Source organism: Actinoplanes sp. NPDC049599, from assembly GCF_044465625.1.
GTDB lineage: Bacteria > Actinomycetota > Actinomycetes > Mycobacteriales > Micromonosporaceae > Actinoplanes.
The window spans coordinates 191,137-236,918 of the sequence record NZ_JBITLX010000012.1 but is presented as its reverse complement, the minus strand read 5'-3'; the positions used below and the strand labels follow the sequence as shown (position 1 = coordinate 236,918).

Sequence of the window (45,782 nt, the reverse complement as noted above, 5' to 3'; positions counted from 1 at the left end):
GGGCGACTCCGAAGGGCCAAACCTTCATCTCTCGCACAGCATCAACTCCAGAGCCTGCCTACAAACACAACTCCTTCGCTGTTCAGGGCACAAACGCCGCTACAAGGTCCACCACTCGCGTCCCTTTCCTCCTGAGATGACCCCTCGACCTCCAAGGGCCAATCCCGCATACCGGACGAAATCGGCAATGGGCTGGATGAAGTCAGGGGTATGGAAACGTCGAGGAAGGCACCGGCGTCATGTCGCCAATCCTGGGCTGCCACGCACGCGGCGACCCACCGGTGGAAGCCGACGTATGCGCTGACCTCCAATGCCTGCGTGCGTACTTGACGCCCATGTCGCCGATCCGTAACGGCGGTAGGTTGTGCTGAGCTGCGGGCCGAAACACTGCGTCCAGCTTCCCGAACTCGGAGGAGCGGCGTTGGCGGCCGCTGGGAACATCGCGATGCCCGGACCCACCGCTGCGCCGTGACGTGCATGGCTATCCGTGTGACGACGGCGCGGATGTTGCGGTAGATGGTCATCGGGGTGACGCTGCAGAAGGCGGCGATCTCGGAAATGGTGAACTGGCAGCTGTCGTACCTGCGCTGTGCCTTGTTGATCAGGGCGGGAGTCATCTTGGGTTTGCGTCCGCCGGCACGCCCGCGAGCTCGGGCGGCCGCCAGGCCGGCCAGCGCGCGGCCCTGCCCGACCGGGTCCGTGGCTAACCGCGACCCACCCCGACCTGGCCGGCCGCGCCACCTTCGCGCCGCCGTACCTCACCCAGTGCGCCCGGGCGGACCTACCGCAGCGCCGACCGCCACACCGGCAGGTGCGCGGCGAGGTAGCCGGCCGCGCCACCCCAGTGCACCCCGTGGCCCTCGGCCCACAGCCGGGACCACGGCGGCCCGCCGGTGCGCAACAGGTCGTACATCGCCCGGGTACGCCGCACCAGCAGCCCGGGCAGGGCCTGCCCGCCGGCCTCGTCCAGGCCGTACCCGTCGACCACCGCGCGCAGCCGGGGCGCGTCGACGGCCGGGTCACCGCCGGCCACCAGCGGCGGGAACGTCTGCGCGGCGTACGCCAGGTCCCACAGCCGCGTCCCGGGCGCGGAAGCGTCCCAGTCGATGAAGGTCCAGGTGTCCCCGTCGCGGATCAGGTTCCACGGCGCCAGATCCTGGTGACAGACCAGGTCGGCGCCGTCCGGCGGGATCGCCACGTCCCACCGTGCGTCCGGCGGCGGCACGAAGTCGGCCGCGGCGTCGTGCAGCGCGCGCACCATCGCCCCGAGCCGGCCCAGCTCGTCCAGGGTCATCGGCGGCGCCACACCCTGCACCCCGGGCACGTAGGCGAGCACCTGCCGCCCGTGGTCGTCGCGGCCGCGGACCTCCGGCACGCCGGGCACACCCTTGGCCCGCAGGTGACGCAGGAACGCGTGCACCGACGGGGTCGCGGGCGTCCAGGGCTTGCGGACCGTGTCACCGGAACGGACCACCGCGTCGGCGACGTTCCCGCCGGTCAGCGGCTCCTCGGTCAAGCGGTCCAGCCCAACCGGATGCGCCACTCGTCGTCGGTGCCCTCCCGCGGGTCCTGGCGCGGGTGCGCCACGGGCTGCGTCGGCACCATCTGCTCGGGTGTGACCCGCGGCGGCAACCGCCGGAAGTCCTCCCTGCTCAGAACCTTCTTCTCCACATGATCAGGCTAGGCCCGCCGTAGGCGGCCGTTCAAGCTGTAGGGCGGCGCACGCCGCCTACAGCGTCCTAGGATGTTGCTCTTTGGCAGGCTGGACGGGTGATCAACGACCCCGCGCAGGCAGCCCAGGTGCTCCGGACCCTCGCCCTCGACGAGCGGCTCAAGCTCAGCATCCCCGCCGACCCGGTGCTCGGCCCGCTGGCCCGCAAGGTGGCCCGCCGCTACGTCGCCGGCGAGGACCTGCTCGACGCGGTGCCCCGGATCACCGACATCATCGGCCGCGGCCACCGCGCGAACGCCGAGTACCTGGGCGAGAGCTGCCGCGACGCCGCCCGCGCCGAGCACGAGACCGACGTGTTCGTGGCGATGGCCGACAAGCTCCCGGCCGGCTGCTCGATCTCGCTCGACCTGTCCCACGTCGGCCTGGCCGTCTCCGCCGAGCTGGCCCTGGCCAACGGCACCCGGATCGCCGAGGCCACCGCCGCCACCGGCCGCGAAATGATCATCTCGGCGGAGGGCTCCGGCCGCACCGACGCGATCCTGGCGGTGCACCGCGACCTCAGCGAGCGCTTCGGCCACGTCGGGGTCACCGTGCAGGCACGGCTGCACCGCTCCCCCACGGACCTGGCCGGCCTGCTGCGCCTGCCGGGCCGGATCCGCCTGGTCAAGGGGGCGTTCCTCGAGCCCGAGACCATCGCGTACGCCCGCGACGACGCGGCCCTGGCCACGGCGTACCTGCAGCTGGCCGGGTCGCTGGCGGAGTCGGGCCACCTGTGCTCGTTCGCCACCCACGACTGGGACCTGATCCACCGGCTCGAGGCGCTGCTGGGCGAGCCGGCGCCGGACGCGCCGTGGGAGTTCGAGACGCTGCTGGGGCTGGGCCCGGACCGGCTGGCGGCGCTGGCCGGCCACGGCCACCCGACCCGCGAGTACGTGGTGTTCGGCACCGAGTGGTGGCTCTACGTCTGCAACCGGCTGGCCGAGGACCCGGCCCGGCTCTTCCAGGCCCTGACCGACGCGGCGGCCTGACCCGGCCGGGTCTCGTTCGGATGATTGTCGGCTCCGGCTCCGGCGCCGGCTCCGGTGGGACCGGGCGCCGGGCCCGGAGATGCCCGGATCCGCGCCGCGGCCGAGCAGCGGACGCGGGCCAGGGCCGCCGCCGGATCCGCGCCGGTCTGGCCGCCACGGTGCCGGCGGTGCTGGTCTGCCCCGGCCTCGTCTTCTGTGCCGTCCCAGGTCGTCACATCGCCGGCGCCGGCCACGATCCAGGCCGAGCCGGCCGATGCTGCTGACGGTTCCGCTGACGGTGGTGGCCGGCGACCGGCCCCGCATCGAGGTGACCGACCAGTGCGGCGAGGGCGCCTGCCTCACGTACCAGAAATGGGCCCTGCCGGGCACGGGGAGCGCGGGCTTCGCCGTGCCGGACGGCAACCGGCTGCCCGGGCCACGCTGGTGACCGAGACCGTCGGGTGCGCGGACGCCGGCACGGTCAGCTGACAGGTGCTCGACGGCGACGCCACCGTGGCCTCCGGCCAGGCCGTCGCGGCCCGCGGCCTTCCGGCTGCCCCGGAGCCGCACGCTCACCGTGACCGCGGTGCGGACCGAGGGCGGCGCGTGCCCGCTCGACCTGAGGATCCACTCGTTCGCCGACTTCTCCTGAGGCGGCCCGGCGCACCCCCCGTGAGGCGTCCTAGGAAGCTATGCTTCCGGCTTGTCGGCGGGCGCGATCCGCGGCGGGCGGTTCTCGTACGGCGTGCTCAGCACCACCGTCGTGCGGGTCGTCACGTTCGCCGCCGTGCGGATCTCCTGGAGCAGCCGTTCCAGGTCGGCCGGGCTGGCCACCCGGACCAGCAGCAGGTAGAAGTCCTCCCCCGCCACCGAGTAGCAGGAGTCGATCTCGGCCAGGTGGGCCAGCCGTTCCGGGGCGTCGTCGGGCTGCGACGGGTCGAACGGGCGGATCGCCACGAACGCCGTCAGCGGCAGCTCCAGCGCCTCGTACGAGACCTTCGCCGTGTAGCCGCTGATGACGCCGCGCTGTTCGAGCCGGCGTACCCGTTGGTGCACGGCCGACACGCTCAGCCCGACCCGCTCGGCGAGATCGGTGTAGGACAGCCGGCCGTCCACGGTGAGGGCGCCCACGATCGCCCGGTCGATCTCTTCCACGGCGACAAGATACCGGTCGTGACGCCCGGGCAACGAACCCGTTTCAGCCGCGGGTCAGCGAACGGCTGATCACCAGGCGCTGGATCTGGTTGGTGCCCTCGACGATCTGCAGCACCTTGGCCTCGCGGAACCAGCGCTCCACCGGGTGGTCGCTGACGTAGCCGGCCCCGCCGAGCACCTGGATCGCGTCGGTGGTCACCCGCATCGCGACGTCCGTGGCGAAGAGCTTGGCCTTGGCCGCCTCGATCGTGAACGGCCGGCCGGCGTCCTTGAGCCGGGCGGCGTGCAGCAGCAGCGCGCGGGCCGCGGAGATCTCCGTGGCCATGTCGGCCAGCATGAAGCCGATGCCCTGGAACTCGCCGATCGCCCGGCCGAACTGCACGCGCTCGCGGGCGTACCCGGCGGCGTAGTCGAGCGCGGCCTGGGCCAGGCCGACCGCGCAGGCCGCGATGCCCAGCCGGCCCGCGTCGAGCGCCTGCATGGCGATCCGGAAGCCGACGCCCTCGTCGCCGACCAGCCGCTCGGCCGGCACCCGGGCGTCGTCGAAGACGATCTGGGCCGGCGCCGACGAGCGCAGGCCCATCGTGCGTTCCGGTGCCTGCGGCAGGATCCCGGGCGTGTCGGCGTCGGCCAGCAGGCAGGAGATGCCGGCCGGGCCGGGCCCGCCGGTGCGGCAGAAGATGTTGTAGAAGTCGGCCTGGCCGCCGTGGGTGATCCAGGCCTTCGTGCCGGTGACGACATAGTCGTCGCCGTCGCGCACGGCCCGGGTGCTCAGCGCGGCGGCGTCCGAGCCGCCCTGCGGCTCCGAGAGACAGTACGCACCCAGCAGGTCACCGCCGAGCAGGTCCGGCAGCGACTTGCGCTGGCGCTCGTTGCCGTACGCGAAGACGGGGTAGCAGGACAGCGTGTGCACGCTGACGGACTCGGCGATCGCCAGCCACGAGCCGGCCAGGATCTCCAGGACCTGCAGATACACCTCGTACGGCTGACCCGCACCGCCGTCGGCCTCCGGGTAGGGCAGCCCGAGCAGCCCGGCGCGCCCGATGGTGCGCAGCACGTCGCGCGGGAAGATACCCTCGTGCTCGTGCCTGGCGGCCCGGGGAGCGAGCTCACCCGCGGCGATCTCCCGGGTCAGCCCCAGCAGCTCGTAGGCCTCGTCCGTTGGCAGGATCCGCTCGACCGTCACATCCGTAAGCTTAACGGTCGTTAGGCCGACCGTCATCCCGCCCCGCCGGACGGGTGCCGCGGAGTGTCGGTGGGCACCGCTAGGTTGGTTCCGTGACCGAGCGACCCCTGCTGGCAGTCGATGCCCCCAGCCTGTATTTCCGCGCTTTCCACGGCATCCCCGAGTCCGCGGCCCGCACCGAGGCGGGCGAGCCCGTCAACGCGATCCGCGGCTTCCTCGACATGATCGCCCAGCTCATCCGCACCCGCCGCCCGGACCGGCTGGTCTGCGCCCTGGACGCCGACTGGCGCCCGGCCTGGCGGGTCGCGCTGGTCCCGTCGTACAAACAGCACCGGGTCGCCCACGGCGACGTCGAGGAGGTGCCCGCCGCGCTGGAGAAGCAGGTGCCGGTCCTGCTCGAGGTGCTCCAGGCGATCGGCATCCCGACCTTCGGCGTGCCCGGCTACGAGGCCGACGACGTGCTCGGCACGCTCGCCGCCACCCAGCCCGCCCCGGTCGAGGTGGTCTCCGGCGACCGCGACCTCTACCAGCTCGTCGACGACACCCGCGGCACCAGGCTGCTCTACTGCGGCCGCGGCGTGGCCAAGCTGGAGGACAGCGACAACGCCGCCGTCGAGGCCAAGTACGGCGTCCCGGCCCGCTGGTACGCCGACTTCGCGGCGATGCGCGGCGACCCGAGCGACGGCCTGCCCGGCGTCCCGGGAGTGGGCGAGAAGACGGCGGCCCGGCTGATCGCCCGCTACGGCGGCATCGAGCAGATCCTGGCGGCGCTGGACGACAAGGACGCCGGCTTCGCCCCGGGGCTGCGCACCAAGCTGGACGCGGCCCGCACCTACCTGGCGGCGGCGCTGCCGGTCTGCAAGGTGGCGCTGGACGTGCGGCTGCCGGAATTCGACCCGGCCCTGCCGACCGCGCCACAGGACCCGGAGGCGCTGCTGGCGCTGGCCCAGAGGTGGAACCTGGCGGGCTCGGCCCGCCGCCTGGTCGACGCCCTCGCCGGCTGAGCGACGACAGGCCGAGGCCCGCGGCCGGTCGGCGCTCAACCAGCCGATCCCCCGCGGGCCGGGAGCGGCCCGCGGATGCACGAGTGAGGCTGCGCCGTGGTCTACTCCGCCGGGGGCGGGGTCGTGCGGCGGCGGCTCAGCAGGAAGCCCACGCCCCCGGCCACCACCACCAGGGCGACCACCACCCAGATCCACCACGTCGACGAGCCCTCGTCGGCCTCCGCGGCCGGCTCGGCCTGGATCGTGGCCGGCACCGGCGATGTCACGACCGGGGACGGCACAGAAGACGAGGCCGGTGCGGGAGCCGCGCTGCTGGTCGCAGGCGCCGCCGCCGGTCCCGGCTTCAGGGTGATCAGCGGCGCCGGATGTTCCGGCTCGTCCTCGCCCTTCTCCTGGATCTCGATCCAGCGGGAGATCTCCCCGTCCGCGTACGTCTCCAGCGTCTTGAACGACAGCCGCGTCTCCCCGTCCGGCAGCTTCCTGACCTTGACCTTCCACTCGGCGTCCCGGCCCGACGGCAGCGCCTTGCCGCCCACCACGAAGCCGTCCGCGTTCGGGGTGAAGGTCCAGCCCGACGGCACCTTGACCGCCGTCACGTCGGCCGGCGCGATGCCCTCGGGCAGCACCACCCGCTCCGACCTGATGCCGGACGGGTTCTCGGCCTCGCCGTGGAACGTCAGCGTCACGTTCGCCGCGCCGGCCCGGGTCTTGTCGGCGCTCACCTCGACGTGCGCCGCCGCCGGGCCGGCCGCGGTCAGCACCCCCAGCCCCGCGAGCACACCGATCGTCGTCAGCCGGGTCCTGGTACGCACGCCGTGAACCACCTTCGCGAAGAGGGACGGCCGCCCGCCGGGTCGCGGCGGCCTCGACCAGCTAACCAGCAGCCGCAACCCCGGGCCGGTCCGGCCCCTCACCGCTCAACCACCCGCCGGCGCGGCCTCCCGCTCCGGCAGCCCGACCGGCACCGCCGGCGAGGGCAGCCCGGCCGACACCGGCAGCGCTGCCGATCCGGCCTCCTCCTCCGGCGGCGCCGACCGGCGGGCGCGGGCCAGCATCGGCCCGACCACGGCCAGCGTCACCAGGATGCCCGCGCCCGAGATCAGCAGCAGCCCGCGGGCGCCTACCGGGGCCAGCAGCGCCGTCCCGGCCGCGTAGGCCAGCAGTTCCGCCGCGTACGGGAACATGTAGACCGTGCCGAACACCGTGCCCAGCCGGTCCGCCGGGACGTGCTGCTGGATCAGCGTGTCCGCCGCGACGTTGTGCCAGCCCGCACCCGCGCCCGCCAGCGCCTGACCGGCCAGCGCCACCGCCAGCAGCGGGCTCGCCCCGGTCAGCAGGGTGCCCACGCCGAGGGCCGCGAACGCCGCGTACAGCACCAGGTCCATCCGGGCGCGGGCGATCAGCAGCGGGCCCAGCACCATGCCCAGGCCGTACAGGGAGCCGAGCAGGCCGATCGCGACGGGGCTCGCGCCCAGCGAGTCGCGGGCGTACGGGACCAGCGCCACGTTGTCCAGCGCGGCGAAGGTCACCATCACCAGGAAGCCGGTTGCCACCGCGCGGACCACCGGGTTGCCGCGGACCGTGGTCAGCCCTTCGCGCAGGATGACCCGGAACGGGCGGGCGCCGTCGCCGGCGGCGGGTGACAGGGCGTGGATGCCGGCCACCAGGACCGCGGAGGCCACGAACGTCATTGCGTTGACCAGCAACGTCGTTTCAGGCCCACCCCGGCCAGCAGCAGGCCGCCGAGCGCCGGGCCCGCCGCGAAGCCCAGGTTGACGCCGACCGCGAGCTGGGCGTTGGCCGTACCCAGGCGGTCCTTGCCGACCAGGCGCGGGAGCAGGCTGCGGCCCGCCGGGGTGAACGCGGTCGCGGCCGTCGCGGCCGCCGCGACGAGCGCGAGCAGCACCGGCAGCGGCGGCGCCAGCAGCGCGATCACCACGTAGAGCAGGGCCTGGGCCAGGTCGCAGACGACGATGATCCGGCGCTGGTCGAAGCGGTCGGCGAGGGCGCCGAGCGCCGGGCCGAGCAGCCGCGGCGCCGTGGCGGCGATGAGCAGCAGCCCGAGGGCCGCGCCGCCGTGCCGGTCGAAGACCGCGATCAGCAGCGCGGTGCGGGCGATCTGGTCGCCGGCGTACGACACCAGCCGGGCCAGCCAGTAGCGGCTGAAATCCCCATAGGTGCGCGAAAGAAGCATCATCGGAGCCCCCCGTGACTCGGCTGATGCACCGAATGATGCGCCCGTTCCGCAATGGCGTCACTGTCGGGTCCTTAACAGCGCGCGGCGGTTCCCCCGTGCCGCGGAATTGCGTAACGTCGCCGCCGAGCCGAGGGACGACAGTCCTTTCACGAGGGGAGCGGCCGATGCACACCACCGACACCACACCCGTCTGGGCCGGACCGACACGCTGGGCGGGACCGACCGTCTGGGCCGGTCCGACCGTCTGGGCCGGACCCACCCGCTGGGCCGGGCCGTCCGTCTGGGCCGGGCCGACGCGCTGATGCCGATAGCGGCGGGAATCGCCGCCTGACCATTCCGCGGTAACGCCGGATGGCCGCCGACATCGCTGTCGGCGGCCATCCGGTTGCGTCAATCAATCCGTACGGCGGGCGGCGAGCACATCCGCCAGTGCCGCGGCCAGCGCCACCAGCACCAGTCCGATGGTCACCACCAGCGCCGTGCGCAGCGCCGAGGACCAGTCGCCGGCGCTGGCCGCGAGCCGGTTGAAGAAGACCGCGCCGACCACCGCGATCCCCACCGCCGTGCCGATGCGCTGGCCGGTCTGCAGCACCGCGCCCGCGCTGCCCGCCCGCTCGACCGGCACCTCGGCCAGCGTCAGGGTCTGGTTCGGGCTGATCACCAGCCCGCTGCCGATGCCCGCGACCAGCAGCGGCACCGCGGCCGCCCAGCCGCCGTCCGCGCCCGGCACCAGGTCCAGCGCCAGCACCGTGCCGGCCAGCCCGGCCGCGACCAGCGCCAGGCCCACCGCGACCAGCGGGCGGCCGTAGCGGTTGACGATCCGGCCGCCGAGCGCCGCCGCGGCCGCCGAGCCCAGCGCGAACGGGGTGATCGCCAGCCCGGCCAGCAGCGCGCTGTATCGCAGGCCGCTCTGCAGGTACAGGGTGTAGATGAAGAAAATCGTGGTGAAGCCGGCGAAGTAGAGCAGGCCGATCAGCGCGCCCAGGCCGTACGAGCGGACCCGGAACAGGCTCAGCTCGATCAGCGGGGTGCCGTGCCCGGCGTAGCGGCGTTCCCAGGCCAGGAAGCCCGCCAGCACCGCCAGGCCGGCGACCAGCAGCAGCCACTTCGCCGGGCCCTGCCACTCGCGTTCCTGCACCAGCGGCAGCAGCACCAGCAGCACGCCGAGGCCGAGCAGCACCACCCCGACCGGGTCCAGGCTCTCGCGTTCGCGCTGGTCGGCGCGGCGGGCCGGGATCCACTTGTGGCCCAGCACGATCGCCGCCGCGCCGATCGGAATGTTGATGAAGAAGATCCACCGCCAGCCCGACTCCGCGCCGAAGCCCTGGATGAGCAGGCCGCCGAGCAGCGGGCCGACCGCCGTGGAGATGCCGATGGTGGCGCCGAGCAGGCCGAACGGGCGGGCCCGCTCGGCCGGCCGGAACAGCTGCTGGATCAGGCCGGACACCTGCGGGTTGACCACGCCGGCCGCGGCGCCCTGCACCAGCCGGGCGACGATCAGCCAGGTGGCGCTGGTGGCCAGCCCGGCGGCGGCGCTGGCCAGGGTGAAGACCGCCAGGCCGGCGATGAACACGGTACGGCGCCCGCGGGCGTCACCGAAGCGGCCGGCCGGCACCAGCAGCAGCCCGAAGGTCAGCGCGTAGCCGGACAGCACCCACTGCAGGCCGCCGGCGCTCAGGCCGAGGTCGGCGCGGATCGACGGCAGCGCGACGTTGACGATGCTGACGTCGAGCAGCGTCATGAACCCGGCCACCAGCGCGACGGTCAGCGCCTTCCAGCGATTGGTGGGCGGCGCGGCGGCGGTGGTGGTGGTCACGCAGCCGCACATGCCCCGCGGCCCGGGTGGCAAACGCGGGTGTGCTCAGGCGTACGGGACTGCCACGTCACAGATCAGGTCACCCGGGTCGCCGTGGTCCTCGTCGGCCGGGTAGCCGTACACCTCGCGCGGGGGCGCCGCCACGACCCGGCCGTGGTCGCGGACCCAGCGGCGGGCGGCGTCGTAGATCGACAGGATCTGCGGCGGCTCGAAGTGGCCGCGGATCACCGGGATGTAGGCCTCGGTGTGCGCGGGCTCGTGGCGCACCGCGGCCACCGCCGGGTCGACGGCGCCGGCGGCCACCGGCAGGCACACCTCGACCGGCCCGTCGCTGTCCTCGCTGACCTCGCCGTGGAACACCACGAACCGGGGCCCCGCCGGGCCGCCGTGGCGCTGCGCGACCGCGGCGAGCCGGTCGGTGGCCGCGCGGATCCAGGTCAGCTCGGCGGAGGTGACGTACCGCTGCTCGGTCAGCACCACCTGGTCCGGCACCTCGCGGGTGGCGACCGGCCAGGCGCCGTCCGGGGCCCGGGCCTCCCCCGCGAGGCTGCGGACCAGGCGGTCGGCCAGGCCGCGCTGGGCGGCCAGCCGGCGCTCGACGTCGGTCCAGTACCGGGCCAGCAACGCGCCGGCATCCGCCCCGCCGGCGCCGAGGATCTCGGCGATCTGCGACAGCGGCATGTCCAGGCGGCGCAGCAGCACGATCAGCCGGGCCGCGTAGAGCTGGTGCTCGGCGTAGCGGCGGTAGCCGTTGCCCGGGTGGACCTCGGCGGGGCGGAGCAGGCCGCTGCGGTCGTACAGGCGCAGCGCCTTGACCGACAGCCGGGACCGGCGGGCGAACTCGCCGGTGGTGAGCAGCCCGGAGAGCCGCTCAGCCACGGGCCGCCACCGGGAACGCGACGTCGAAGACCGGGTCCTGCGCCCCCGCGGCGGGAAAGTCGGTCCAGTACGTCTCCCGCGGCGCCGCGGCCACCACCAGGCCCTGCTCGCCGATCCACCTCTCGATGCCCTCGTAGACCCCGCCGAGCGCGCCGGCGAGCACCTGCTCCTTGGTCACCCGGACGTACGCCTCGCGGTGCGCGGGCACGGTCCGGGTCGCCGCGCCCGGCTCCGCGATCGGGGCGCAGACCTCCACCGGGGTCTCCCCCTCGTTCGGGTTGCCCTCGTAGATCACCACGAACACCGGCTGGTCCGCGCCGTCGCGGCCCAGGTGCGGCCAGGCGGTGGTGCCCAGCACCCCGCCCGCCGCGGTCGCCGCCCCGGCCACCCGGGACATCGCCCCGGGCAGCCAGGCCTCCAGCGCCGCCTGGTCGACGCTGCGCTGTTCGGTCACGACGTGCTGCTCGGGCACGTCCCGCGTGCGAATCTCCATGGCGCCAGCCTGCCGTCCGCCCCTGGGGCCGGGTCAAGCGATCTAGGAATACAAGCGCAGATCCGCGATGCTCCACCAGCTGCCGCTGCTGCCGGTCGAGGTGACCCGCAGGTGCCGGGCCCGGGTCGGCCGCATGTCGACGTTGGTGAGCTGGCCGGTGCCCGCGCCGGCGGCCGGCGTGCGCCAGGTGGTGCCGTCGCTGCTGACGCTCAGCTCCCAGCCGCGGGCGTAGTCCCCGAGGTTCCCGCCGCTGTCGATCGCCACCCGGCGGAACGTCCGCGCCCGGCCCAGGTCGACCTGGAGGTACTGGCCGGGTGCCTGCGCGGCGCCGCTGGACCAGCGGGTGGCGCCGTCGCCGTCGACCGCCGCCGCCGGGGTCTCGCCCGCCGGGGAGGCCGTCGCCGTGGCGCCGGTGAGCGGCACCGGGTCCAGCTCCGAGGTCAGCCCGCGCGGCCAGGTGAACGTGGCCAGCGCGCCGCCGGGCAGCGTGTATGAGAACGTGCGGTCGCCGACCGCCACCGCGAACGTGCGCGGGTCGTCGTTCTCGTTGTGCACCACCAGGGCGGTGGAGCCGTCCGGGTTGCGGAACGCCACGTCCATGAGCTGGCCGTTCCAGCCGGTGGTGCCGTACGAGGTGCTGGCGATCCGGACCGCGCCGGGGCGCACGAACTTGGCCAGGTGCCCGATGGTGAAGTACTCGGCGTCGCGGGTGACCGTGCCGTCGGCCTGCAGGGTGAGCAGCCCGGTGCAGGTGTCGCAGCCGCCCAGGTGCGGGCCGCCGGTGCTGTCCAGCGCGATGTTCCAGTTGACCACGGACTTCGCCCAGTTGCGGGTGGTGCCGATCGCCAGCGTCCGGGCGTGCCAGGTCAGGGTGCCGCGGAAGATCTGCTCCGGGGTGTCGCCCGGCCCGTGCGAGCCGGAGCACTCGGTGAACCAGATGCCCTTGTCCGGGTACGCCTCGTGCAGCGCGGTCTGGGCGCTCGGCTCACCGGAGTAGCAGTGGTACGCGGTGCCGGCGAGCCACTTCGCCGCCGGGGTCGCCAGCAGCCGGTACGGGTAGTCGGTCTCCGGGTCCTCGCCGGGCGGCGTGGTGCCGACGTCGCCGGGGTGGGTGCTCCAGTTGTGGTCGTACCCGAGGATCTTCGTTCTGGGGCTGGCCTTGCGCAGCAGCGGCCCGAGCGCCGTGATGACCTTCGCGGCCTGCGCCACCGGCACGGCCGCGCCCGGGTAGCCGCCGTCGTGCCGGTTCTGCGGCTCGTTCTGAACGGTCAGGTAGTCGATCGGGACACCGGCGGCGGCATAGGAGCGGACGTACTTCACCAGGTACCGCGCGTACGCGTCATAAACGCGAGGGTCGTCCTTGAGGTGGCCGCCGATCAGCGAGTCGCTGGTCTTCATCCACGCCGGCGGGCTCCACGGCGTACCCATGATCTTCAGGTCCGGGTTGAGCTGCCGGGCGCGGCGCAGCAGCGGCAGGATCTGCGCCCGGTCGTGGTCGATGCTGAAGTGCCGCAGGGCGAAGTCGGTCTGCCCGGCCGGCACGTCGTCGTAGCTGTAGTGCGCCGCGGTGGCGGTGAAGTCCGACGAGCCGACCGGCTGGCGCAGGAAGCTGACGCCGATGCCGGAGCGCGGGTCGAACAGCGAGCGCATCGCGGCGTCGCGGGCGGCGAGGTCGAGGCGGTACAGCACGCTGGCGGCGGAGTCGGTCAGCGAGGCGCCGAAGCCGTCCATGCTCTGGTAGCGGGTGCCCGGATCGATCGTGATCGTGGTCTCGGCGCTGCCGCCGCGGCGGAACGCGACCGGGGCCCGCTCGTGCAGCTGCTCCGCCCGGTCGACCGTGGTGACCCAGACCCGGGCCTCGGGCGTGCGGCCCGCCGCACCGCCGTGCGCCTGCGCGGGCGCGGGCGCCAGGATCAGCAGCGCCGCGGTGGCCGCCGCGCCGAACGCTCGTCGTCTCATCGCCACTCCCTGTGTAACAAATGGAACAAGAGGTTGCCCCGCCATCGACAGGAAACAATGCTGAAACGGGACTGTCAATCGGCTACTGTGGTTGCTTGTGAAACAGGGCGATGTAACAAAGTCCGGCCGGAGCACCGTCCGGGAGGTCGCCGCGGCCGCGGGCGTGTCCATCGCGACGGTCTCGCGGGTGCTCAACGGCCGCGGCAGCGTCACCGCGGAGACCCGCGAGCTGGTGGAGAGCACGGTCGCCCGGCTGGACCGGCCGGGGCCGCGGCCGCGCGGGCCGGCCCGGCCGATCCCCGGCGCGGTGCTGGTGCGCTGCCCGTACCTGCTGACCGACTACTTCGGGATCATCGTGTCCTCGGTCGCCGAGACGCTCCAGCTGCACGAGCGGCCGCTGCTGCTCAGCGCCGGCGAGGCGGCCCAGGAAGTCGCGGTGCTGCCGGGGCTGCCCGGCCGGCCGGGCATCGCCGGCGCGGTGCTGATCCTGCCGCCGGAGCCGGCCGCCGACCTCGAGGCGCTGCGCCGCCGCCGGTTCCCGTTCGTGGTTGTCGACCCGCGGCTGCCGCCCCCGCGCGACGTGCCCGCCGTGTCGGCCGCGCACGCCGCGGGCGCGCGCCGCCTGACCGCCCACCTGACCGGCCTGGGCCACCGGCGGATCGGCGTGGTGGCCGGGCCCCGCGAGTGGCTGGCCAGCGACGCCCGGCTCGCCGGGCACGCCGCGGCCCTCGCCGACGCCGGGGTGCTCGGCGCGCCCGGCCTGATCCGGCACGTCGAGCCGACCGTGGCGTGGGGCCGGCGGGCCGCCGGCGAGCTGCTCGACCTCGACCCGCGGCCGACCGCGCTGGTCGGCTTCAACGACAAGGCCGCGGTCGGCGCGCTGCAGGCCGCCACCGAACGCGGGCTGCGGGTGCCCGCGGACGTGTCGATCGCCGGCTTCGACGACATCGACCTGAGCCGGGCCACCGGCCCGATGCTGACCACCGTGCGGCAGCCGCTGGCCGAGCTGGGCCGGATGGCCGTCACGCTGCTGGCCCGGCTGCTGGAACGGCACGCGCTGGAGGCCCTGCACGTGGAGCTGGCCACCGAACTGGTGGTCCGGGACTCCACCGGCCCCGCCGTGTCCGGTTAAGGTGCGCCGGTGACGACTTTCGCAGTGGTGGGCGCCGGGTGGCGCGCGGAAATGTTCTGGCGCCTCGCCGCCGGGCTCGACGACGTGCGGTGTGTCGGCGCGGTCGTGCGCAGCCCGCGCACCCTGGGCGTGCCCACCTTCACCTCGCTGGCCGACTGCGTCGCGCAGGCCGCACCGGACTTCCTGGTCACCGCCGTGCCCTGGCAGGCCAGCCCCGGCGTCATCGGCGAGGCCGTCGAGCGGGGCCTGCCGGTGCTGGCCGAGACCCCGCCCGCACCGGACGCCGCCGGGCTGCGCGAGCTGTGGTCCGCCGTGGGCGCCTCCGGGCTGGTCCAGGTCGCCGAGCAGTACCTGCTGATGCCCTCGCACGCGGCCCGCGCGGCGGCCGTGCGGTCGGGGCTGATCGGGACCCCGACCCAGGTGCAGGTCTCCTCGACCCACCAGTACCACGCGGTCTCGCTCATCCGGGGCCTGCTCGGCGCCGGCCGCGGCCCGGTCACCGTGCGCGCCAGCCGCAGCACCGCCCCGCTGCTGAACCCGCTGACCCGGGACGGCTGGACCGACGAGGACGACCCGCGCCCGGCCACCACCACCATCGCCACCCTGGACTTCGGCGGCGGCCGCTCCGGGCTCTACGACTTCACCGACAACCAGTGGCACAACCAGCTGCGCTTCCGCCGGCTGCTGGTGCGCGGCAGCCACGGCGAGCTGCGCGACGACGAGGTGGTCCGGCTCGCCGCGCCCCGCACCCTGGTGCGCACCCCGCTGGTACGCCGGCAGACCGGCTACGACCTGGACCTCGACGGCTTCGACACGGACACCATCACGCTCGGCGGCGAGGTGCTGTACCGCAACCCGTACCCGGGGCGGCGCTGGAGCGACGAGGAGATCGCCATCGGCACCCTGCTGGACGCCACCGCGGCCTGGGTCCGCGGCGCCGGCCCGGCGCCGTACCCGCTGGCCGACGGCGCCCAGGACCACCTCGTCGCGCTCGCGATCGAGGAGGCCGCCGGCACCGACCGGACGGTCACCACCGGCACGGAGATCTGGGCCTGACCCGCCGCCGCACCGGTGGCGGCCCGCGTCGTCGCCGCTCAGCCGGCCGGCAGCCGGGAGCTGAGGAACCGCAGGTACTCCTGGTAGTGCAGCGGGTTGCCGTCGAGCCGGGGCCGCCGCGGGGCGGCGCCGCGCACGGGCCGGTCCGGGCCGGGGCGGCTCGCCAGCGTGCCCTCGCCGTGGGTGAGCCCCGGCAGCGCGGCGGTGAGCTCCGGCAGCAGCCGCACCGGCAGCAGCCCGGTGACCGTCCACGAGCCCGCCCGCTCGGCCGAGTCGGTGACCTCGGCGCCGAGCCCGGCCAGCCGGCCGAGCACCGCGCTCAGTGCTTCTGCCGGGACCTCCACCTCGAACGCCTGGCACGGCTCGCACACCCGGGTGCCCGCGTCGCGCAGCGCCCGCAGCAGCACCACCGGCGCCAGCCCGCGGAAGTCGGCCGCCGTCGAGATCGGTGACCGGTAGCCGGCCCGGATGACCGTGACCGTGCAGTCGATCACCTCCCAGCCGTGCAGGCCCTGCTCGACGGTGCGCCGGACGGCCTCCTCGGTGGCCCGGTGGAACGCCTGCGGCACCGCGCCCGGCTGCACCTCGCGGCGGTAGCGCAGCCCGGAGCCCGGCGGGCCCGGCTCGACCCGCAGCCCGACGGTCGCCCAGAAGTCGTTGGCCCGGCGCGGGTCCAGCGCCACGACACATTCGCCGGTGCCGCTGACCCGTTCCACGTACACGGGCTGGACCTCGCCGAAGTCGGCGAGCAGGCCGTAGTCGCGGGCCAGCCGGTCGGCCAGCACCTCGCGCTGGACCGCGCCGTAGAGCAGCACGGAGGTGCCGCCGCCGGGCGCCGCCCGGGTCCGGATCAGCGGGTCCTCGGCCGCCAGCTCGGTCAGCGCGGCGTGCAGCCGGACCTGCTGTGCGGGGTCCCGGGGGCGGACCAGGCAGGCCAGGCCCGGCGGGGAGAACTGCGGCGCGGGCGCCTCGGCCCCGCCGAGCCGGTCGCCGACCCGCACACCGGTCAGGCCGTGCACCCGGGCGATGCCGCCGGCGGTGAGCTCGGTGTCCGCGCCGCCCACCACCTCGAGGGCGGTGACCCGGCCGCGGATCTCCTGGCGGCCGCCGTCGGGCCCGGGCCGGTGCAGCACCAGGCGCTGCCGCTCGCGCACCGCACCGGAGAAGAGCCGCAACAGCGCCACCCCGCGTTCCATGGCGAACACCAGCCCGCTGGTGCCGGCCGCGGTCACCGGGCGGGGCCGCAGCAGCGCGGCGATGCCGTCGGCGAGCCGGTCGGTGCCCTCGCCGGTGATCGCCGAGCCGAAGAACACCGGGTGCACCCGGCCCGCCGCCGTCTGCGCCCGCAGCGGGCCGGTCAGCTCGGCCGGCGTCGGCCGCCCGCCGTCGAGCAGCCGGGCCAGCAGGTCGTCGTCGTGGTCGGCCAGGGTCTCCGCGGCGGCGCCGGCCCAGTCCCGCGGCACGGTCCGGGCGGCGGGGCTGCCGGGGTCGCGGACCGCGTTCAGCGCCACCACGCCGACGCCCAGCTTCGCCCGGATCTCGGCGAGCAGGGCGTCGCCGCGCGCGCCGGTCCGATCGATCTTGTTGACGAACAGCAGCGTGGGGATGCCCAGCCGGCGCAGCGAGCGCAGCAGCACCCGGGTCTGCGCCTGCACCCCCTCGACGGCGGAGAGCACCAGCACGGCCCCGTCGAGCACGGCCAGGGCGCGTTCCACCTCGGCGATGAAGTCCGGATGGCCGGGGGTGTCGAGGAGATTGACCCGCAGGTCGCCGAGCGCGAACGAGGCCACCGCGGACCGGATGGTGATGCCGCGGGCGCGTTCGAGCTCACCGCTGTCGGTGGTGGTGCTGCCGGCGTCGACGCTGCCGAGCGTGGCGACGGCGCCGTGCGTGAACAGCAGCCGCTCGGTGAGGCTGGTCTTACCGGCGTCGACGTGCGCCAGGATGCCGAGATTGAGCGTGGGCAAGGAGATCCTCGGAGGTCAGGGAACGGATGGACGGCCTGAACACACCGGTTCCTCGCATGTCCGTCCCTTCCCCGAGCTCCTGTGGATGCCGCCACTCTAGGACGGCGGTGCGGCGCCCGCCACCCGCCCACCGGTCGGTGGTGCGGTATTTCGCTTCGTCGCGGGCCCGCCGGCCGGGCAGAATCGGCGGCGTGCAGATCCTGGACAATCCCGCCTGGGCGGCGCTGACCGGCCCGCAGGCGGGCCTCGCCGAGCGGCACGGCCGCAGCGCCCGCTTCCCCGCCGACATCAGCCCGTTCGCCGCCGTCGACGACCCCACCGACCCGGCCGCCTGGCGTGACCTGGCCGCGCTCGCCGGCCCGGACGAGGAGCCGCTGCTGGCGGCGCCCGGGCTGACCGCCCCGCCCGGCTGGACCGTGGCCGGCGGCGTGCCGGGCGTGCAGCTGGTGGGCACCGGCGTGCGCGGCACGCCGGATCCCGAGGCGGTGGAGCTGACCGACGACGACCTGCCGGAGATCCTCGACCTGGTCGAGCGGACCCGGCCGGGACCGTTCCGCAAGCGCACCCCCGCGTTCGGCACCTACCTGGGCATCCGGCGCGCCGGCGCGCTGGTGGCGATGGCCGGCGAGCGGATGCGGCTGGACGGCTGGACCGAGATCAGCGCGGTCTGCACCGACCCGGCGTACCGCGGCGCCGGGCTGGCGTCGCGGCTGATCGGCGCGGTCGCCGCCGGCATCCGGGCCCGCGGCGAGCTGCCGTTCCTGCACACCGCGCACGACAACACCGGGGCGATCCGCCTCTACGAGCACCTCGGCTTCACGGTCCGCACCCCGATCGTGTTCGCCGCCTACCGCAGACCCTAGAGCTGGCCGTGGTTCGGCGGCTGCACGCCGGCCAGCTCCCAGGCGGCCAGGTGGTGGTACTTCCAGTCCAGCGGGTCGTGCACGCTGTGCGTCCGGGCGTTGCGCCAGTGCCGGTCGAGGTCGTACTTGGCCGCCGTCGCGCTGGTGCCGCACATGGTGAACAGCTCCGACGCCGTCTCGACCGCCACCTCGCTGGCGAACGCCTTCGCCGCGGCCACCGCCAGTGAGCCACGGGCCGCCTGCTCGGGGCCGGCCGGCACCAGCCCGACCTCCTCGAGGACGGCGGCTGCCTCCCGGAGCAGGGCCGCCGCCGCGCGGACGCGGGTCGCGGTGCGGCCGTACCGGTGCAGCACGTGCGGATCGCCGGCCGCGGTGGCCGCACCGGCCCGGACCGCCTCGGTGGACGGCCGGGCCTTCTCCCTCAGGTACGCCGTCGCGTCGCGCAGCGCCCCCTCGGCGATGCCCACCTCGATCGCCGCGTGCACCAGCTGGGCCCGCGCGCCGAGCTGCTGCGGCACCTCGAAGGCGCCCGCGTAGTCCAGCGCCAGCTCCACCGGCACGTCGGTGAACGTGCAGGTGCCGCTGATCGTGGCGCGCTGGCCGATCACGTCCCAGTCGGTGTCGACGGTGACGCCCGCGGCGTCGCGCGGCACGAAGGCCAGCACCAGCCGGCCGTTGTCGTCGAGCGCGCTGACCGCGATCCAGGCCGCGGTCAGCGCGCCCGTGCAGTAGTACTTGCGGCCGCTGAGCAGGCCGTCCTTGATCCGGGTCGACAGGTCCTGGGCGTGCGTGCCGCCGCGCTCGGCCAGCGCGTTGCCGATCCGCCGGCCGGCCAGCACGTCGCCGTGGAGCCGGGCCCGCAGCGCCGGGCCGCCGTGCACGGCCAGCACGTCGACCAGCAGGTAGTGCGCCTGCGGGACCTGGGCGATGGCCGGGTCGACCGCGGCGATGATCCGGGTGACCTCGGCCAGCGTGGCAGGCCCGAGCGCCGGCCCGCCGTCGGCGGCCGGCACGGTGATCGCGAGCAGCCCGGAGCCGTCCAGGGCGGCGAGCGCTTCCGACGGTACGGCCGCGGCCCCGTCCCGGTCCCGCTGGATCACCCCGGGGGCGAGCGCCGCGGCGACCCGGTCGGCGGCGGCCAGGGCGGCGGCGTGTGAATCAAGAATCGGCACCGCCCGATCGTAGGTGCAACCGCCGGGCACCCGGCCGGGTCCCGCCCGGTCACCCCGGCCCCAGTGTGCTGATCCGATGACGAGTGGGCGCACCTGGAAGCTCTACGCCGCCGTGATGGCCGTGGCCATCGCCGGCTACCAGCTGGTTCCCGAGAACGGCTGGTGGGAGAGCTGCTGGGAGGTGGCGATCGGGTACGCCGGCACCGCCGCCATCGTGCTCGCCGTGCGCCGGCTGCCGGTGCGCGACCGGCTGCCCTGGTGGTGCTTCGCGCTGGGCATCTTCGGCAACGCCACCGGCATCGGCGTGGCGATCTACAGCGCGGACGTGCTCGGCTGGAGCGACATGCCGACCCCGTCCGACCCGTTCTTCCTGGTGCTCTACCCGGCGTGCGCGCTCGGGCTCGGGCTGCTGATCCGGCGCCGCGACACCCGGCGCAACTGGACGGCGATGGTCGACGCCACCACCATCACCACCGGCCTCGGGCTGCTGGCCTGGGTCTACGTCATCCACCCCGCCGCGCAGGACACCGACATGACGGTGCTGGGGCGCACGGTGCAGGTCGCGTACCCGGTGGGTGACCTGCTGCTGCTGGCGATGATGACCCGGCTGCTGCGCACCGGCGGCAGCCGCGGCGCGTCGTTCTGGTGGATCACCGGGTCGCTGGCCGCGTTCCTGATCGGCGACACCACCTGGGTGCTGCTCGGCAACCTCGGTGACCTCGGCGCCCACCTGGAGGAGGTGCTGTGGTTCCGCCGCGGGCTGGACCAGGTGTTCCTGACCGCGTTCACGCTGTTCGGCATCGCCGCGCTGCACTCCGGCGCCCGCGAGGTGAGCCGGGCCGCCACGCCGCAGCCGCCCCGGCTGGGCCGGCTGCAGCTGGTCGTGCTGACCGCCACGTCGCTGATCGCCCCGGCGATCCTGGCCACCCAGCTCTACCACGGCGCGGTCACCGACGGCCTGGCCATCGTGGTCGGCTGCACGGCGCTGTTCCTGCTCGTGGTCACCCGGATGGCGCAGCTGGTCCGGCAGGTCGAGCTGCAGACCCGCCAGGTCCGCGAGCTGTCGCGCACCGACGAGCTGACCGGGCTGCCGAACCGGCGGGCCTGGAACGACGAGCTGCCCCGCGCCCTGGAGCACGCCCGGCGCGACGGCACCCCGGTGACGGTGGCGCTGCTCGACCTCGACCACTTCAAACGGTTCAACGACAGCTACGGCCACCCGGCCGGGGACCGGCTGCTCAAGGAGGCGAGCGCGGCCTGGCACGGCGCGCTGCGCCAGGTGGACACCGTGGCCCGCTGGGGCGGCGAGGAGTTCGTGGTGCTGCTGCCCGGCGCCGGGGTCGAGCAGGCCCGCGAGGTGCTCGACCGGGCGCTGGCGCTGACCCCGCTGGGCCAGACGTTCTCCGCCGGCGTGGCGCAGTGGGACGGCGCCGAGACCTCCGACGCGGTGCTCCAGCGCGCCGACGCCGCCCTGTACGCGGCCAAGGAGGCCGGCCGCAACCGGATCGCGGCGGCTACCTCGTCAGATACACATATGCGCAGCTCAGCATAGGCGTCGCGGGCGGCGGACCCGATAGGGTGGGCGGCGGCCGACCGAACCCCGCGACCCGGAGTGACCACTGTGACCGCATCCCAGGACGTCACGGCGCCGTCCGCGCCCGCGGACGCCGCCGACCCGCCCGCCGCGCCGCCCGGTCACCGCCGGATCGGCTCGGTCGAGGTGCTCGCCGTGCTGCTCGTGCTGCTGGTGGTGTTCCGCAACCCGCTGGCCGCGCTGGTCTCCGCGCCCGGCCTGCAGACCTGGACCACCGTGTTCGTCTCGGTGCTGGTGCAGGCCGTGCCGTTCCTGGTGTTCGGCGTGGTGCTCTCGGCGGTCATCGCGGTGTTCGTGCCCCGGTCGTTCTGGGCGCGGGCGCTGCCGCGGCACCCCGCGCTGGCGGTGCCCGCCGCCGGCCTGGCCGGGGTGGTGCTGCCCGGCTGCGAGTGCGGCAGCGTGCCGATCGCCGGGTCGCTGATCCGCCGCGGGGTCACCCCGGCGGCCGCGCTGGCCTTCCTGCTCGCGGCGCCGGCGATCAACCCGATCGTGCTCACCGCCACCGCGGTCGCCTTCCCCGGCAACCCGGAGATGGTGGTCGCCCGCGGCGGCGCCAGCCTGATCGTGGCGGTGGTGATGGGCTGGCTCTGGCTCCGGCTCGGCCGCACCGAGTGGATCAAGCTGCCGGCCCGGCCGCACGAGGACGGCTCGCGGCTGCGGGCGTTCGTGGCGGCCTGCCGGCACGACGTCATGCACGCCGGCGGGTTCCTGGTGCTCGGCGCCGCGGCCGCCGCCACCATCAACGTGGTGGTGCCGGAGCGCTGGCTGCAGACGCTGGCCGGCGACCCGGTGCTGTCGATCATCGCGCTGGCCGTGCTCGCCGTGCTGCTGTCGATCTGCAGCGAGGCCGACGCGTTCGTGGCCGCGTCGCTGTCGCAGTTCTCGCTGACCTCGCGGCTGGTGTTCCTGGTGGTCGGCCCGATGGTCGACCTCAAGCTGATCGCCATGCAGGCCGGGATGTTCGGCCGGCGCTTCACGGTCCGCTTCGCGCCCACCACGTTCGCCACGGCGGTCCTGGTGGGCACGGCCGTCGGGGCGGTGCTGCTGTGAACAAGCAGGCCCAGGCCGTGCTCCTGTTGCTGTTCGGCGGCGCGATCCTCAAGGCGAGCCTCTCCGACCTGTACCTGCGCTACGTCAAGGAGGGGCTGCGGCCGTTCCTGATCGGCGCCGGGGTGCTGCTGGTCGCGGCGGCCGTGCTGACCCTCTGGGACGAGCTGCGCGGCCGGGCCGACGCGGCCGGCCACCACCATGAGCCGGCGGTGGGCTGGCTGCTGCTGCTCCCGGTGCTCGGGCTGCTGCTGGTGGCGCCGCCGGCGCTGGGCTCGTACGCAGCCGGGCAGGCCGGGACGGTGCTGACCGCGCCCGCCGGCGAGTCCGACTATCCGGCGCTGCCGCCGGGTGACCCGGTCGACCTCGGCCTGCTGGACTACGCCTCGCGGGCGCTGTTCGACGACGGGCGCAGCCTGACCGGCCGGACGCTGCGGCTGACCGGGTTCGCCACCCCCGGCCCGGACGGCCAGCCGATGCTGGCGCGGATGGTGCTGTCCTGCTGCGCCGCCGACGGCCGGCCGATCAAGGTGGCGCTCAGCGGGGACGTCCCCACCGGCCTCCCGGCGGACACCTGGTTCCAGGTGGTGGGCACCTGGACCGACCGGACCAGCCTGGACCCGGTCAACCGGGCCGAGGTGCCGTACCTGGAGGTCGCCTCCTGGCAGGAGATCACCGCGCCGAAGCAGCCGTACGAATGAGGAAGCTGCCCGCCGTCGCCGGTCTGGCCGTCGCGCTCGCCGCGGGTGGCGCGCTGCTGGCGTACCGCCCGGACGAGCCGCGGCCGGCGCCCGGCGGCCGCGTCGCCCTGGCCGCCGCCTGGCCCGCCGCGCAGCGCGCCGACCTGCGCGGAAACCTGCGCGACGGGCCGATCTACCAGCCCGGCATCTTCCTGGACGCGCGCACCAGCCTGGGCACCGCGCCGAGCCCGGACGGCACCGCCGAGCGGCTGGTGCTGCGCGCCGCCGACGACAGCATCCGGGAGCTGCGCCGCCGCCCGCTGGCGACGAACCCGGAGTTCGGCGCGTTCGCGGCGGCCGGCGACGATCTGGTGTGGACGGAGTCGGCCCGGGGCGAGCCGACGCAGATCTGGACGGCCCGCGGCAGCGGCGGGCCGGCCCGGCGGCTGACCGCGGACACCGGCAACGCGGTCTTCTTCGGCTCGCAGTGGGACCTGGTGCTGGCCGACGGCCGGGTGCACTGGGCCGCCGCGAAGGAGGGCGCCCAGGTGACCGAGATCCGGTCGGTCGCGCTCACCGGCGGCGCGGTGGCGGTCCACGAGGAGCCCGGTGAGTGGGCGCTGACGGCGTGGCCGTGGCTGACCGACGGCGGCGGCGACCAGGCCGGCACCACCCGGCTGCGCAACCTGGCGACCAACCGGGACACCCCGGTGGAGAGCACCGGCGCGGAGCTGATCACCTGCGCCGCGGCGTGGTGCCGGGTGCTGGTGATGAACGGCGACGGCCTGGCCCGGATCGACCTGATGCACCCGGACGGCTCGGGCCGGCGGCGGATCGCGGGCAGCACGGCCGGCGCGGCGGTCACCGACGTGGCGGTGCTGGACCGCTTCGAGATCCTGTCGGAGACCGGACCGGAGTCCGACCTGACCGGCACGGCGGGCCTGCTGGTCTACGACATCACGGCGGACCGCACGGTGGAGGTCAGCCCGGCGGCGGACGGCGCGTTCAGCCGCGGCGGCGTGCTGTGGTGGGCGACCGGCGACCAGGACTCGCTGGTCTGGCACACGGTGGACCTCCGGACCGTCTGAGGTCCACCGTGTGCCGGCGGGGCGTCAGCTGCCGACCGGGCCGCCGTCCAGGCGCCAGGTGACCACGACCGACGGCTTGGCGTAGTCGCCGTCGGGCCAGGTCGAGGCGGGCTTCTCCACGCTGGCGCCGGAGATCTCGCCGGGGTGCTGCACCGCGACGAACACCGACCGGTCGTCGCCGGTGATGAACGGCCCGCAGGTCTCCGCGCCCAGCGGCACCGTCAGGAACTGCTTGAGGTGACCCCGCTCGGAGCCCTCGATGGCGGTGGCGAACAGGCCGTCGTTGCTGCCCAGCGCGTTGCCGTCGGTCGAGATCCACAGGTTGCCGGCGCTGTCGAAGGCGACGTTGTCCGGGCACGAGATCGGCGAGACCGCGGACTTGTCGTAGCCGGCGAAGTACGTCGACGGGTCGGCCGGGTCGCCGCAGACGATCGGCAATGACCAGGTGAACGACTCGCCGGTGTGGTCGCCGCGGTCCTCGACCAGTTCGAAGATCTGCCCGTGCTTGTTGGCGACCCGCGGGTTGGCCTCGTCGACGCCCGGGTTGGTGCCCACGCCGCGGTTGGAGTTGTTGGTCATCGCCGCGTAGATCTTGCCGGTGCGCAGGCTGGGCTGCACGTCCTCGGGCCGGTCCATCTTGGTCGCCTGCACCGCGTCACCGGCCAGCCGGGTGAAGGTCAGCACGTCCACCGCGGTCATCCCGGGCACGTACGACCGGTTGCCGGAGACCAGCTTGATCCAGGTGCCGGTACCGTCGAAGGCGCCGTCGGCGGGCAGCTTGCCGGTGCCGTCGATCTCGGCGGCCGGGCTGTCGCCGGTCAGCTTGGCGACGTAGAGCGTGCCGGACTCCAGCAGGGTCAGGTTGTGCCGCCGGGCGTGGGCCGAGTCGCCGGGGAGGTACTTCTTGTCGGAGACGAACTTGTACAGGTAGTCGAACCGCTCGTCGTCACCCATGTACGCGACCACCTGGCCGTTACGGGCCACGATGACGTTGGCGCCCTCGTGCTTGAACCGGCCCATGGCGGTGTGCTTACGCGGCGTGGAGTCCGGGTCGAACGGGTCGACCTCGACGATCCAGCCGAAGCGGTGCGCCTCGTGCGGGTGCTCGGCCAGGTCGAAACGCTCCTGCGCGCGGTCCCAGCGGCGGGAACCGGACGGCACCCGTGCGGTGGTGGAGATGCCGTAGCGGGCGAGCTTGGGCTTGAGCGCCTCAGGTGCCCCGTCGCCGCCGACGAAGTACTGGTTGAAGTTCTCCTCGCCGGACAGCACGGTGCCCCAGGGGGTGACGCCACCGGCGCAGTTGTTGAGCGTACCGATGGCGGTCGTGCCCTTCGGGTCCGCGGCCGTGCGCAGCCAGGCCGAGCCGGCCGCCGGGCCGGTGAACCGGAACGGCGTCTCCAGGGCGGTGATCCGCCGGTTGTACGGCAGCCGCCGGCTCCGGACCGGCCGCCACTGCCCGGTCCCGTCGACCCGCTCCAGCTCGACCACCGACAGCCCGTGGGCCGCCATCGCGATCTTGAGCTGCTCCACGCTGAGCGCCTCCAGGCCGGTGAAGCCCGGGAACATCAGCTCCTCGTTGGTGTACTCGTGGTTGACCACCAGCAGCGCCCGCCGCCCGTCGCGGCCCAGCGGCAGCACCCCGACGAAGTCGTTGTTGTAGCCGAACTGCGCCGCCTGCCGGCGCACGCTCTGCTCGGTGATGTCGAACGCGGGCGCGCCGGGCAACACCGGGTCGCCCCAGCTCATCACGACGGCCGAGTCGTAGCCGTTCGGGACGATCAGGCTGTCCAGCTTGTTCGGCGGGATGGCCTTGAAGGTCAGCGGGCCGGCCTTGCCCTTCGGCAGGGTGCCGGGCCGCGTCCCGGTGACCGGGGCGGCAGCGACGGGTGCGGCCGCGGCCGGGCCCGCCGCCGCGGCCGCCGCACCGCCGAAGCCGAGCACCAGCGCGCCCACCGCGCCGGCGCGCACCACGCCGCGCCGCGACATCTCGGTGGTGACGACATCACCCAGGTACGGGTTGTCCGAGGAGTTGGGCACCGGGTGGTCGCAGGCGTTGCCGCACCGGTAGAGGCACGTCATCGAGTCGCGGCCCCCGGCGTGGCCGGCGCGGCCGAGCAGCGGCAGCAGGCGGGGTCGTTCAGTCATCAGGGCAGAGCTCCTCGCAGGCAGGTGGGCCCCGCCACGGGCGGGGTCGCCTGACGCTAAGAGCTGCGGTTGAGTCGGATTCGGACGAGCGGTGAACGGCAGATGAACTCGCCGCTCAGGTGCCAATCGGGCCGCCGTCCAGGCGCCAGGTCACCACGACCGACGGCTTGGCGAAATCACCGTCCGGCCAGGTCGAGGCCGGCTCGTCCAGGGTGGCGCCGGAGATCTCACCCGGGTGCTGCACCGCGACGAACACCGACCGGTCGTCGCCGGTGATGAACGGCCCGCAGGTCTCCGCGCCCACCGGCACGGTAAGGAACTGCTTGAGGTGGCCGCGTTCCGGGCCCTCGATGGCGGTGGCGAACAGGCCGTCGTTGCTGCCCAGCGCGTTGCCGTCGGTGGCGATCCACAGGTTGCCGGCCTTGTCGAACGCCACGTTGTCCGGACACGAGATCGGCGAGACCGCGGACTTGTCATAACCGGCGAAGAACGTCGACGGGTCGGCCGGGTCACCGCAGACGATCGGCAGCGACCAGGTGAACGACTCGCCGGTGTGGTCGCCGCCGTCCTCGACGATCTCCAGGATCTGGCCGTGCTTGTTGGCCGCCCGCGGGTTCGGCTCGTCGGCACCGGCGTTGGTGCCGACCGCCCGGTTGGAGTTGTTGGTCAGCGCCGCGTAGATCTTGCCGGTGCGCAGGCTGGGCTGCACGTCCTCGGGCCGGTCCAGCTTGGTCGCACCGACGGCGTCGCCGGCCAGCCGGGTGAAGATCAGCACCTCGGCGGCGGTCATCCCGGCCACGAAGGACCGGTCGCCGGAGACCAGCTTGATCCACTTCCCGGTGCCGTCGAAGGCGCCGTCGGACGGCAGCTTGCCGGTGCCGTCGATCTCGGCCGCCGGGCTGTCGCCGGTCAGCTTGGCGACGTAGAGCGTGCCGGACTCCAGCAGGGTCAGGTTGTGCCGCCGGTCGCCGGGGACGTACTTCTTGTCGGAGACGAACTTGTACAGGTAGTCGAACCGCTCGTCGTCACCCATGTACGCCGCCACCTGGCCGTTGCGGGCCACGATGACGTTGGCGCCCTCGTGCTTGAACCGGCCCATGGCGGTGTGCTTGCGCGGCCGCGACCGCGGATCAGCCGGGTCGACCTCGACGATCCAGCCGAAGCGGTGCGCCTCGTGCGGGTGCTCGGCCAGGTCGAAACGCTCCTGCGCGCGGTCCCAGCGCCGCGACCCGGACGGTACGCGGACAGTCGGCGAGATGCCGTACCGGGCCAGCTTGGGCTTGAGCGCCGCGGGTGCCCCGTCGCCGCCGACGAAGTACTGGTTGAAGTTCTCCTCGCCGGACAACGCCGTGCCCCACGGGGTGACGCCGCCGGAGCAGTTGTTGAGCGTACCGATCGGGGTCAGGCCCTGCGGGTCGGCGGCGGTGCGCAGCAGCGCGTGCCCGGCCGCCGGGCCGGTGAAGCGGAACGGCGTGTCCAGCATGGTGATCCGCCGGTTGTACGGCCGCAGCCGCCCGCCGACCGGCCGCCACTGCCCGGTCCCGTCGACCCGCTCTAGCTCCACCACGGACATCCCGTGCGCGGCCAGCGCGACCCGCACCTGCTCGACGCTCAGCGCCTCCTGGCTGGTGAAACCCGGGAACATCAGCTCCTCGTTGGTGTACTCGTGGTTGGCCACCAGCAGCGCGCGGCGCCCGTCGCGGCCCAGCGGGAACACGGCGAGGAAGTCGTTGTTGTAGCCGAACTGCGCCGACTGGCGCGCGGCGGTCTGCCGGTGCACGTCCAGGCCGGGCACCCCGGGCAGGATCGGGTCGCCCCAGCGGATCACCACGGCGCTGTCGTAGCCGTTGGGCACGATCAAGCTGTCCAGCACGTTCGGCGGGATCGGCTTGAAGGTCAGGGCCCCGGCCGGCCCGCCGCCGAGGGGCTGCGCCGCCACCGGCTCCGAACCGGCCACCGGCGCGCCGGCCGGCGGCTCACCGGCCGGCGGGGCGGCGGCGGCCGGGGCGGCGCCGAAACCGAGCACCAGCGCGCCGACCGCGCCCGCCTGCACCACACCGCGCCGGGTCATCGCGGCGTTGACCACGTCGCCCAGGTACGGGTTGGCCGAGGGGTTGGGCGCCGGATGGTCACAGGCGTTGCCGCAGCGGTACAGGCAGGTCCTCGGGTCGCGGCCGGCATGGCCCGCGGGACCCAGCAGGGGCAGCAGGCGGGGTCGATCGGTCATCGGACGGTCTCCTCACGCGGCGTCGTTGCACGATGACGAAGGCCCGGCCGAGCCTAATCGGGTAACCCGTTCAACGGAAGGTGAGCGGGTGACTGTCAGAGCGTCATCGCGGCGACCTCGTCGGCGCAGCCCCAGCAGAGCGTCATGCCGGCGCCGCCGTGCCCGTACGCGTGCACCACCGTGCCGCCCGGCCACTTCTCCGCCTCCACCCGCGCTCCGCCGCGCCGCACCGGCCGCAGGCCCACCTTCTCCCCCAGCACCGGCGCGCCCGCCAGCTCCGGCACCAGCGCCCGGCAGCGCTCGAGGATCGCGTCGCGGGTGGCCGGGTCGGGCACGGTGTTCCAGTCGCCCTCCTGCCAGGTGCCGCCCAGCACCACGTCGCGGGTGCGCGGGTGCACGTACGTGCCCGGCTCGCCCTCGTCGCGGACCGAGGTGTAGACGCCCAGGTTGGCGACCAGCACGAGCTGGCCCCGGGCCGGGACCACGTCCGGGTCGCCGCACAGCGCCCCGGCGGCCAGCCCGGTCGCGTTGACCACCACCGGCGCCTCGACCAGCGCCTCCTCCAGCCGGTCGACCCGCCGCCGGACCACCCGCGCCCCGGCGGCCAGCAGCCGCTCCCGCAGCCACGGCAGGTACGTGCCCATCTCCACCAGCGGCGCCAGGAACCGCACCTCCCGGGTCCACGGCGGGTCGGCCGGCAGGTAGCGCACCTCGCGGGCGGCCGGCGCCCACCACGGCTCCCCGGTCGCGCCGGATCGCTCCAGGTTGCGGGTCTCGCGCATCAGCACCCCGGGAACCCGGTCGAACGCGTCCCGGCGGAACTGGGCGTACGTCGCCTCGGCCCAGCGCAGCACCCGCGGCGCGAAGCCGGTGCGGGTCGGGTACCAGGCCGCCGCCGCGATCGCCGACACGGTCCGTTCCGGCGGGTCCGGCGTCCACACGGTCACCTCCGCGCCGCGCTCGCGCAGCCGCACGGCTGCGGTCAGGCCGATGATGCCGCCGCCCACCACGATCACGTCCGCCATCCCGTCATCCTCACCCCACCGGGCCCCGGGCACCCCGGCAGAGTCGGAGGTACGACCCCCGGACCACCCGTTGCGGGTCCCGGCCGGCCGGGGCCCGACGCCGGCCCCGTATCCTTGTCCTCGTTGATGCGGTCACCGTTGTGACCGGCGCACGACGGATCCGGAGCAAAGATAATGAGCGAGCACCTGTTCGCGGACGCGACAGGCTTCGCCGGTCTGGCGCTCCGTCCCGAGCTGCTGAAGGCACTGACCAGCTTGGGCTACGAAGAGCCGACGCCGATCCAGCGCGAGGCCATCCCGCCGCTGCTGGCGGGTCACGACCTGCTGGGCCAGGCCGCGACCGGCACCGGCAAGACCGCGGCCTTCGCGCTGCCGCTGCTGCACCGCCTCGAACCGGACGCCAAGGGCGGCCCCGCCGCGCTGGTGCTGGTGCCGACCCGGGAGCTGGCCGAGCAGGTGTCGCAGGCGGTCCACCGCTACGGCCGCGACCTGGGCGTGCGGGTCCTGCCGGTCTACGGCGGCCAGCCGATAGGCCGCCAGTTGCAGGCCCTGCAGCGCGGCGTCGACGTCGTGGTGGGCACCCCGGGCCGGGTGCTGGACCACATCAGCCGGGAGACCCTCGACCTCAGCGACGTGCGCACGGTGGTGCTCGACGAGGCCGACGAGATGCTCGACATGGGCTTCGCCGAGGACATCGAGGCGATCCTCGCCGAGACCCCGCAGACCCGGCAGACCGTGCTGTTCTCCGCGACGATGCCGCCGCGCATCGACGCCATCGCCCGCCGGCACCTCAAGGAGCCGGTCCGGATCCAGATGGGCCGGGAGTCCTCCGCCCCGGGCGAGATCCCGCTGGTGCGGCAGAGCGCGTACATCGTGGCGCGGGCGCACAAGTCGGCGGCGCTGGGCCGGGTGCTGGACGTGGAGGCGCCGGCCGCGGCGATCATCTTCTGCCGCACCCGGGAAGAGGTCGACCAGGTCACCGAGACGCTCAACGGCCGCGGCTACCGGGCCGAGGCGCTGCACGGCGGGATGAGCCAGGACCAGCGCGACCGGGTGATGGGCCGGCTGCGCGCCGGCAGCACCGAGCTGCTGGTGGCCACCGACGTGGCCGCCCGCGGGCTGGACGTGGAGCAGCTCACCCACGTGGTCAACTACAACGTGCCGTCGGCGCCCGAGGCGTACGTGCACCGGATCGGCCGGGTCGGCCGGGCCGGCCGCGAGGGCGCCGCGATCACCCTGGCCGAGCCGCGCGAGTCCCGGATGCTCAAGGCGATCGAGCGGCTCACCCGGCAGCGGATCACGCTGGAGAAGGTGCCCACGGTCACCGACCTGCGGGCCCGCCGGCTGGAGCTGACCCGGGCGTCGCTGGAGAGCACGCTGCAGGCCGACGACCTGGAGCGCTTCCGGGTGGTCATCGAGTCGCTGACCAGCGAGTTCGACATCGAGACCGTGGCGCTGGCCGCGGTGAAGCTGGCCCACGAGGCGGCCGGCGGCGACGTCGACGAGCAGGAGATCCCGACCCCGCGGGAAACCGTCCGGGAGCGCCCGGAGGGCCGCGACGGCAAGCGGCCCGAACGCCGCGGCGGCCCGGCCGGCGCCGGCGTCGCCCGGCTGTTCATCGGCCTCGGCCGGCGGGCCGGGCTACGCCCGCAGGACCTGGTCGGCGCGATCGCCGGCGAGTCCGGGCTCAGCGCCCGCGACATCGGCGCGATCCAGATCACCGACCGGTTCTCGCTGGTCGAGGTGCCGGAGTCGGCCGCCGAGATGGTGATCGAGGCGATGTCGCAGAGCACGATCCGGGGCCGCAAGCCCCAGGTGCGCCGGGAGCGCTACAGCCGCTGAAGCGTGGCCGGGTCGTCCTCGCCGCCGTAGAAGCGGTCGAGCACGGCCCGGAACACCGCGGGATCCTCGGCGGCGTGCGCGAAGAGCGTCATCGACGAGCGCAGCTTCAGGTCGTCCGGTGTGCCCAGGATCTCGGTCGCGCTCCGCCCCGGCACCGTGAGCACCGCCTGGGCGCACTCCACCAGCCGCGGCCCGAGCACCGGATGGGCCAGGTAGGCGCGGGCCTCGGCCAGGCCGGCGACGGCGTAGCGCTGCGCGGTGGCGGTCCGGCCCAGCCCGGCGATCTGCGGGAACACGAACCACATCCAGTGGCTGCGCTTGCGGCCCGCGGTCAGCTCGGCCAGCGCGTCGGCGTAGACGTCCCGCTGCGCCTCGACGAACCGGCCGAGGTCGTTCTCCGTCCTGTGCATGAGATCCGGGTTTCCCGCCGGGCCGGGCACCAAACCGGCACCGCCCCGGGTGTGCCAGGCTGGGCGGCATGACCGACCTCCGTGATCACTTCCGGGCGCTGCACGAGTCCGGCACCTTCCTGCTGCCCAATCCCTGGGACGTCGGCTCCGCCCGGCTCCTGGCGGGCCTCGGCTTCCCGGCGCTGGCGAGCACTTCCTCCGGCCTGGCCGCGAGCCTGGGCAAACGCGATCAGCAGGTCACCCGGGACGAGCTCGTCGCGCACGTCGCGGCGGTCACCGCCGCGGTGCGGGTGCCGCTGAACGTCGACGCCGAACGCTGCTTCGCCGACTCCCCCGCCGGCATCGCCGAGACGGTGGACCTGCTGGCCGCCGCCGGCGCCGCGGGTATCTCCATCGAGGACTACGACCCGGCCACCGGGCAGATCGAGACGGTGGCGACGGCCACCGAGCGGGTCGCCGCCGCGGCCGCCGCGTGCGCCCGGCACGGCATCGTGCTGACCGCCCGCGCGGAGAACCTCCTGTACGGCCACGACGACCTGGCCGACACGATCGCCCGGCTGCGCGCCTACCGGGACGCGGGCGCCGAGGTGCTGTACGCCCCGGGGCTGCGCACCCCGGCGGACATCACCCGGGTGGTGGAGGCGGTGGCGGCCCCGGTCAACGTGCTGGCGGTGGCGGGTGCGCCGACCGTCGCGGAGCTGACCGAGCTGGGGGTCCGGCGGGTCTCCACCGGGGGCGCGCTGGCCTGGGCGGCGTACGGCGCCCTGCGGGACGCGGCTCGCGAGCTGCGCGACGCCGGCACCACGACGTTCCGGGCCGGCGCGCTCACCCCGGCCGAGGTGCAGGAGGCGTTCGGGCCCCACGCCTGACCGGGCGGACAGTCACGCCGGGCGTTGCCGGCGCTCGTCCTCGGCCATCAGCCGGTCGCACTCGTCGTCCAGGGCCCGGGCCCGCCGCGCCCGGGCCTTGCCGCGCCCCGGCAGCGCCGACAGCCGGTACGCCTGGTCCCGCAGCGCGATGGCCAGCAGCCGCAACGCCACCGCCCGGTCCTTGACCAGCAGCTCCCGGCCCACGGTGATCGCCTCCTCCCCCACCGCCACGCCCTCCTCCAGCCGGCCGGCGCCGGCCAGCGCCTCGGCGTAGCGCACCAGCGCCCGCAGCAGCCACTCCAGGTTGCCGTCCCGGTCCGCGGCGGCGCACTCGCGCTGCAGCGCGAGCGCCTCCTCCGCGATCACCCAGGCCTGCTCGGCCCGGCCGGCGTCGTCCAGGTCCTCGGAGAGGTTGACCAGCGAGCCGGCCAGCCCGGCGCGGTGCCGGTCCGGGTCCCGGGCGGTCAGTTCGCGGCGCAGCGCGACCGCCTCACCGGTGATCACCACCCGTCGCTGCGGGTCGTCCACCAGCAGCGCATGGTCGTTGAGCGCGGTGCCCAGCGCGGTCAGGTGGGCGGCGCGGTCCGCGGCGACCAGGTCCCGGTACACCTCGACCGCCTCCCCGGCCAGCTTCTCGGCCTCGGCGTCGCGGCCCACCTCCGCCAGCCGGTCCGACTGCCGGGTCAGCGCCCGGGCCAGCTCGTGCACCCCGACCGTACGGCCGGCCACCCGCGCCGCCCGCCACAGCTCGACGGCCTCCTGCCCGGCGGCCAGCGCCTGGTCCACCCGCCCGGCCCGGTCCAGCGCGGACGCGTACACGACCAGGGCGGTGGCCAGCTCCGGCCGGTGCGCCCCGGGGTGCGCCGCGGCCAGCTCCCGGCGGGCGGCGACCGCCTCGCGGGCGGTGGCCAGCGCCTGGTCCGGGTCGTCGGTCAGCACGGCGAAGTTGTTCAGCGCGAAGGCCAGCCCGACCAGGTGCGCGCCGCGGTCGAGGGCCGCCAGCCCGCGGTACAGCCCCAGCGCCTCGGTCGCCACGGCCAGCGCCTCGGCCTCGCGTCCCGCCTCCAGCAGCCGGTTGCCGTGGTTGCTCAGGGTCAGCGCGAGACCGTCCAGGTTGGCCTCCCAGTCGTCCGCGGCCAGCCGCCGGCACAGGGCGACGGCCTCCTCGCTGGCCGCCAGGGCGTCGTCGCCGCGACCCAGCCGGGCCAGCACGACGGCGTGGGTGGTCAGCGAGGCGGCCAGCTCCCGGCCGTGGCCCGGCATCGACTCCCGCCGTACCGTGACCGCCTCGACGCTGCAGAGCAGGGCCTCCGCGTGCTCGCCCAGCGCGACCAGCCGGTTGGTGTGGTTGTTCAGGAACCGGCCGAGGAACGGCCGGTAGCGGTCGGGGTCGCGGGCGGCCGCCGCCCGCCAGAGCACGAGCGCCCGCTCGCTGGCCGCCCGGGCCGCGTCGTCGCGCCCGGTCGCGGCCAGGTTGGCGGCGTGGTTGGACAGCACGTTGGCCAGGTCGGCGTCGTGCGCCTCGCCGGCGCCGTCCATCAGCGACAGTGCCTCCTCGCCGGCGGCGAGCGCCTCGGCGGTCCGGCCCACCACCCGCAACCGCTGCGCGAGGTGGCCCAGGGACGCGGCCAGCTCGGTCAGGTGCCGGTCGCGGTCGTGCACGACGAGCTCCCGGCAGAGCCCGACGACCTCCTCGGCCAGCCGCAGGGAGTCGTCCCGGCGGCCCACCTCGCCCAGCCAGACCGACTGGTTGCGCAGCGCCAGCATGAGCGCGGGCAGGTACCGGACCCGGTCGGTGGCCGCGAGGTCGCGGGCCAGCGCGGCGCCCCGGGCGCCGACGGCGACGGCCTCGCGGGCCTGTCCGGCCCGGGAGAGCACCACCGCCTCGTCGATCAGCACGCCAGCCGCGTGCAGGCCCTCGTCGCCGGCGCCGGGGCCGGGCTGCCGGCCGGAGATGAGCCAGGACCAGGCGCGGTGGAGCCGATCGGAGGGCACCTCCGTCAATCTACGGACGCCGATCAACCTCGGGGACCGCCGAAAGGTCGGACCTCGCGGCGGCCGGGTCGCCGCCCCCCAGGGCCAGGCCGAGCAGCGGCGCGGCCGACCTGCACCGGCCGGGGCTGAGGAGGATCTCGGTGGAGTCGGTGACCTGGTCGATGGTGCCCGGCAGGGTCCCGATCGGGCCGCCGCGGCGACCGCCGAGCCGGTCGACGAGCGCCCGCAGCCCGGGATCGGTGATCGCGGCGGTCAGCGCGACGGTCAGCCGGTCGGCGCCGACGACCCGGATGTCGCGGGTGTGGTATGCCCGCGGCGCCGGGTCGACCGGGGCGGCCAGGCCCCGGTCGTTGGTCGCGGCCGCGAGCATCCCGGCCGCCGTGACCAGCGCGTCCTCGCGCTCGCGCCAGTCCGCCGCGGCGGTCGCGGCGGCCAGCGCGGGGCCGGCCACGGCGGACAGGCCGAGCTCGGCGAAACCGCGGCCGAGCCATTTCGGGTACGGCGCCCAGCGGCGTTCGAGCAGGTAGGCCAGCCGGACCAGCTCCCGCACCAGCCGGGCGGCGACCAGCCGGGAGCCCAGATCGTCGCCGGCCGCCCCGGCCCGGCCCACGAACGCCTCCTCCTGGGCCACCCGCAACCAGCCGGCCGCCAGCGCGTACCGCCACACGTCGTCCGGGTACCAGCGCAGCGCGTCCCGCCGGCGGGCCAGCTCGCCGTCCGGGTCGTGGAAGACGGCCCCGGCGGTCAGCGTCGCCAGCGTCTGCGTCGGCGTCAGCAGCCAGTCCGCGAGGCCCATCCCCACGGCCGGGTCGACGCCCAGCCGCCGGGTGAAGAACGCGCCGGCGGTGGTCACCTCGACCTGGTGGCCCGGCGCGCCGCCGAGGCGGTCGGTGACGCCGTAGACGGTCGGGTGGCCCTCGAAGGTGGCCGGCAGCCCGGCCAGCGACAGCGCCGCCGCGCCCGGCGGCAGGAACACCTGCACGCGCGGGCCGAAGTCGTGGTCGGTGGAGACCCCGTCGTCGAAGCCGAGCACCTCGGAGCCCTCGCCGAGCAGCGCGGCGGCGTGCGGCCGCCCGCCCAGCAGGGGGCGGACGGCCCGGTGGTAGAAGCGGCGGCTCAGCGCGATCCCGGTCACCCGGTCAGCGTGCCGCACCCCGCAACCGGTTTCAGTACCGGCAGCGCAGCACCACCATGGTGTGCCCGTCGACCGGCCGCTGCCCGCCGGCCTTGGTGGTGCGGCGCCGGGCGGCCAGCAGCGGGTCGGCCGTGTCGACCACGGTCTCCCAGGTACGGCCGTACGAGCGCGGCGGCAGCGTGAACTCCACCCCGTCGGCGAGCGGGTTGAACAGCACCAGGAACGAGTCGTCGCGGATCTCCTCGCCCAGCGCGTCCCGCTCGGGGATGCCGTGGCCGTTGAGGAACACGGTCATCGTCATGCCGGAACGGGTGTTCCAGTCCTGCGGGGTCATCGGCTCGCCGTCGCGGCGCAGCCAGGCGATGTCGGCCACCTTGGAGTCGCCGGCCGGGTCGCCGGTGAAGAAGCGCCGGCGCCGGAAGATCGGGTGGTCGGCGCGCAGCTTGGTCAGCGAGGCGGTGAACCGGGTCTGCACGTCGTGCATCCGGGCGTCCTGCCAGTCGACCCAGCTCAGCTCGCTGTCCTGGGCGTACACGTTGTTGTTGCCGTGCTGGGTGCGGCCCAGCTCGTCGCCGTGGGCGATCATCGGCACGCCCTGCGACAGCAGCAGCGTGGCGAGGAAGTTGCGCTTCTGCCGTTCCCGCAGCTTGACGACCTCGGCGTCGTCGGTGGGGCCCTCGATGCCGCCGTTCCAGGACCGGTTGTGGCTCTCGCCGTCCCGGTTGTCCTCGCCGTTGGCGTCGTTGTGCTTGTCGTTGTACGAGACCAGGTCGTTGAGGGTGAAGCCGTCGTGCGCGGTGACGAAGTTGATCGACGCGATCGGACGCCGGCCGTCGATCTCGTACAGGTCGGACGAGCCGGTGAAGCGGGAGGCGAACTCGCCCAGGCTGCCCTGCTCGCCGCGCCAGAAGTCGCGCACGGTGTCGCGGTACTTGCCGTTCCACTCGGTCCACAGCGGCGGGAACCCGCCCACCTGGTAGCCGCCGTCGCCGACGTCCCACGGCTCGGCGATGAGCTTCACCTGGCTGACGATCGGGTCCTGGTTGACCAGGTCGAAGAACGCGGCCAGGCGGTTCACCTCGTGGAACTCGCGGGCCAGCGCGGAGGCCAGGTCGAAGCGGAAGCCGTCGACGTGCATCTCGGTCACCCAGTAGCGCAGCGAATCCATGATCAGCCGCAGCGACTCGTGGTGCCGCACGTTGAGGCTGTTGCCGGTGCCGGTGGTGTCGTAGTAGTACTGCTTGTCGTCGTCGACCAGCCGGTAGTACGCCGGGTTGTCGATGCCCCGGAACGACAGCGTGGGCCCGAGGTGGTTGCCCTCGGCGGTGTGGTTGTAGACCACGTCCAGGATGACCTCGATGCCGGCCGCGTGCAGGGCCTTGACCATCGACTTGAACTCCTGCACCTGCCCGCCGTGCCCGCCGAACGACGCGTAGTCGTTGTGCGGGGCGAAGAAGCCGATGGTGTTGTAGCCCCAGTAGTTCTTCAGCCCGCGGTCGGTCAGGGTGCTGTCGTGCACGAACTGGTGCACCGGCATCAGCTCGACGGCGGTGACCCCGAGCTCCTTGAAGTGCTTGATCATCGTCGGGTGGGCGAGCCCGGAGTAGGTGCCGCGGACGTCCTCCGGGATGCCCGGGTGGCGCTGCGTCATGCCCTTGACGTGCGCCTCGTAGATCACCGTCTGGTGGAACGGGATCCGCAGCGGCCGGTCGTTGGCCCAGTCGAAGAACGGGTTGATCACCACGGAGCGCTGCGCGTACGGCGCCGAGTCCTCGTGGTTGACCTCGCCCGGGTTGTCGAAGTGGTACGAGAACAGCGCGTTGTTCCACTCGTTGTGCCCGTCGATCGCCTTCGCGTACGGGTCGAGCAGCAGCTTCGCCGGGTTGCACCGCAGCCCCGCAGCCGGGTCGTACGGGCCGTGCACGCGATAGCCGTACCGCTGACCGGGCACGACCCGCGGCAGGTAGCCGTGCCAGACCAGCGCCTCGCGCTCCGGCAGGTCGACCCGGGTCTCGGTGCCGTCGTCGTCGAACAGGCACAGCTCGACCCGGTCGGCCACCTCGGAGAAGAGCGCGAAGTTGGTACCCCCGCCGTCGTACGTGGCCCCCAGCGGGTACGGCGATCCGGGCCAGATCTTCATGTCTCTCCTCAACACGAGCGGACGCTGCGCGCAGTCTTCCCCGTTCAGTCTCCCGGTGAACCCTGCCAGGTGTGCGGGGAGGAACACAGTGCGGCGTCCCCCGGACACCGGTCCGGGGGACGCCGAGCGGGGCGACAAGGTCAGCGGCGACCGCGCGCTGTCTCCCGGAACGGGCATGACGTGTGTCACGTGGGCCCGCCGGGTTGGCCAGAAGCGTCGGTGCCAGGCGGTAGAACTGAGCCGATGCCCGAGCTCAGTCACCGCCGCCGCCTGCTGGTGCTCGCGGTCTGCTGCCTGAGCCTGTTCATGGTCGGCCTGGACGCCACGATCGTGAACATCGCGCTGCCCTCGCTCCGCGCCGACCTGGACGTGTCCGTGTCCGCGCTGCAGTGGGTGCTGGACGCATACACGCTGGTGCTGGCGAGCCTGCTGATCCTGTCCGGCTCCGTCGCCGACCGGATGGGCCGGCGGCGCACCTTCCAGACCGGGCTGGCCCTGTTCACGATCGGCTCGCTGCTGTGCAGCGTCGCGCCGGGTCTGGGCTGGCTGATCGCGTTCCGGATGGTGCAGGCGGTCGGCGGGTCCATGCTCAACCCGGTCGCCATGTCCATCATCACGAACACGTTCACCGAGCCGCGCGAGCGGGCCCGGGCGATCGGCGTCTGGGGCGGGGTGGTCGGGCTCAGCATGGCGCTGGGGCCGGTGCTCGGCGGGGTGCTGGTGGCCGGGCTGGGCTGGCGGTCGATCTTCTGGATCAACGTGCCGGTCGGGCTGGCCGCGATCGGGCTGGCCGCGCTGTTCGTGCCCGAGTCCCGGGCCGGCCACCCGCGCCGGATGGACCCGGCCGGGCAGGTGCTGGTGCTGCTGGTGCTGGCCTCGGTCACCTTCGGCATCATCGAGGGGCCGGCCACCGGCTGGGGCTCGCCGCTGATCGTCGGGTGCTTCGTGCTGGGGCTGGTGGCGCTGGCCGCGCTGCCGGCCTGGGAGTCGCGCCGCGCCGAGCCGCTGCTGGAGCTGCGCTTCTTCCGCAGCGTGCCGTTCTCCGGCGCGACCGTCATCGCGGTCTGCGCCTTCGGCGCGCTCGGCGGCTTCCTGTTCCTCAACTCGCTCTACCTGCAGGACGTCCGCGGCCTGTCCGCCCTGGACGCGGGCCTCTACACGCTGCCGATGGCCGCGCTGACCGCGGTGATCGCCCCGCTGTCCGGCCGGATGGTCGGCGCCCGCGGGCCACGGCTGCCGCTGATCCTGGCGGGCTCGGCGATCGCGCTGGCGATGCTGCCGCTCACCCGGCTCACCGCGGACACCCCGGTCTGGCTGCTGTTCGGGTCGTACGCGCTGTTCGGCTTCGGCTTCGGCATGGTGAACGCGCCGATCACCAACACGGCGGTCTCCGGGATGCCCCGCGCGCGGGCGGGCGTCGCCGCGGCGATCGCCTCGACCAGCCGCCAGGTCGGCACCGCCCTCGGGGTCGCGGTGGTCGGCGCCGCGGTGGCCTCCGGGCTGGCCGGCCCGGAGGCCACCGGGTTCGCCGAGGCCAGCCGCACCGGCTGGTGGATCCTGCTCGGCTGCGGCCTGGCGGTGCTGGTGCTGGGCGTGGCCACAACCGGCCGCCGGGCCCGGTCCACCGCCGCCGCGGCCGAACCGGTGCCGGTGCCATAGCCGCGCCGGGCCCGGCGGCGGGCGACCGCTGGGTGCGGATCAGGCGCGAGGCGCTCGTGCCGGGTGTCAAGAAGTCGCCGGCGGGTGGCCGCGCTCGGTGAGCCGATCGTGGCGCGCAGCCCGTAGTGTCGGATCCGCCATGCATTCTGAAATGCCCGGCGTGATCGGGGTCTTCGACGAGGCGTCCGCGAGCTACGACAGCGTGGGCGTCGACTTCTTCACGCCGATGGGCGCCGAGCTGGTGCACCGCGCGGCGATCCGGGCGGGCGAGCACGTGCTGGACATCGGCTGCGGCCGCGGCGCGGTGCTGCTCCCGGCCGCGGCGGCGGCGGGACCGACCGGCCGGGTCGTCGGCATCGACCTGGCGCCGGGCATGGTGGCCCGGACAGCGGCGGCGACCGCCCACCTGCCGGCCGTGTCGGTGCGGGTCGGCGACGCCCAGGCGCCGGCATTCCCGCCGGGCGCGTTCGACGTGCTGACGGCCGGGCTGGTGCTGTTCTTCCTGCCGGACCCGCCGGCGGCGCTGGCGGCATACCGGGAGCTGCTGCGGCCGGGCGGCCGGCTGGCGTTCAGCTCGTTCGTGGCGTTCGACCCGCGCTACGAGCGCGCGATGAAGACGATCGCGGGCTTCACGGAGGGCCTCGGCCCGCGCCGCGAGCACCACGAGATGTTCAAGTCGCAGGAGGGCATCCGGGCCGCGCTGTCCGGCTGGCCGGCACCGCGGATCACCGAGTTCACCCTGGTCAGCGGTTTCACCGACGCGGCGCAGTGGATGCGCTGGGTCGGCTCGCACGGCGGCCTCGAGGTGGTCCGGGCCATCCCGGCCGCGCGCCGCGACGAGGCCGTCGAGGCGGCGGCGGGGGCGCTGGCCGACGCGGCCGACGACACCGGCGTGATCCGGCTGACCACGACGATCCGGGTCGTGGTGGCCGACCGCTGACCCGCCCGCCTCACCCCGGGCGGTCCGCGAACCAGCACGCCTCGCCGGCCGTTCGCCGTGCGCTCCCCGGGAGGACCGGGTTGACACGGTTCCCCTGCGGCGTACTCTCAACCTACCGGTTGATAAACCGGTTAGTTGACAAGCCAGGTGGTTGAGCATGACGACGGCCGACCCGATCAGCGGCGTGTTCGCCGCCCTCGCCGACCCGACCCGCAGGGCGATCCTCGCCCGGCTGGCCCGCGGCGAGGCCACGGTCAACGAGCTCGCGGCGCCGTTCCCGATCAGCATGCAGGCGATCTCGAAGCACCTGAACGTGCTGGAACGCGCCGGCCTGATCGCCCGCACCCGCGAGGCCCAGTGGCGGCGCTGCCGGATCGAACCGGCGCCGCTGCGTGACCTGGCGGGCTGGGTCGAGCAGTACCGGCGGCTCTGGGAGGAGCGCTACGACACGCTCGGCGGATACCTGGACGACCTGCAGAAGGAGCAGCCATGAGCACCATCACCGTCAGCACCCCCAGCCCCACCGAACTGGTGCTGAGCCGCACGTTCGCCGCCCCCAAGGCCCTGGTCTTCGCCACGCACACCGAGGCCGAGCACCTGCGCCACTGGTGGGGCCGCGGCAACCCGCTCGACGTCACGATCGACTTCCGGGTCGGCGGAGCCTGGCGCTTCGTCGAGACGGCGGACGGCAAGGAGCACGCGTTCCGCGGCGAGTTCCGCGAGATCTCGGCGCCGGACACGTTCACCTGGACCTTCGAGTACGAGCCGATGGCCGGCCATGTCCTGGTGGAGACGTTCGTCTTCACCGAGGAGGACGGCAGGACCACGGTGACCGCGTCGAGCACGTTCGCCTCGCAGCAGGACCGGGACGGCATGCTCCAGTCCGGCATGGAGACGGGCGCGAACCAGAGCTACGCGGCGCTCGACACCTACCTGACGAAGATCAGCTGATCCGGACACAAAAAAAGGGGGCCGCCACCGGGCGGCCCCCTTTTCGCGTCGTACTCAGCCGATGAGCGTCGGGATCCGCTCGAACAGCTGCGTCGTGAACGTCACCATCTCGTGCAACATCCAGTTGCCCGAGAACAGGATCGCCGCACCGACACCCACCGCCTTCGGGACGAACGACAGCGTCGCCTCCTGGATCTGGGTCACCGACTGGAACAACGAGATCGCGAAACCGATCAGCAACGCCGTCAGCAGCACCGGCGCGCACATCTTCGCCGCGATGGTCATCGCCTGCAGGCCCAGCTCCACGATCTGCGTATCCGTCATGCCAACCCCTTCGGGCCCCGCCGCGAGGCCGGGAGCGCAGAACAGGCGCACCCCGGTTGCCGTTGGGTTCCGCGGCACATCGCGTAGAGCATCCTAGGACAATACTGCCTCAGGCGCGGGTGTCGACCGCCGCCGGGTGCAGGGGGCGGACCGCCCGGGTCTCGTCGAACCACAGGAACGCGTCGTAGCGGTCGCCCAGCACCGTCGGCACGTAGTTGGCCCAGCGTTCCCGGTCCGGCCGGTACACCACGCCGATCGCCCGGTGGGCCAGCTCCTCGGTCAGCAGCGCCGGCCACTCCCCCGGGCGGAACGCGAGCAGAGCCCGGGGCGGCGCGGTCGCGTGCAGGACGTCCTCCAGCGAGCCCTCCCGGGCCGGCGGCACGGCCAGCTCCCGCATCGGCGCTCCCCAGGACTCCCCCGCGACGACCGTGCCGCGGTGCGTGCCGGAGCCGACCAGCAGCACCCGGCCGGCGCCGTACCGGTCGCGGGCCAGCTCGCCCAGGGTGTTCTCGCCGTGCCGGGCCTGGTCGGTGGCCCGGGCGTCGCCCACGTGGGTGTTGTGCGCCCACACCACCGCCCGGGCGTCGGGGCCGTAGTGCCGCAGCAGCCGGTCCAGGGTCTCGTCCATGTGCCGGTCCCGGACGTTCCACGAGCGCGGGCAGCCGTGCAGCATCGCCCGGTAGTAGTGCTCCGCGCCCGCGACCACCTCGGCGTGCTGCCATACCGCGAGCTCGCCGGCCTGCCGCGCCTCGCGTTCGCGCAGCCGGACCAGCAGGTCCACGACCTCGTTCTCGCGGCTCGCCGAGACGAACCGGGTCGACCACGCGTAGGCCTGCGGGTTCTCCGCGTACGGCTCGAAGCACCGGTACGCGGCCAGCGCCGCCGGCACCTGGTCGGGGTCGTGCTCGCGCAGGTGCGCCAGGATCGCCCGCAACGACTCCCCCAGCGAGTACACGTCCAGCCCGTGGAAGCCGACCTGCAGCCCCCGCGCCCGGTTGGCCGTCCGCAGCCACTCGCAGAAGCCGCGCACCTCCTCGGTGGCCCACAGCCAGGTCGGCCACCGCCCTGGCCCCAGCAGCGCCTCCCGCGGCCGGACGTCCTCCCCCGGCAGCGCGCGGACGCTGCGGTCCACCCGGGCGCAGCCGGGCCAGTCCCCCTCGACCGCGACGAACGCGAAGCCCTGCTCCTCGATCAGCCGCCGGGTCAGCGCCGCCCGCCAGGCGGTGAACTCGTGGGTGCCGTGGCTGGCCTCGCCGAGCAGCACCACCCTGGCCCGGCCGGCCCGCTCGACCAGTTCGTCGAGGTCGCCGGGATCGCGCAGGGCGGTCGCCAGCGACGCCACCTCGTCGCCGTAGCGTGACATGGGGCCCGGGCTTCCCCGGCCCCGCCCGCGCATACGTCTGACACTTCGGCCGTGATTTCACGCCACGGACAGCGCGATCCTCCGGGCCGCCGCGAGGTCGGTCAGCCCTTCCAGGCGGAAGGTGACCTCGCCGTCCGTCCAGATGAGAGTGGGACCGGCCGGCCGGGTCGTCTCGGTGCGTTCGACCCCGTCGCGGCCGACGTAGCTCACCGGGTGCGGCGCCGGCACCCAGATCCCGTCCGCCGGGCCCACCGTGACCCAGCGCGCCTCGGGTGCGGTCTTGAAGAAGATCGGCGTGACCGTGCCGTCGAACTCGTCGAGCCGCACCCCGCCCGGGTAGCGCAGCGAGACCACCCGCGGCGCGCCGGCCGGATCGGGGTCACCGATCTCCACCCGCTCGGGCGCGCCGAGCGCGGCCGGCACCCCCACCGGGAACAATGCCGCCCGCCGGGCGTCGACCAGCGCGACCGTACGCGTCGAGGGCAGCGGGCCCGGCTGCGCCGGCAGGCCGCCGGGCGGGGGCTCGCGCCGCACCTCGATGCCGGCGAGCCGGAGCAGGCCGCCGACCGCGTCGGTCACCGCCGCGCGGGCCGGCGCCACCCCGGCGACCACGGCGATCAGCGCGGCGAGGGCGGCCAGCGTCACCCGGCGCGCGGGCGTCCGGACCACCCGCCGCCACCAGGCCGTCCACCGGCGGACCGGCGCCGGGGCCGGCCCGGTGAGCCGGGCGCGCACCGCGGCCCGCTGGTCGGCCGGCTCGCCCACGTCGAGGTGGGCCGCGAGCGCGCGGAGCTCCCGGGCGAGGCCGTCGAGATCGTCAGCCACCGGACACCTCCTCGCGCACCAGCCGGCCGCGCAGCCTGCCGAGCGCCCGCGAGGTCCGCGACTTCACCGTGCCCCTGGGCAGCCCCAGCGTCTGCGCGGTCTCCGCCTCGGACAGGTCCAGCAGGAACCGGCAGACCAGCACCTCCCGGTCGCGGGCGTCGAGCAGCCGGATCTCGGCGAGCAGCTGCCGCCGCCGCTCGACCTCGACGACCGACTCGGCCGGGTCGGGCACCGACGCCTCGGGCTGCTCGCGGGCCGCCGCGCGCAGGACCAGGCCGTCGCGGCGCCGGCGGGACCGGTGCAGGTTGCGGGTCTCGTTGGCGACGATCGCCAGCAGCCACGGCCGGAAGCCCGACCCGCCCCGATAGCCGGCGAGCCGCCGGTACGCCTTCACGAACGCCTCCTGGACCACGTCGTCGGCGTCGGCGCCCGCCCCGAGCAGGACGGCGGCCCGGTGCGCGGGCACGGTGTAGCGGGCGACGAGGAGCTCGTACGCGTCCACGTCGCCGGTGCGGGCCCGGGCCACGGCTGCCGCATCGTCCGGTTCGGTCACCATCACCCTCTCGACACCGCGCGCGCCGGGAAGGTTCCCGGGAACCCGGTCCGCGCCCGCGGTGTCGACAGGACATGACAACCCGGCGGGACCTTCTCATCATCGCGGGCGGCGCCACCCTGCTCGGCGGCTGCCGCGACGAGCCGCGCCCGGCGGCGGCGCGTGCTGCGCCCGTACCGGATGTGGTGGTGGCCGAGACCCGGCAGCAGGGGCTGGTCGTGCTCGGCGGGCCGCACCCGCGGGTCCTCGGGCAGACGGCGGTGACCAGCGCCGACGGCCGGCTGGCCGGCGCGCTCACGCTGGCCGGCGGCCGGCCGGGGCTGCAGCGGCTGGACCCGGCCACCGGCGACCTGGGCGGGCCGGCGCCGATTCCGGCCGGCTGGGTGCCGCGGGTGCTGACACCCGGGGCGTGCGCACTGACCCGGGACGCGGCCGGGGACCGCCCGGCGGCCCGGGACCGGACCGCGATCCTGGTGCTCTCCGGCACGGCGACGCACGAGTACGTGCTGAGCGGCGTGATCGAACCGGACGCCTTCACCCAGGACGCCACCGGCCTGTTCGTGCTGGAGTGGTTCCCGGCCGCGGCGCCGGAGCGCTACCGGGTGCGGCGGCTGGACCTGGCGACCGGGGCGCTGCACCCGCTGCTGACCCGGGACAAGTCACCGGTGCCGGCCGGCGCCGAGGAGCAGATGCGCGGCGCCGGCCGGCAGGCGGTGCCGGCGCCCGGCGGGCAGGTCCTCTACACGCTCTACACCCACCAGCCCGGGCACCGGCACACCCGCGACCTGGTCGCCGGGCGGGCGAGCGGGGCGCACGCGTTCGTGCACGTGCTGCACCTGGCCGAGGGCTGGGCGTACTGCCTGGACCTGCCGGAGCCGTTCGGCGCCGGGCCGGCCGCCGGGCACGCGGTGGCGGTGAGCGCGGACGGGCGGCGGCTGGCGGTCGCCGACGCGACGTCGGGCTCGGTGGCGTACGCCGGCACGGAAACACTGGCGATCGACCGGGTGGTCAAGGTGCCGGCCGCCGCCGGGACCGCGGGCCTGGTGTTCACCCCGGACCGGCAGCGGCTGCTGCTGGGCGCGGGTGAGACGGTGACGACGCTGGCGGCGGACGGGGCCGTGGCGGCCCGCTGGCCGGTGCCGGCGGCGGTGCGCGGCATCGGGATCTCCCCGGACGCGTCCCGGGTGTACGTGGGCGGTGCCGACGAGGTGCGCTGGCTCGACGCCTCGACCGGTGCGGTACGGGGGCGGGCGCCGGTCGGCGGCCTGACGGCACTGCGCCACGTGCGGTAACGCCGGCCGGGGCCCCCCCCCCCCCCGCCGCCCCCGGCGGGGGGGGGGGGCCCCGGGGGGCCCCCGGGGGGGGCCAGGCCCCCCCGGGGTGAGCCCGGGGACACGGGGGTGGCAGTGTTA

The 45,782-nt window shown here is 74.7% G+C and carries 41 protein-coding genes; 17 read left to right on the top strand and 24 right to left on the bottom strand.

What is annotated here, in order from left to right:
- Positions 1-781 precede the first annotated feature (781 nt).
- Both ACIBQZ_RS22640 and ACIBQZ_RS22635 read right to left on the bottom strand, forming a co-directional pair.
- Positions 782-1,516, bottom strand: a complete 735-nt coding sequence (locus tag ACIBQZ_RS22640) for a phosphotransferase enzyme family protein (RefSeq protein ID WP_396090726.1) — start codon at positions 1,514-1,516, stop codon at positions 782-784.
- Positions 1,513-1,671, bottom strand: coding sequence for a hypothetical protein (locus ACIBQZ_RS22635; protein WP_396090725.1), 159 nt, complete (start codon positions 1,669-1,671; stop codon positions 1,513-1,515). The genes ACIBQZ_RS22640 and ACIBQZ_RS22635 overlap by 4 nt, the downstream gene beginning before the upstream one ends.
- A gap of 99 nt (positions 1,672-1,770) precedes the next feature.
- Here ACIBQZ_RS22635 and ACIBQZ_RS22630 point away from each other — a divergent pair, with 99 nt between their 5' ends.
- Together ACIBQZ_RS22630 and ACIBQZ_RS22625 are read left to right on the top strand one after the other, a co-directional pair.
- Positions 1,771-2,700, top strand: a complete 930-nt coding sequence (locus ACIBQZ_RS22630) for a proline dehydrogenase family protein (protein ID WP_396090724.1) — start codon at positions 1,771-1,773, stop codon at positions 2,698-2,700.
- A gap of 253 nt (positions 2,701-2,953) precedes the next feature.
- Positions 2,954-3,127, top strand: a complete 174-nt coding sequence (locus ACIBQZ_RS22625) for a hypothetical protein (protein ID WP_396090723.1) — start codon at positions 2,954-2,956, stop codon at positions 3,125-3,127.
- A gap of 242 nt (positions 3,128-3,369) precedes the next feature.
- On the opposite strand, the gene ACIBQZ_RS22620 is transcribed toward ACIBQZ_RS22625, so the two are convergent.
- Positions 3,370-3,834, bottom strand: a complete 465-nt coding sequence (locus tag ACIBQZ_RS22620; protein ID WP_396090722.1) for an Lrp/AsnC family transcriptional regulator — start codon at positions 3,832-3,834, stop codon at positions 3,370-3,372.
- Between the two features lie 43 nt (positions 3,835-3,877).
- Positions 3,878-5,020, bottom strand: coding sequence for an acyl-CoA dehydrogenase family protein (locus tag ACIBQZ_RS22615; RefSeq protein WP_396090721.1), 1,143 nt, complete (start codon positions 5,018-5,020; stop codon positions 3,878-3,880).
- A gap of 92 nt (positions 5,021-5,112) precedes the next feature.
- Here ACIBQZ_RS22615 and ACIBQZ_RS22610 point away from each other — a divergent pair, with 92 nt between their 5' ends.
- Entirely contained in the window at positions 5,113-6,024 is a 912-nt protein-coding gene (locus ACIBQZ_RS22610; protein ID WP_396090720.1) for a 5'-3' exonuclease H3TH domain-containing protein, read from the top strand.
- Positions 6,025-6,125: 101 nt separating this feature from the next.
- On the opposite strand, the gene ACIBQZ_RS22605 is transcribed toward ACIBQZ_RS22610, so the two are convergent.
- The 7 genes from ACIBQZ_RS22605 to ACIBQZ_RS22575 form a co-directional block, all read right to left on the bottom strand.
- Entirely contained in the window at positions 6,126-6,836 is a 711-nt protein-coding gene (locus ACIBQZ_RS22605; protein WP_396090719.1) for a DUF1775 domain-containing protein, read from the bottom strand.
- A 105-nt stretch (positions 6,837-6,941) separates the two neighbouring features.
- Positions 6,942-7,715, bottom strand: coding sequence for an MFS transporter (locus tag ACIBQZ_RS22600; RefSeq protein ID WP_396090718.1), 774 nt, complete (start codon positions 7,713-7,715; stop codon positions 6,942-6,944).
- The gene (locus tag ACIBQZ_RS22595; RefSeq protein ID WP_396090717.1) at positions 7,712-8,221 is read right to left on the bottom strand and encodes an MFS transporter; all 510 of its coding nucleotides are present in this window, start codon (positions 8,219-8,221) and stop codon (positions 7,712-7,714) included. Before ACIBQZ_RS22595 ends, ACIBQZ_RS22600 begins: the two co-directional genes overlap by 4 nt.
- A gap of 394 nt (positions 8,222-8,615) precedes the next feature.
- Positions 8,616-10,049 (bottom strand): MFS transporter, encoded by a 1,434-nt coding sequence (locus ACIBQZ_RS22590; RefSeq protein WP_396090716.1) that lies wholly within the window; start codon positions 10,047-10,049, stop codon positions 8,616-8,618.
- A gap of 33 nt (positions 10,050-10,082) precedes the next feature.
- Complete coding sequence (locus tag ACIBQZ_RS22585) at positions 10,083-10,916, bottom strand: MerR family transcriptional regulator (RefSeq protein WP_396090715.1); 834 nt, start codon at positions 10,914-10,916, stop codon at positions 10,083-10,085.
- Positions 10,909-11,409 carry a hypothetical protein gene (locus ACIBQZ_RS22580; RefSeq protein ID WP_396090714.1) on the bottom strand — a complete coding sequence of 167 codons (501 nt, stop codon included), beginning with the start codon at positions 11,407-11,409 and terminating at the stop codon, positions 10,909-10,911. The genes ACIBQZ_RS22585 and ACIBQZ_RS22580 overlap by 8 nt, the downstream gene beginning before the upstream one ends.
- 42 nt (positions 11,410-11,451) lie before the next feature.
- On the bottom strand, positions 11,452-13,368 hold the full coding sequence (locus ACIBQZ_RS22575) for a discoidin domain-containing protein (protein WP_396090713.1): 1,917 nt from the start codon (positions 13,366-13,368) through the stop codon (positions 11,452-11,454).
- Between the two features lie 97 nt (positions 13,369-13,465).
- On the opposite strand from ACIBQZ_RS22575, the gene ACIBQZ_RS22570 reads away from it, so the two are divergent.
- The gene (locus ACIBQZ_RS22570) at positions 13,466-14,500 is read left to right on the top strand and encodes a LacI family DNA-binding transcriptional regulator (RefSeq protein ID WP_396090712.1); all 1,035 of its coding nucleotides are present in this window, start codon (positions 13,466-13,468) and stop codon (positions 14,498-14,500) included.
- Positions 14,501-14,509: 9 nt separating this feature from the next.
- Positions 14,510-15,556: a Gfo/Idh/MocA family protein gene (locus ACIBQZ_RS22565; RefSeq protein WP_396090710.1), complete on the top strand. Its 1,047-nt coding sequence runs from the start codon at positions 14,510-14,512 to the stop codon at positions 15,554-15,556.
- 38 nt (positions 15,557-15,594) lie between these two features.
- Here ACIBQZ_RS22565 and ACIBQZ_RS22560 read toward each other — a convergent pair whose 3' ends face one another.
- On the bottom strand, positions 15,595-17,523 hold the full coding sequence (locus tag ACIBQZ_RS22560; RefSeq protein WP_396090709.1) for a GTP-binding protein: 1,929 nt from the start codon (positions 17,521-17,523) through the stop codon (positions 15,595-15,597).
- A gap of 191 nt (positions 17,524-17,714) precedes the next feature.
- Between ACIBQZ_RS22560 and ACIBQZ_RS22555 the strand changes: the two genes are divergently transcribed.
- Positions 17,715-18,386 carry a GNAT family N-acetyltransferase gene (locus ACIBQZ_RS22555; RefSeq protein ID WP_396090708.1) on the top strand — a complete coding sequence of 224 codons (672 nt, stop codon included), beginning with the start codon at positions 17,715-17,717 and terminating at the stop codon, positions 18,384-18,386.
- On the opposite strand, the gene ACIBQZ_RS22550 is transcribed toward ACIBQZ_RS22555, so the two are convergent.
- Positions 18,383-19,558, bottom strand: coding sequence for an acyl-CoA dehydrogenase family protein (locus ACIBQZ_RS22550; RefSeq protein ID WP_396090707.1), 1,176 nt, complete (start codon positions 19,556-19,558; stop codon positions 18,383-18,385). The genes ACIBQZ_RS22555 and ACIBQZ_RS22550 overlap by 4 nt on opposite strands.
- Before the next feature lie 76 nt (positions 19,559-19,634).
- Here ACIBQZ_RS22550 and ACIBQZ_RS22545 point away from each other — a divergent pair, with 76 nt between their 5' ends.
- The 4 genes from ACIBQZ_RS22545 to ACIBQZ_RS22530 all read left to right on the top strand — a co-directional run bounded on the left by ACIBQZ_RS22545 (position 19,635) and on the right by ACIBQZ_RS22530 (position 23,967).
- Positions 19,635-21,110, top strand: a complete 1,476-nt coding sequence (locus ACIBQZ_RS22545) for a GGDEF domain-containing protein (protein WP_396090706.1) — start codon at positions 19,635-19,637, stop codon at positions 21,108-21,110.
- Positions 21,111-21,179: 69 nt separating this feature from the next.
- On the top strand, positions 21,180-22,202 hold the full coding sequence (locus tag ACIBQZ_RS22540; protein ID WP_396090705.1) for a permease: 1,023 nt from the start codon (positions 21,180-21,182) through the stop codon (positions 22,200-22,202).
- Positions 22,199-22,900 carry a TIGR03943 family putative permease subunit gene (locus ACIBQZ_RS22535; protein ID WP_396090704.1) on the top strand — a complete coding sequence of 234 codons (702 nt, stop codon included), beginning with the start codon at positions 22,199-22,201 and terminating at the stop codon, positions 22,898-22,900. The genes ACIBQZ_RS22540 and ACIBQZ_RS22535 overlap by 4 nt, the downstream gene beginning before the upstream one ends.
- On the top strand, positions 22,897-23,967 hold the full coding sequence (locus tag ACIBQZ_RS22530) for a hypothetical protein (RefSeq protein ID WP_396090703.1): 1,071 nt from the start codon (positions 22,897-22,899) through the stop codon (positions 23,965-23,967). Before ACIBQZ_RS22535 ends, ACIBQZ_RS22530 begins: the two co-directional genes overlap by 4 nt.
- A 24-nt stretch (positions 23,968-23,991) precedes the next feature.
- On the opposite strand, the gene ACIBQZ_RS22525 is transcribed toward ACIBQZ_RS22530, so the two are convergent.
- The 3 genes from ACIBQZ_RS22525 to ACIBQZ_RS22515 all read right to left on the bottom strand — a co-directional run bounded on the left by ACIBQZ_RS22525 (position 23,992) and on the right by ACIBQZ_RS22515 (position 29,364).
- Positions 23,992-26,112 carry a PhoX family protein gene (locus ACIBQZ_RS22525; protein WP_396090702.1) on the bottom strand — a complete coding sequence of 707 codons (2,121 nt, stop codon included), beginning with the start codon at positions 26,110-26,112 and terminating at the stop codon, positions 23,992-23,994.
- Positions 26,113-26,227: 115 nt separating this feature from the next.
- Positions 26,228-28,339 carry a PhoX family protein gene (locus ACIBQZ_RS22520; protein WP_396090701.1) on the bottom strand — a complete coding sequence of 704 codons (2,112 nt, stop codon included), beginning with the start codon at positions 28,337-28,339 and terminating at the stop codon, positions 26,228-26,230.
- 95 nt (positions 28,340-28,434) lie between these two features.
- Positions 28,435-29,364 (bottom strand): FAD-dependent oxidoreductase, encoded by a 930-nt coding sequence (locus ACIBQZ_RS22515; RefSeq protein WP_396090700.1) that lies wholly within the window; start codon positions 29,362-29,364, stop codon positions 28,435-28,437.
- Positions 29,365-29,538: 174 nt separating this feature from the next.
- On the opposite strand from ACIBQZ_RS22515, the gene ACIBQZ_RS22510 reads away from it, so the two are divergent.
- Positions 29,539-31,206 carry a DEAD/DEAH box helicase gene (locus ACIBQZ_RS22510; RefSeq protein WP_396090699.1) on the top strand — a complete coding sequence of 556 codons (1,668 nt, stop codon included), beginning with the start codon at positions 29,539-29,541 and terminating at the stop codon, positions 31,204-31,206.
- Here ACIBQZ_RS22510 and ACIBQZ_RS22505 read toward each other — a convergent pair.
- Complete coding sequence (locus tag ACIBQZ_RS22505; RefSeq protein WP_396090698.1) at positions 31,194-31,616, bottom strand: DUF1810 domain-containing protein; 423 nt, start codon at positions 31,614-31,616, stop codon at positions 31,194-31,196. The genes ACIBQZ_RS22510 and ACIBQZ_RS22505 overlap by 13 nt on opposite strands.
- Before the next feature lie 68 nt (positions 31,617-31,684).
- Between ACIBQZ_RS22505 and ACIBQZ_RS22500 the strand changes: the two genes are divergently transcribed.
- Positions 31,685-32,485: an isocitrate lyase/phosphoenolpyruvate mutase family protein gene (locus ACIBQZ_RS22500; RefSeq protein ID WP_396090697.1), complete on the top strand. Its 801-nt coding sequence runs from the start codon at positions 31,685-31,687 to the stop codon at positions 32,483-32,485.
- A gap of 12 nt (positions 32,486-32,497) precedes the next feature.
- On the opposite strand, the gene ACIBQZ_RS22495 is transcribed toward ACIBQZ_RS22500, so the two are convergent.
- From ACIBQZ_RS22495 to glgX, 3 genes are read right to left on the bottom strand one after another with little or no spacing between them, the layout of a single operon-like run.
- Positions 32,498-34,480 (bottom strand): tetratricopeptide repeat protein, encoded by a 1,983-nt coding sequence (locus ACIBQZ_RS22495; protein ID WP_396090696.1) that lies wholly within the window; start codon positions 34,478-34,480, stop codon positions 32,498-32,500.
- Between the two features lie 10 nt (positions 34,481-34,490).
- Positions 34,491-35,615 (bottom strand): DUF4037 domain-containing protein, encoded by a 1,125-nt coding sequence (locus tag ACIBQZ_RS22490; protein ID WP_396090695.1) that lies wholly within the window; start codon positions 35,613-35,615, stop codon positions 34,491-34,493.
- 31 nt (positions 35,616-35,646) lie between these two features.
- Positions 35,647-37,755 carry a glycogen debranching protein GlgX gene (gene glgX / locus ACIBQZ_RS22485; protein ID WP_396090694.1) on the bottom strand — a complete coding sequence of 703 codons (2,109 nt, stop codon included), beginning with the start codon at positions 37,753-37,755 and terminating at the stop codon, positions 35,647-35,649.
- A 243-nt stretch (positions 37,756-37,998) separates the two neighbouring features.
- On the opposite strand from glgX, the gene ACIBQZ_RS22480 reads away from it, so the two are divergent.
- From ACIBQZ_RS22480 to ACIBQZ_RS22465, 4 genes are all read left to right on the top strand, one after another.
- Positions 37,999-39,414 (top strand): DHA2 family efflux MFS transporter permease subunit, encoded by a 1,416-nt coding sequence (locus tag ACIBQZ_RS22480; RefSeq protein WP_396090693.1) that lies wholly within the window; start codon positions 37,999-38,001, stop codon positions 39,412-39,414.
- Positions 39,415-39,553: 139 nt separating this feature from the next.
- Positions 39,554-40,354: a class I SAM-dependent methyltransferase gene (locus tag ACIBQZ_RS22475; RefSeq protein WP_396090692.1), complete on the top strand. Its 801-nt coding sequence runs from the start codon at positions 39,554-39,556 to the stop codon at positions 40,352-40,354.
- Positions 40,355-40,511: 157 nt separating this feature from the next.
- Positions 40,512-40,847: an ArsR/SmtB family transcription factor gene (locus ACIBQZ_RS22470; RefSeq protein ID WP_396090691.1), complete on the top strand. Its 336-nt coding sequence runs from the start codon at positions 40,512-40,514 to the stop codon at positions 40,845-40,847.
- Positions 40,844-41,305 (top strand): SRPBCC family protein, encoded by a 462-nt coding sequence (locus tag ACIBQZ_RS22465; protein ID WP_396090690.1) that lies wholly within the window; start codon positions 40,844-40,846, stop codon positions 41,303-41,305. The genes ACIBQZ_RS22470 and ACIBQZ_RS22465 overlap by 4 nt, the downstream gene beginning before the upstream one ends.
- A gap of 54 nt (positions 41,306-41,359) precedes the next feature.
- On the opposite strand, the gene fliQ is transcribed toward ACIBQZ_RS22465, so the two are convergent.
- The 4 genes from fliQ to ACIBQZ_RS22445 all read right to left on the bottom strand — a co-directional run bounded on the left by fliQ (position 41,360) and on the right by ACIBQZ_RS22445 (position 44,373).
- Positions 41,360-41,629 (bottom strand): flagellar biosynthesis protein FliQ, encoded by a 270-nt coding sequence (fliQ, locus tag ACIBQZ_RS22460; RefSeq protein ID WP_396090689.1) that lies wholly within the window; start codon positions 41,627-41,629, stop codon positions 41,360-41,362.
- Positions 41,630-41,738: 109 nt separating this feature from the next.
- Positions 41,739-42,992 (bottom strand): erythromycin esterase family protein, encoded by a 1,254-nt coding sequence (locus tag ACIBQZ_RS22455; protein ID WP_396090688.1) that lies wholly within the window; start codon positions 42,990-42,992, stop codon positions 41,739-41,741.
- A gap of 57 nt (positions 42,993-43,049) precedes the next feature.
- The gene (locus ACIBQZ_RS22450; RefSeq protein WP_396090687.1) at positions 43,050-43,817 is read right to left on the bottom strand and encodes a hypothetical protein; all 768 of its coding nucleotides are present in this window, start codon (positions 43,815-43,817) and stop codon (positions 43,050-43,052) included.
- A complete protein-coding gene (locus tag ACIBQZ_RS22445) occupies positions 43,810-44,373 on the bottom strand; it encodes an RNA polymerase sigma factor (protein WP_396090686.1) in 564 nt (187 codons plus the stop codon). Before ACIBQZ_RS22445 ends, ACIBQZ_RS22450 begins: the two co-directional genes overlap by 8 nt.
- 71 nt (positions 44,374-44,444) lie before the next feature.
- On the opposite strand from ACIBQZ_RS22445, the gene ACIBQZ_RS22440 reads away from it, so the two are divergent.
- On the top strand, positions 44,445-45,662 hold the full coding sequence (locus tag ACIBQZ_RS22440; RefSeq protein WP_396090685.1) for a YncE family protein: 1,218 nt from the start codon (positions 44,445-44,447) through the stop codon (positions 45,660-45,662).
- Positions 45,663-45,782 lie beyond the last annotated feature (120 nt).

Excerpts from the sequence above, each read along its gene's own strand:
- fliQ (WP_396090689.1), bottom strand. The coding sequence starts at position 41,629 with ATGACGGATACGCAGATCGTGGAGCTGGGCCTGCAGGCGATGACCATC.
- ACIBQZ_RS22470 (WP_396090691.1), top strand. The coding sequence starts at position 40,512 with ATGACGACGGCCGACCCGATCAGCGGCGTGTTCGCCGCCCTCGCCGAC.
- ACIBQZ_RS22510 (WP_396090699.1), top strand. The coding sequence starts at position 29,539 with ATGAGCGAGCACCTGTTCGCGGACGCGACAGGCTTCGCCGGTCTGGCG.
- ACIBQZ_RS22545 (WP_396090706.1), top strand. The coding sequence starts at position 19,635 with ATGACGAGTGGGCGCACCTGGAAGCTCTACGCCGCCGTGATGGCCGTG.
- ACIBQZ_RS22475 (WP_396090692.1), top strand. The coding sequence starts at position 39,554 with ATGCATTCTGAAATGCCCGGCGTGATCGGGGTCTTCGACGAGGCGTCC.
- ACIBQZ_RS22505 (WP_396090698.1), bottom strand. The coding sequence starts at position 31,616 with ATGCACAGGACGGAGAACGACCTCGGCCGGTTCGTCGAGGCGCAGCGG.
- ACIBQZ_RS22525 (WP_396090702.1), bottom strand. The coding sequence starts at position 26,112 with ATGACTGAACGACCCCGCCTGCTGCCGCTGCTCGGCCGCGCCGGCCAC.
- ACIBQZ_RS22440 (WP_396090685.1), top strand. The coding sequence starts at position 44,445 with ATGACAACCCGGCGGGACCTTCTCATCATCGCGGGCGGCGCCACCCTG.
- glgX (WP_396090694.1), bottom strand. The coding sequence starts at position 37,755 with ATGAAGATCTGGCCCGGATCGCCGTACCCGCTGGGGGCCACGTACGAC.
- ACIBQZ_RS22580 (WP_396090714.1), bottom strand. The coding sequence starts at position 11,409 with ATGGAGATTCGCACGCGGGACGTGCCCGAGCAGCACGTCGTGACCGAA.
- ACIBQZ_RS22595 (WP_396090717.1), bottom strand. The coding sequence starts at position 8,221 with ATGATGCTTCTTTCGCGCACCTATGGGGATTTCAGCCGCTACTGGCTG.
- ACIBQZ_RS22520 (WP_396090701.1), bottom strand. The coding sequence starts at position 28,339 with ATGACCGATCGACCCCGCCTGCTGCCCCTGCTGGGTCCCGCGGGCCAT.
- ACIBQZ_RS22515 (WP_396090700.1), bottom strand. The coding sequence starts at position 29,364 with ATGGCGGACGTGATCGTGGTGGGCGGCGGCATCATCGGCCTGACCGCA.
- ACIBQZ_RS22445 (WP_396090686.1), bottom strand. The coding sequence starts at position 44,373 with ATGGTGACCGAACCGGACGATGCGGCAGCCGTGGCCCGGGCCCGCACC.
- ACIBQZ_RS22465 (WP_396090690.1), top strand. The coding sequence starts at position 40,844 with ATGAGCACCATCACCGTCAGCACCCCCAGCCCCACCGAACTGGTGCTG.
- ACIBQZ_RS22575 (WP_396090713.1), bottom strand. The coding sequence starts at position 13,368 with ATGAGACGACGAGCGTTCGGCGCGGCGGCCACCGCGGCGCTGCTGATC.
- ACIBQZ_RS22455 (WP_396090688.1), bottom strand. The coding sequence starts at position 42,992 with ATGTCACGCTACGGCGACGAGGTGGCGTCGCTGGCGACCGCCCTGCGC.
- ACIBQZ_RS22590 (WP_396090716.1), bottom strand. The coding sequence starts at position 10,049 with ATGTGCGGCTGCGTGACCACCACCACCGCCGCCGCGCCGCCCACCAAT.
- ACIBQZ_RS22500 (WP_396090697.1), top strand. The coding sequence starts at position 31,685 with ATGACCGACCTCCGTGATCACTTCCGGGCGCTGCACGAGTCCGGCACC.
- ACIBQZ_RS22625 (WP_396090723.1), top strand. The coding sequence starts at position 2,954 with ATGCTGCTGACGGTTCCGCTGACGGTGGTGGCCGGCGACCGGCCCCGC.
- ACIBQZ_RS22530 (WP_396090703.1), top strand. The coding sequence starts at position 22,897 with ATGAGGAAGCTGCCCGCCGTCGCCGGTCTGGCCGTCGCGCTCGCCGCG.
- ACIBQZ_RS22600 (WP_396090718.1), bottom strand. The coding sequence starts at position 7,715 with ATGACGTTCGTGGCCTCCGCGGTCCTGGTGGCCGGCATCCACGCCCTG.
- ACIBQZ_RS22480 (WP_396090693.1), top strand. The coding sequence starts at position 37,999 with ATGCCCGAGCTCAGTCACCGCCGCCGCCTGCTGGTGCTCGCGGTCTGC.